This is a genomic window from Isoptericola sp. 178 (genome assembly GCF_030586525.1).
In the GTDB taxonomy this organism is placed as follows: Bacteria; Actinomycetota; Actinomycetes; order Actinomycetales; family Cellulomonadaceae; genus Isoptericola; species Isoptericola sediminis.
On sequence record NZ_JAUQYN010000003.1, the window covers coordinates 1 to 55,776 of the forward strand.

The window sequence follows — 55,776 nt, forward strand, 5'->3', positions numbered from 1 at the left end:
AACCCGGAAGCTCAGCCCTTCAGCGCCGATGGTACTGCCCTGGAGACGGGGTGGGAGAGTAGGACGCCGCCGGACACCCTTCACAGCAGGCCCCCCACCACAGGTGGGGGGCCTGCTGCTGTGTGGGCGACTCCACACGCGCCCACCGCAGCCCGCGGGGGGCCGGTTCGCGGGCCGGCCGACGGACATGGGAGAATCGGGCGTTGCCCAGTCACGAGAGGACCACAGTGAACGACACGCCGCGCGGCACCCCGGATTCCGGCGACGGACACGACCCGCGCCGGGGAGCGCCACGCGGAGGTTCGCGCGGGGGAGCCCCTCGGGGCCGCCCGTCGCGGGACGGTCGTCCCGGACGTGGCGACCAGCCCCGCCGCGACGGTCAGCCCCGCCGCGACGGTCAGCCCCGCCGGGGGAACGACTCGCGTCGTCGCGACGGAGGCCACCCGCACGGCGGTCACCGGGACCGCGCGGACGACCAGCACCGTGGCAACCGCGGTGCGCCCCGCGGCGATCGACCCTCCGCCCCGGCCGACCGTGGCCCCCGTGACCCGCAGCTCCCCGAGGACGTGCACATGCGTGACCTCGACAAGGAGGCACGTGCCCGGCTGCGCGGACTGAGCAAGGAGAACGCCGAGCGGGTGGGCGCCCATCTGGTCATGGCCGGTCGCCTGCTCGACAGCGACCCGGAGCTCGCCTACGCCCACGCCCAGGCGGCGGTCCGCCGTGCCGGGCGCATCGACGTCGTGCGCGAGGCCGCGGGGATCGCCGCCTACCGCACCGGACGCTACGCCGAGGCGCTGCGCGAGCTGCGCACGGTGCGGCGGCTGAACGGCTCCTCGGAGCACCTGCCGTTGATGGCCGACGCGGAACGCGGGCTCGGGCGCCCGGAGCGCGCGATCGCGCTGGCCGGGTCCGAGGAGGCGCGCACGCTCGACGCCGCGGCGCGGACGGAGCTGGCCATCGTCGTCAGCGGCGCCCGCACCGACCTCGGCGAGCACGACGCCGCACTGGTGGTGCTTGACCGCATCCCCGCGTCGGAGCGACGTGGTGACCTCGGTCTGCGCGTCCTGCAGGCGCGGGCCGTCGCTCTGGAGGCTGCGGGACGGTCCGACGAGGCCGCGACGGTCCTGGCAGGTGTCGACCCGGTGGCGCTCGAGCGGGCCATCGGTGCCGCCGCGACGCCCGACGAGGACGTCGTCGTGTTCGACGCCTACGACGAGTCGGCCGACGAGGGGAACGAGGCGGAGGACGACCGGTGAGCGCCGGTCTCGAGGCCTGCGACATCCCGCTCGCCGAGGCCTACGACCTCGCTCTCGTCGACCTCGACGGGGTGGCCTACCAGGGTCACCTGCCGATCGACCACGCGGCCGCGAGCCTGGGCTCGGCGCGTGCCACCGGCCTGCAGCTGCTCTTCGTGACCAACAACGCCTCGCGTGAGCCCGAGGAGGTGTCCGGCCAGCTGAGCGACCTCGACATCCCCACGTCACCGGACGAGGTCATGACGGCTGCGCAGGCCTGCGCCAGCCTCCTCTCCTCGCGCCTCGCGCCGGGGGCCCGCGTGCTGGTCGTCGGCGGACGGGGACTGGTCACCGCGGTGCGCGAGGCGGGTTTCGAGGTCGTCGGCAGCGCCGACGACGCGCCGGACGCCGTGGCGCAGGGATTCGCCCCGGAGCTGGCGTGGGCCGACCTGGCCGAGGCGGCCTACGCGGTCGCCGGCGGCGCCTGGCACGTCGCGAGCAACCGCGACATGTCCCTGCCGACCGCCCGGGGCTTCGCGCCCGGCAACGGTGCGCTCGTCGCGGCCGTCGTCGCCGCGACCGGGATCGAGCCGGACAGCGCGGGCAAGCCCTCGCCGACGATGTACCGCCTGGCCGTCGACCGCGTCGGTGCCGAACGACCCCTGGTGATCGGGGACCGGCTGGACACCGACCTGGCCGGTGCCCGGGCCGCCGGCTACGCCGGCCTGCACGTCCTGACCGGGGTCTCCTCGGCCCGGGACGCGGTGCTGGCCGAGCCGGGCCTGCGCCCGCACTTCGTGGGGGCGGACCTGCGGTCCCTCCTCGTGCCGCACGAGGCACCGTCCCGCGAGGGCGGCTGGTGGCGGTGCGGTGACCGGGCGGCCCGCGTCGTCGACGGCCGGCTCGAGCTCGACGACCAGGGCCCCGCCGGCATCGACGTCGTGCGGGCAGCCTGTACCGCCGCATGGAGCGCCGCCGACGACGGCGAGCAGGTCGCCGCGAACAGCGTGCCGGAACTGACCGCCTGAGGGCTCCTGTGCGTCGGGACGGCCGGACGGGCCCGACCAGGTAGCGTTGAGCAGGATCGATCGAGGGGAGTGCCATGTCGGACGACGCGACCGCCGTCGGCGACCAGCCGACCGACCGCACCACCTCTCTCGCCCCGCTGGACGGGCTCGACGACCTGCCGACGACCGAGCACCCGGCGCGTTTCGAGGCCGTGCACGAGCACCTGCGGGCGCGTCTGGACGACCCCGAGGGCTCGAGGACGGACGGAGCGGAGGCCTGATGCCCAGCCGTGCCGACAGCGAGCTCGTGCGGCGCGGACTGGCCCGGTCCCGTCGCCAGGCCACCGCGTTCGTCGCCGAGGGGCGGGTCCTGGTCGACGGGACCGTCGTCACCAAGGCGTCCGCACGTGTCGGCGACGACGACCGTCTGACCGTCACCCCCGACCCGGACGATCCCGGCTACGCCTCACGTGCCGGCGGCAAGCTCGCCGGGGCGTTGGACGCCCTGTCGCGGCAGCCGGCGGGTCGTGCCCTGACTGACCGGCTCGCCGGCGCCCGCTGCCTGGACCTGGGCGCCTCCACCGGCGGGTTCACCGACGTGCTGCTGCGTCGTGGGGCGTCGCACGTCGTCGCGATGGACGTCGGGCACGACCAGCTCGTCGACGCGCTGCGCAGCGACCCTCGCGTCACCGTCGTGGAGGGGTTCAACGTCCGCGACCTCACGCCCGACGACCTGCCCGTGCCGCCCGACGTCGTCGTCGGTGACCTGTCGTTCATCTCCCTGCGGCTCGTGCTGGGTCCGGTGGCCGCGTCCGTCCCGCCGGGGGCCGACCTGCTGCTCCTGGTCAAGCCGCAGTTCGAGGTGGGGAGGGACCGTCTCGGCAGCGGGGGCGTCGTCCGCGACCCGTCGCTGCACGCCGCGGCGGTGACGGACGTCGTCACGGCAGCCGCCGGCCACGGGCTCGTGCCACGGGCCGTCGTGCCCAGCCCGGTGCCCGGGCCCAGCGGCAACCGGGAGTTCTTCGTCTGGCTGCGTCGTTCGGCCGAGGTCGCCACGGCCGACGACGGCGCCGTGCGGCAGGCGGCGGACCGGTCCGCCGCCTGGGAGCCCGACGGTCAGCTGCCGCCGGTGATCGCCGTGGCCCGGCCCGGCACGGGAGGTGAGAGATGACGCGCCGCGTCCTGATCGTGACCCACGCGGGCCGTCCACGCGCCGTCGCCGCGATGTCCGAGGCGGTCGAGGAGCTCGAGGCGGCCGGCTTCGAGGTCACGCTGCACGACGACGACCTCGCCGAGACCTTCGGCGACCGGATCTCCTCGGTCCGGCTGCGCGAGGGCGTCGCCGAGTCCGAGGTCGTCATGGTGCTCGGCGGGGACGGCACCATCCTGCGCGCCGCGGAGTTGACGCACGGCACGGACGTGCCCCTGCTCGGGGTCAACCTGGGCCACGTCGGCTTCCTCGCCGAGTCCGAGCGCGAGAACCTGCACGACGCCGTGCGCCGGCTGGCGGCCCACGACTACGTCGTCGAGGAGCGGCGCGTGGTCGACGTCGTCGTGCACCGGCCGGACCAGGACGAGCCCGTCACGGGCTGGGCGCTGAACGAGGCCACGATCGAGAAGGGCGACCGCGAGCGCATGCTCGAGGTCGGGATCGCCGTCGACGGTCGTCCGCTGAGCTCCTTCGGGTGCGACGGCGTGCTGGTCTCGACCGCGACCGGCTCCACGGCGCACGCCTTCTCCGCCGGGGGACCGGTGATGTGGCCGGACGTCGACGCCGTCCTGCTGGTGCCCCTGTCCGCCCACGCGTTGTTCTCCCGGCCTCTGGTGATCAGCCCGCGCTCGGAGTACGTCGTGGAGGTCCTGGAGCGCAGTCCCGTCCCCGGCGTGCTGACGTGCGACGGCCGGCGCAGCATCGAGCTGCCCGCCGGCTCCCGCGTGCACGTCCGCAGCGGCGCGATCCCGCTCCGGTTCGCCCGCCTGATGCCGGCCCCGTTCACGGACCGGCTCGTGTCCAAGTTCAACCTGCCCGTCATCGGCTGGCGGCAGGCCGCCGACGGGTCGGCGCGGCGGTCCGTGCCCACCGACCAGGGCCAGAAGGAGGCGTGAGGGTGCTCGAGGAGATCGCGATCGAGGACCTCGGGGTCATTCGCTCGGCACGGGTCCCGCTGTCCGCGGGCCTGACCGTGATCACCGGTGAGACCGGTGCGGGCAAGACCATGGTGCTGACCGGGCTCGGGCTGCTCATGGGTGGCAAGGCCGACCCGGGCGGCATCCGGCCCGGTGCCGAGCGGGCCGTCGTGGAGGGCCGGATCGACCTGACCCGTCACCCCGAGGTCGTCGGACGGGTCGACGACGCCGGGGGCAGCGTGGACGACGACGGCTCGGTCGTGGTCGTGCGCACGGTCGCCGCGGGCCGGTCCCGCGCCCACCTCGGCGGACGCGGAGTGCCCCAGGGGGTCCTGGCCGAGGTCGCCGACGAGCTCGTGACGGTCCACGGGCAGTCCGACCAGCTGCGGCTGCGGACGCCGGCCAAGCAGCGCGAGGCTCTCGACCGGTTCGCCGGGTCCGAGCACGCGGAGGTGCTGTCCGCCTACCGCACGGCGTGGACCGAACGGGCCGGGCTGCGGGCCGAGATCGACGACCTGACGTCGCGCGCCGCCGAACGCGCCCGCGAGGCGGAGCTGCTGCGGCTCGGGCTGGCCGAGGTCGAGCGCATCGACCCGCAGCCCGGCGAGGACGCGGAGCTGACCGCCCTCACGTCGCGGCTCGGCAACGCCGAGGAGCTGCGGCAGGCCGCCCAGCGGGCGCACGACGCCGTCGTCGGCCTCGACATGGAGACCGAGGGGTCGGCCGTGCACGCGCTCGAGCAGGCCCGTCGCTCCCTGGAGGCCGTCGCGGAGGCGGACCCGGCGCTCGGCGAGCAGGCCGGGCGGCTCGCGGAGGCGACCTACCTCGTCAACGACGTGGCGACCGAGCTGTCCGGCTACGTGGCCGACCTGCAGGCCGACCCGGCCGCGCTGGAGACGGCGCACCAGCGACTCGCGGAGCTCGGCACGCTGACCCGCAGCTACGGCGACACCGTCGACGAGGTGCTGCGCTGGGCCTCCGACGCCGGGCTGAGGCTCCTCGACCTGGACGACGGGGACGACCGCGTCACCGCGATGCGCGACCGGGTCGTCGAGCTGGACGACCGCCTCGCCGAGCTCGCCACGCGGGTGACGGCGGGGCGTCGGGCCGCCTCCGACCGGCTCGCCGAGGCGGTCACCGCCGAGCTGTCGGGCCTCGCGATGTCCGGGGCGCGCCTCGAGGTCGAGGTGCGCGGGACCGACCCCGGGCCCTCGGGTGCGGACCAGGTCGCCTTCCTGCTCGAACCGCACCCCGGGGCCCCCGCCCGCCCGTTGGGCAAGGGAGCCTCCGGCGGTGAGCTCTCGCGCGTCATGCTGGCGGTCGAGGTCGCCCTGGCCACGGCCGGCGACGAGCCCGTGCTGCCCACCTTCGTGTTCGACGAGGTCGACGCCGGGGTCGGGGGCCGCGCCGCCGTGGAGGTCGGCCGCCGCCTGGCGCAGCTGGCCCGTCGCACCCAGGTGGTGGTGGTCACGCACCTGGCGCAGGTGGCCGCGTTCGCGGACGCCCACCTGGTCGTGACGAAGGCGACCGAGGGCGACGACGTCACCGTCACCGGGGTCCAGCAGGTCGCCGAGGACGACCGGGTCCGCGAGCTGGCGCGGATGCTGTCCGGCCAGGAGGACTCCGCGACGGCACGTCAGCATGCCCTCGAACTTCTCGAGTCCTCGGCCGTGGGACGATAGGCGGCGATGAAAATGATCCTGCGCCGGGCCGACCGCAGCCCCGACACCAGCGACGACGCCGACGGCGGGGGCACGGCGCGCGTCGGCGCGCGGACCAAGGACCTCACCAAGCGGCTGCGTCCGGGCGACGTCGCCGTCATCGACCACGCCGACATCGACCGGGTCGCCGCCGAGGCGCTGGTGGCCGCCGGCCCGTGCGCGGTGCTCAACGCCGCGCCGTCGACGACCGGCCGCTACCCGAACGCGGGTCCCGACATCCTGCTGCAGGCGGGCATCATCCTGGTCGACGACCTCGGTCCGGAGATCATGACCGTGCACGACGGCGCGCGGGTGACCGTCGAGGGCGGCGCCGTGCTCGTGGACGGTCAGCGCTTCGCGACGGGCACCCGGCAGACGCCCGAGACCGTGGAGCGGGACCTCGCCGCCGCGCGCGAGGGGCTCTCCGACGAGATCGAGCGGTTCGCCGAGAACACGCTGTCGTACCTGCGGCGTGAGCGCGACCTGCTGCTCGACGGCGTGGGCGTGCCGGACGTGCGCACCGAGATCGACGGCCGGCACGTGCTGATCGTCGTGCGCGGGTACCACTACCGCGAGGACCTCGCGATGCTGCGCTCGTACATCGCGGAGAACCGGCCCGTGCTGGTCGGTGTCGACGGCGGGGCGGACGCCATCCTGGACGCCGGGTACCGGCCGGACATGATCGTCGGGGACATGGACTCGGTCTCGGACCGTGCACTGTCCTGCGGCGCCGAGATCGTCGTGCACGCCTACCGCGACGGCAACGCCCCGGGACTGGAGCGCGTGCGGGCGCTGGGGGTCGACCCCGTCGTGTTCCCGGCCACCGGCACCAGCGAGGACATCGCGATGCTGCTCGCCGACGACAAGGGCGCCAAGCTGATCGTCGCGGTCGGCACCCACGCCACCCTGGTGGAGTTCCTCGACAAGGGCCGCGCCGGCATGGCGAGCACCTTCCTGACCCGGCTGCGGGTGGGCGGCAAGCTGGTCGACGCCAAGGGTGTCTCCCGGCTGTACCGCACCAGGATCTCCAACCTGCAGCTGACACTGCTGTCGCTCGCCGGCGTGGCGGCGGTCCTGGCCGCCCTGTGGTCGACGGCAGCCGGGCAGACCGCGTTCGGGCTCGTCGGAGCCCAGATCGACGACCTCGTGTCGTGGATCGGTAGCCTCTTCGGCGGCTGAGCCGCCCGCGATCCCCTCGACCTAGGAGCACCCCGACCCCGTGATCGACTTCCGTTACCACCTCGTCTCGCTGATCAGCGTCTTCCTGGCGCTCGCGGTCGGCATCATCCTGGGCGCCGGCCCCCTGCAGAACGCCATCGGGGACCAGCTCACGGACCAGGTGGAGGCGCTGCGCGTGGAGCGCACCGCCCTGCGCGACAGCCTCACCGCGACCGAGGCGGAGCTCGCCGACCTGCAGGCGTACGCCCTGGGGGCCGGTGCCGAGCTGGTCGACGGCTCGCTCGAGGACGTCAACGTGGCCGTCGTGGACGTCGACGGCATCTCCGAGACCCTGGAGCTCGACGTCGTGAACCAGCTCGAGGCCGCCGGGGCCCGGGTGGTGGCCCAGTCCTCGATGACCGAGTCCTGGGACGCCGTCGACGACTCGGTGCTCCGCGACACGGTCGCGGACGGCCAGCGGGGCCGTCTCGAGGACATGGTCGCCGAGGACGCCACCACGTCCCAGGTGCTCGGCACGGTGCTGGGCGTGGCCCTGACCGAGGCCGACGAGCAGACGCCGGGACAGCGCAGCGACCGCGCCGTCGAGCTCTACCAGCTGCTCACCCAGGTCGGCCTCGTCGACTCCCGGTTCGCGCCGTCGGCGCCCGCGGACGCGGTGCTGCTGCTCACCGCGGGTGCGGCCGAGGACGACGGTGCACCCGGCTCGGAGTCGCCGGAGGTGGACGAGGACGTCGACGTGCCGAGCACCGTGGTGACGCTGCAGTCGGTGGCGGGCACGGTCGTCGTGGCCGGCCCGACCGCGGTCGACGGCGACCTGCTCACCGAGCTGCGGGCGACCGAGGAGGTCGTGGCGTCCACGAGCACGGTCAGCGGGATCGAGCAGGAGACCATGCGGATGAACGTCCCGCTGGCGATCGCCGCGCAGGCGGCCGACGAGGTCGGGCAGTACGGGTTCGAGGAGGACGCCGAGGCCGTGCCCCCGGTGGTCCGGGCCCCCGACGGGGAGGACGCCGCGCAGGAGTCCGGTGGCACGGCCGGTGACGAGGCGTCCACCGGGGACACCGGGACGACCGGCGAGGACTCCTGATGCGGTCGCTCCGTCTGCTGGCGGCCGGGCTGTCCGCCGCCGTGGCGACCGCTGTCGCGCGCCGGGTGCTGGAGTCCGCACCACCCGGCGGGCGCGAGCGGTGGACGCGGACGAACCATCGCGACGAACCCGTCTCCATGCTGGAGGGCCCGGCGGCGGCCGCCGGGCTCGTCGTGGGAGCGGTCGTGGGCGGTGCCGACACCAGGACGCGTGCGGCGCTGGTGACGGCGACCACGGGCGCCGCGGCGTTCGGCGTGGTGGACGACCTCGCCGAGGACACCACCACCCGCACCAAGGGGCTGCGGGGTCACCTGGGCGCGCTGTCGCGCGGCGAGGTCACGACCGGCGGCCTGAAGGTCCTGGGTATCGGGACGACGGCGCTCCTCGCCGCGGCGGTCGGGACACCTCGTCGGGGCGGTGCGGCCGGGCACCTGGCGGACGTCGTCGTCAACGGCGCGCTGATCGCCGGCACCGCGAACCTCGTGAACCTGCTCGACCTGCGCCCGGGCAGGGCGCTGAAGGCCTCCGCGGCGCTGTCCGCGGGGGTGCTCGCCGCACCGGGCGGCGGGACCACGGGTGCGGTGCTGGGTGTCGCGGCGGCGTCCGCGCCCGCCGACCTGGCCGAGCGCGACATGCTCGGCGACGGTGGGGCGAACGCTCTGGGTGCCTTCGTGGGGGCGCAGTGGGCGGTCTCCGCGTCCCGCCCGGTCCGGGTCGGGGCGCTGGCCGCCGTGGTGGGGCTGACGCTCGCGTCGGAGCGGGTCAGCTTCTCCACCGTCATCGACCGCACGCCGTGGCTGCGGCGCCTCGACCGGCTCGGTCGGCGCCCCGCGGCACCCGCGGCGGTCGCGGGCCGGGCGCCCGACGCCGGGGGCGCGGCCGGGTGAGCGCGCCGGGCGCTCGGCGGATCGGCTCAGCGGTCGCCGGCGCGGCGGCACTGATCACCGTCGTCACGCTGGCGAGCCGGGTCGTCGGGTTCGGGCGCTGGCTGGCGCAGGCCCGGTTCGTGGGAACCGACGGGGTCGACGCCCCCCTCAACGCCGCGAACCTGCTGCCGAACGTCCTGTTCGAGATCGCGGCCGGCGGCGCCCTGACGGGTGCCGTCGTCCCGCTGCTGTCCGGGTTCCTCGTGCGCGGGGACCGGCAGAACGCCTCGCGGACCGCCTCGGCGCTGCTGGGCTGGACCGTCGTGGTCCTCGTCCCGGTCGCCGGTCTCATGGCGCTGCTCGCCGACCCCCTGGCCGAGCACGTCCTGCGGCTGCACGACCCGGTCAACGTGGCCGTCGCGGCGGACTTCCTGCGGGTCTTCGCCGTGCAGGTGCCGCTGTACGGCCTGGCCGTCGTCCTCGGCGGCATCCTGCAGGCCCACAACCGCTTCTTCTGGCCGGCGTTCGCGCCGCTGGTCTCCAGCCTCGTCGTCATCGGGGTCTACGCCCGCTTCGGGCAGCTGGCCGAGGGCAACCAGCAGGACGTCGCCGAGCTCACGTCCCAGGCCCTCGGCTGGCTCGCCTGGGGCATGACGGCGGGGGTGGCGTTCCTCGCGCTGCCGCTGGTCGTGCCCGTCGCGCGGACGGGCCTGCGGCTGCGCCCCACCCTGCGCTTCCCGGACGGCGAGGGCCGGCGGGCCGCACGGCTGGCCTCGGCGGGCATCGGCGCGCTGGTCGCGCAGCAGCTCGCGCTGCTGGCCACGATGGCGTCCGCCAACGAGGCCGGGGGTGACGGGACCTGGACGATCTTCCTGTACGCCCAGAACGTCTACTTCCTGCCGTACGCGGTCCTGGCCTTCCCGATCGCGACGAGCGCCTTCCCGCGGTTCTCCGAGCTGGCCTCCCAGGGACGCGGCGACGACCTCGCGCGGCTGGTGTCGTCGACCACGCGGGTCCTCGTGGTCGTCTCGGCGGCCGGTGCCGCCGCGCTCGTCGCCGCGGCGCCGCTGGTCGAGAACGTCTTCGGCGTGGTGGCGGACGGGGACGCCGACGGGCTCGCCGCCGCGCTGGCCTGGATGGCACCCGGCCTGCTCGGCTACGCCCTGATCCTGCAGCTCTCGCGCCTGCTGTACGCGGTCGGCGCCCCCCGGGCCGCGGTCGTGGCGACGGCGTCCGGCTGGGTCGTCGTCGCCGTCGGCGTCGGGCTCGCGGTCCCGGTCTTCGCCGGGGGAGCGGACGCCGAGCAGGCCGTGCTGGCCTGGTTGGGCGGGGCCACCACGGTCGGCATGACCGTCGCCGGTGCCGCCCTGCTGCTGGCGGTGCGGCGCCGGGTCGGGGCACCCGCCCTGCGCGGCGTGGTGCGCACCGGTGGTGTCGCGGTGCTCGCCGGCGCGCTCGGCGCGGTCGCCGGGCGCTGGGGGGTGCCGGTCGTGGATCGTGCCACGGACGACCTCGAGGCCGCCTGGATCGCCGCCGACGTCGGCTGGGGGCTGCTCGCGGGGCTGCTCGCGGCGCTCGTGGTCCTGCTCGCGGCGGCGGTGGCCGACCGGGACGTGCGGTCGCGGGCCCTCGGCACGGGGCGACGGCTGCTGCGACGCCGGTGACCCGCTGTGCCGCACGGCACGCTCCCGACCCCCGTGTCCCGCACGCCGAGCGGGCGGGGTTCGGTTAGCATGGAGTTCCGTGGCTGACACCGTGAACCGAACCTCCCGTTCCTCGAGCCGCGCCGGTGCCACGCACCCGACGCGCCACATCTTCGTGACGGGCGGCGTCGCCTCGTCTCTCGGCAAGGGGCTGACGGCCTCCTCCCTCGGACGCCTGCTGCGGTCCCGCGGCCTGCGGGTCACGATGCAGAAGCTCGACCCGTACCTCAACGTGGACCCGGGCACCATGAACCCGTTCCAGCACGGCGAGGTGTTCGTCACCGAGGACGGCGCCGAGACCGACCTGGACATCGGGCACTACGAGCGCTTCCTCGACGTCGAGCTCCCGGCCTCGTCCAACGTGACCACCGGCCAGGTCTACTCCCGCGTCATCGCCAAGGAGCGCCGCGGGGAGTACCTCGGCGACACGGTGCAGGTCATCCCGCACATCACCGACGAGATCAAGCTGCGGATGCGGGACCAGGCGGGCCCCGACGTCGACGTGATCATCACCGAGATCGGCGGCACCGTCGGAGACATCGAGTCGCTGCCGTTCCTCGAGGCGGCCCGCCAGGTGCGCCACGAGCTCGGCCGCGACGACTGCTTCTTCCTGCACGTGTCCCTCGTGCCGTACATCGGGCCCTCCGGCGAGCTGAAGACGAAGCCGACCCAGCACTCGGTCGCCGCGCTGCGCTCGATCGGCATCCAGCCGGACGCCATCGTGCTGCGGTCCGACCGGACCGTGCCGACCCCCATCAAGCACAAGATCGCGATGATGTGCGACGTGGAGAACGAGGCGGTCGTCAACGCGGCGGACGCGCCGAGCATCTACGACATCCCGCGCGTCGTGCACTCCGAGGGGTTGGACGCCTACGTGGTGCGCCGGCTCGACCTGCCGTTCCACGACGTCGAGTGGGGCGGCTGGAACCGTGTCCTGGAGCGGGTGCACGCCCCCGAGCACAACGTCGAGATCGCGTTGGTCGGCAAGTACATCGACCTGCCCGACGCCTACCTGTCGGTCACCGAGGCCCTGCGCGCCGGCGGGTTCGACAACGACACGCGGGTCGGGATCCGCTGGGTCGCGGCGGACGACTGCGCCACGCGCGCGGGGGCCCAGGAGGCCCTGGCCGGTGTGGACGCCGTCCTCGTGCCCGGCGGCTTCGGGGTGCGCGGCATCGACGGCAAGGTCGGGGCGCTGCGCTGGGCGCGTGAGAACCTCGTACCCACCCTGGGCATCTGCCTCGGGCTGCAGTCCATGGTCATCGAGTACGCACGCAACGTGCTGGGGCTGACGGAGGCGTCCTCGACGGAGTTCGACCCGGACTCCGCCGACCCCGTCATCGCGACCATGGCCGAGCAGCTCGCCATCGTCGGCGGCGACGGGGACCTGGGTGGCACGATGCGTCTCGGTGCCTACCCGGCGGCCCTGGCCGAGGGATCCGTGGCGGCCAAGACCTACGGCACCACGGAGGTCTCCGAGCGGCACCGGCACCGGTACGAGGTGAACAACCTGTACCGCGACCGGCTGGAGGAGGCCGGGCTGCGGATCAGCGGCACCTCGCCCGACGGTGACCTCGTGGAGTTCGTCGAGCTCCCCGCCGACGTGCACCCGTACTACATCAGCACGCAGGCGCACCCGGAGTTCAAGTCCCGGCCGACGGGCTCGCACCCGCTGTTCTCCGGCCTCGTCGCCGCGGCCCTGGAGCGCCAGGGCGCGACCGCATGAGCGGCCGGACGTCGGAGGTCGTCGCGGGCCGGGACGAGGTCGCCCCGCGGCCCGTCGTCGGCCGGACCACGGTGCATGCCGGCACGGTCTTCGACCTGGTGCGCGACGACATCGACCTCGGCGACGCCGGCGTCGTGACGCGTGAGTACCTGGACCACCCCGGAGCCGTCGCGATCGTCGTCCTGGACCCGCAGGACCGGGTCCTGCTGCTGCGCCAGTACCGGCACCCGGTGCGCACCGTCATGTGGGAGGTGCCGGCCGGGTTGCTCGACGTCGACGGCGAACCCGCCGTCGAGGCGGCGGCGCGCGAGCTCGCCGAGGAGGCCGACGTCGTCGCGGACCGCTGGGACGTGCTGGCCGACTACGCGACGACGCCCGGTTTCAGCAACGAGTCCGTGCGGATCTTCCTGGCGCGGGACGTGCACGAGGTGCCGGAGGCCGAACGCCACGAACGGCACGGCGAGGAGGCCGAGATCGTCACGGCGTGGGTGCCGCTGGACGAGGCGGTCGCCCACGTCCTCGCCGGTGAGCTGCACAACCCGTCCGCCGTGACGGGCATCCTGGCCGCGGCGGCGAGCCGCGCCGGCGGCTGGGCCTCGCTGCGACCTGTGGAGGCGGAGTGGCCCCACCGCCGGGGAGTGCTGCCCGACTGACCGCGGGCGTGGCGGGTCAGGCGCGGGTGCGCAGCCGCAGGACGGCGTTCGCCGTCGCCCACACGAGCAGACCCGCGCCCAGCATGTGCAGCGCGACGAGGATCTCGGGCAACCCGGTGAAGTACTGGACGTAGCCGACCGCGCCCTGTGCCAGGGTCACGGCGAGCAGGAGCCACGCGCCGGCCCGCGCGCGGCGCACGAGCGGGTCCTCGGCAGCGTCAGGGGTCCGGTGCAGCAGGACCAGCAGCACCGTGAGCACCCCGACGAACAACCACACCGAGGCCGAGTGGGCGCGTGTCATGAGCAGCGGGTCGACGGCCAGGCGGTAGCCGACCTCCGCGTCCCCGGAGTGCGGTCCGGCGGCGGTGACGGCGACGCCGAGCAGCACGACGGGCACCACGAGCAGCGCCAGGGCACGCCCGGCGAGGGTGACGGTGCGGGGTCCGACCGGGGTCGGGGCCCCGTCGCCCTCGCGGTGCCGGTGCAACAGGTACGCGGCGAGCCACACCAGCGCCGCCGAGACGACGAAGTGCAGCGACACCCACGCCGGGTGGAGGTCGAGCAGGACGACGACGCCGCCGATGACGGCCTGGGCGACGACGCCGGCCAGCGGGACGACGCCGAGCCACCGGTAGGCACGCGACCGGCGGCGGTCGGTGAGGACCAGGAGCAGCACGAGCACCGCGATCGCCGCCAGGACGAACGTCAGGAGCCGGTTGCCGAACTCGATGTACGGGTGGATCCCGACCTCGGCGTGGAAGACGGGGGTGAAGCTCCCGGGCTCGCACTGCGGCCACGTGGAGCATCCCAGCCCGGACCCGGTGAGCCGCACGGCGCCCCCGGTGACGATGATGCCGATCTGGGCGATCACGTTGGCGATCAGCACGCCCCGGGTCCAGCCGCGGAACCGGGCGAGCCGGTCACGGCGTGCGGGGGTACGGGAGGCCTCGGCGGGTGCGGACGTGCTCACAGCACCACGGTAGCCGTTGCCGCGGGCCGTTCTCGCCCGTCGTCGGTGTCATGGGTGTGATGTCGGTCAGTGCCAGCGGAAGAGCCGTCCGGCGCCGGCACCGAAGGCCGCCGTCCAGGCCACGAGCACCACGACGCTCAGCGCGGGCACGCCGTCGCCCAGCAGGGCGCCGCGCAGTCCTTCGCCGAGGGCCCCCGAGGGCAGGAACGCCGCGACGTGGGCCAGCGGCCCGGGCAGCTCCGCCGGGGGCACGATGAGCCCGCCGCCGACGACGAGCAGCACCAGCACGAGGTTGGCCACCGCGAGGACCCCTTCCGCGCGCAGGGTCCCGGCCAGGAGCAGGGCGAGGGCGGTGAAGGCCGCGGTGCCGAGCAGCAGCAGACCTGCGGCGGGCAGCAGCCCCGTCGGCTCGGGCCGCCACCCGAGGGCGAGGGCGACGGTGCCGATCACGACGACCTGGACCGCCTCGACGGCGAGCACCCCGAGGACCTTCCCCGCCAGCAGCCCGCCGCGTCCCAGGGGCGTGGTGGCCAGGAGGCGCAGCACACCGTTGCGCCGGTCGAAGGCGGTGGCGATGGACTGCGAGGTGAAGGCCGTGGTGACACAGGCCAGGGCGAGGACGCCCGGGGTGACGAAGTCGATGCGGGTCGCGCCGGCGGTGTCCAGCTCGACGACGGAGGTCCGCACCAGGCCCACGAGCAGGAGCACGGGCACCACGATGGTCACGAGGAGCTGTTCGCCGTTGCGCAGGATCGCCCGGGTCTCGAACCCGGCCTGGGCCGCGACGCGCCGGGCGGGAGAAGCCGCGCCGGCGTGCACCGCGGGGGTGGTCGAGGAGCTCATCGCAGGTGCCGTCCCGTCAGGTCGAGGAAGACGTCTTCGAGGGTGCGCCGTCCGACGGTGACCCGACGTGCCAGCACGTCCTGCTCGGCGAGCCACGCGGTGAGCGTCGCGAGCGCGGCCGGTCCGGCGTCGCCGGTCACGGTGTACACCCCGGGGGACGGCTCGGCGGCCGTCCAGGCGTCGCCGTCGTCCTCGGCGAGAAGGGTCGCGAGCGCGGCCACGTCGAGGCCGGGCCGAGCCTCCAGACGGATCGTGGGCGAGGACCCGGGACCGGCCGCCACGAGCTCGGGCACGCTCCCGGAGGCGATGACGCGTCCGTGGTCGACGACGTGGACGAGGTCCGCCAGGTCCTCGGCCTCGGCCATCAGGTGCGTGGTCAGCACGACAGCGACCCCCTCGTCGCGCAGCTCGCGGACGAGGTCCCACACGGCGTGCCGGGACTGCGGGTCCAGCCCGGCGCTCGGCTCGTCGAGGAACACGACCTCGGGGCGCCCGACCACGGCGGCCGCCAGCGCGAGCCGCTGGCGCTGGCCCCCGGAGAGGCGGCGGACGGTGGTCCGGGCGAAGGCGTCCAGACCGAGCCGCGCGGAGAGCTCGTGCAGGTCACGGGGCGCCGCGTACATGGCCGCCACGTGGCGGAGCATCTCCGCGGCCCGCACGCCGGTCGGCAGGCCGCCGTCCTGGAGCATCACCCCGACGCGGGGTCGCAGGCGGGCGGCGTCGGCGACGGGGTCCAGGCCGAGGACGCGGACGGTGCCTCCGTCGGGGGAGCGCAGGCCCTCGCAGCACTCGACGGTGGTGGTCTTGCCGGCGCCGTTCGGGCCGAGCACCGCGGTCACCGCTCCGGCGGTAGCCTGCAGATCGAGCCCGTCGACGACGTCGCGGCCGGCGTAGGTCTTGCGCAGGCCGCGCACGACGACGGCGGCGCCGGGTGGCGCATCGGTGGTGGGCACCCGAGGATTCTACGAGGCGACGGAACCCAGGGAGCGACGATGTCCTTCTACACCTTCACCCCGCCGGCCGACCTGGCGCAGATCGCGCGACGGATCTGGTACTGGCCGGTCGTCCGCGGCGTCCTGGCCGTGGTCTTCGGCCTGCTGGCCATGGTGCTCCCGCGCGACGTCCCGGACCTGCTCGTGCAGGTCTTCGGCGCGTTCGTGCTCGTGGACGGCCTGGTCTCGCTCGTGGACGGCCTGCGTCGCCGCGGGACCCCGGCGGGTTCGGGCAACCTCGGCATCGGCGTGGTGGCCGTGGCGTTCGGCGCCGCGCTGCTGTTCCTGCCCGGGGTGTTCCTGACGATCGCCGTCGTGCTGGTCGGGATCTGGGCGATGATCTTCGGCCTGCTCCAGATCGTGGGGGCGTTCGCGGTGCGTGGCAGGGGAGGAGCCTCGTGGCTGCTCAGCCTGCTCTCCGGGGTCCTCTTCGTCGCGCTGGCGGTGGTCTGCTTCGCCAACCCCGGCACGGCGATCACCGCGATGGCCGTCGTGGTGGGCGTCTTCGCCGTCGTGATCGGTGCGGCGCTCATCGCCCTGGGGGTCAAGCTCCGCTCGATCGGCCGGCAGCCCGGTCCGGCCGGGTCCGGTCACGACGTCATCGAGGGCGAGATCGTCGAGGAGTGATCGACGGTCACGCCGGGCGAGGTGAACCGCCGGTGAAACCTCTGTGACGTCGGTCCCGACGCCCGCACGAACGTGCCGGTCGCGGGGTTCGGTGAGGCATGCCTTGCTTGACATTCGCAATTTCGCAACAAGGATGTTCTCTATATCGACGTCAGGTCCGGGCCGAACGATGCCCCGGACGACCCCGGGAGGTGAGCACGTTGACGACGACCCCGACACCGGTCGGCACCGTGCCGCACGCCGGAGCGGACACCGACGGCACGCGCCGCCGGGTCCTCGCACTGGTCGCCAGCGACGGACCGGTCACCGCCGGTGACCTGGCCCGCACCCTGCGCCTCACCTCCGCCGCCGTGCGCCGTCATCTCGCCTGCCTCGAGCAGGACGGCACCATCGCGGTGCACGACGCCGGGCCCGCGGGCGGTCAGGCCCGCCGGGGCCGTCCCGCACGGCGCTACGTGGTGAGCACCGCGGGACAGGCCGAGCTCGGGGGCGAGGACGTCGAGCTCGCGACGCAGGTGATGCGTTACCTGCGCCGCACGGCCGGGGACCAGGCGGTGGCGGAGTTCGCCGCCGAACGCAACGACGCCGTCGTGCGTCGCTACGCCCCGCGCCTGACCGGCACCGACCCGCACGAGCGGGCCGCCCAGCTCGCGGACCTGCTCGCCGCCGACGGCTACGCCGCCTCGGTGCGGCCGGTCGCCGGCCCCCGGGTTCCCACGGTCCAGCTGTGCCAGGGCCACTGCCCGGTCCAGCACGCGGCCGAGGACTTCCCCGAGCTGTGCGAGGCGGAGGCCGACGCCTTCGCCCGGCTGCTCGGGACCCACGTCCAACGTCTGGCCACGCTCGCGGGCGGCGCGCACGCCTGCGTGACCAACGTCCCGCTTGCTCCCACCACCCCCGCCGGCCGCTCCCGCGGTACGCAGGAAGGAACACGATGAGCGCCCCCACCCAGGACGCCGCCCAGGCGGCACCGGAGCAGCGCACCGACGAGGAGATCATCAACTCCATCGGTGCCTACGAGTACGGCTGGCACGACGACGACGCGGCCGGCCAGACGGCCGAGCGCGGCCTGAACGAGGCCGTCGTGCGCAACATCTCGGACCTGAAGGACGAGCCCGAGTGGATGCGCAAGCGTCGGCTCAAGGCGCTGCGCCTGTTCGAGAAGAAGCCGATGCCGAACTGGGGCGCCGACCTCACGGGCATCGACTTCGACCGCATCAAGTACTTCGTCCGCTCCACGGAGAAGCAGGCCACCAGCTGGGAGGACCTGCCCGAGGACATCAAGGCGACGTACGACAAGCTGGGGATCCCCGAGGCCGAGAAGCAGCGCCTCGTGGCCGGCGTCGCGGCGCAGTACGAGTCCGAGGTCGTCTACCACCAGATCCGTGAGGACCTGGAGGCCCAGGGCGTCATCTTCGTCGACACCGACACCGGCCTGCGCGAGCACCCGGAGCTCTTCGAGGAGTACTTCGGCACGGTCATCCCGGCCGGCGACAACAAGTTCTCCGCGCTCAACTCGGCCGTCTGGTCGGGCGGCTCGTTCATCTACGTGCCGCCGGGCGTGCACGTCGACATCCCGCTGCAGGCCTACTTCCGGATCAACACCGAGAACATGGGCCAGTTCGAGCGGACGCTGATCATCGCCGACGAGGGCTCCTACGTGCACTACGTCGAGGGCTGCACGGCGCCGATCTACTCCACCGACTCGCTGCACTCCGCGGTCGTGGAGATCGTCGTCAAGAAGAACGCCCGCGTGCGCTACACGACCATCCAGAACTGGTCGAACAACGTCTACAACCTGGTGACCAAGCGCGCCACGGCCGAGGCCGGCGCCACCATGGAGTGGGTCGACGGCAACATCGGCTCCAAGGTCACCATGAAGTACCCGGCGATCTACCTGCTGGGCGAGCGCGCCCGCGGCGAGACGCTGTCCATCGCCTTCGCCGGCGAGGGCCAGCACCAGGACGCCGGTGCCAAGATGGTGCACGCCGCCCCGCACACGTCGAGCTCGATCGTCTCGAAGTCCGTGGCCCGTGGCGGCGGCCGCACCTCCTACCGCGGTCTGGTGCAGGTGCTCGAGGGTGCCGAGGCGTCGGCGTCGAACGTCCTGTGCGACGCGCTGCTCGTCGACCAGATCTCCCGGTCCGACACCTACCCGTACGTCGACGTCCGCGAGGACGACGTGTCCATGGGGCACGAGGCGACGGTGTCCAAGGTGAGCGAGGACCAGCTGTTCTACCTCATGTCCCGAGGCATGGAGGAGACCGAGGCCATGGCCATGATCGTGCGCGGGTTCGTCGAGCCCATCGCGCGGGAGCTGCCCATGGAGTACGCCCTCGAGCTCAACCGCCTCATCGAGCTGCAGATGGAAGGGTCCGTCGGCTGAAATGACTCTCACTACCGATCACTCCCGCGCGACCGCCGACGGCGCCCACTCCCACGGTGTGGTGCCCGCCGGTTCGCGCGCCGAGCGCAAGACCTCCTTCGACCTCGCGGAAATCCCGGTGCCCACCGGCCGCGAGGAGGAGTGGCGCTTCTCGCCGGTGGCGCGGCTCCAGCCGCTGTTCTCCGACGAGCTGACCGGTGACGGCGTCGCCGTGACCGTCGAGGCGGCCCCCGAGGTCACCGTCGAGACGGTCGGACGCGACGACGAGCGCCTCGGCCGCACCGGCAAGCCCGGCGACCGTGCCGCCGTCACCGCGTGGAACGCCGTGCGCGAGGCCACCGTGGTGACCGTCCCGGCCGACACCGTGGCCTCCGGCCCGACCTCCGTGCGGATCGACGGCACCTCGAAGGACGCCACCGCGTCGCACCTGCTGGTGCACGCCGAGCGGCACTCCGAGGCCGTCGTGGTCATCGACCACCGCGGGGACGCGCTGCTGAACCAGACCGTCGAGGTCCTCGTCGAGGACGGCGCCCAGCTGACCGTCGTGTCCGTCCAGGACTGGGAAGACGGTGCCGTGCACGCCTCCTCGCACCGTGCGAGCATCGGCCGTGACGCCAAGCTCAAGCACGTCGTGGTGACCTTCGGCGGCGACGTCGTGCGCGTCACGCCGGACGCGACCTTCACCGCCGAGGGCGGCGAGGTCGAGATGGTCGGGCTGTACTTCGCCGACGCCGACCAGCACCAGGAGCACCGGCTCTTCGTCGACCACGCCGTGCCGCGGTGCCGCTCGCGCGTCACCTACAAGGGCGCGCTCCAGGGTGCCTCCGCGCACACCGTGTGGGTGGGCGACGTGCTCATCCGCGCCGAGGCCGAGGCGACGGACACCTACGAGCTGAACCGCAACCTCGTGCTGACCGACGGCGCGCGGGCGGACTCGGTGCCGAACCTCGAGATCGAGACCGGTGAGATCGACGGGGCGGGCCACGCCTCGGCGACCGGCCGGTTCGACGACGAGCAGCTCTTCTACCTCATGGCGCGCGGCATCCCCGAGATCGACGCCCGTCGTCTCGTCGTGCGCGGCTTCTTCGCCGAGCTGATCGACGAGATCGGCGTCGAGTCGGTCGAGGAGCGGCTGCTCGCCTCCATCGAGGCCGAGCTGGAGAAGTCGATGAGCGTCATCACCGGCGCTCCGGCGCAGTGAGCACGTCGTGACCGCACAGATCGCCTGCGCCACCGCCGACCTCGGCCCGGAGGAGAGCCTGCTCGTCGAGCTCACCGCCGCCGACGGCGCCTCCGTGCCGGTCGCGGTCGTCCGCGACGAGGACGGCGACTTCCACGCCATCAGCGACATCTGCTCGCACGGTGCGGTGTCGTTGTCCGACGGCGAGGTCGAGGGCTGCCGCGTGGAGTGCTGGTTGCACGGTTCGCAGTTCGACCTGCGCACCGGCAAGCCGCTCCAGCTGCCGGCGACCCGGCCCGTACCCGTCTACCCGGTGACGGTGGACGGCGACAAGGTGCTCGTCGACATCGACGCACCGCTCGCCGCCGCGTCCTGACCAGCCTTTTCGAGAACAAGACCTGGAGAACCATCTGATGTCCACCCTGGAGATCCGCGACCTGCACGTCAGCGTCGACACCAAGGAAGGCGCCAAGCCGATCCTGCGCGGTGTCGACCTGACCATCAAGTCCGGCGAGACGCACGCCATCATGGGCCCCAACGGCTCCGGCAAGTCCACCCTCGCCTCGGCGCTGGCCGGGCACCCCAAGTACGAGGTGACCTCCGGCACCGTGACGCTCGACGGCGAGGACGTCCTGGCCATGAGCGTCGACGAGCGCGCCCGCGCCGGCCTGTTCCTCGCGATGCAGTACCCGGTCGAGGTGCCGGGTGTGTCGGTCGCGAACTTCCTGCGGACGGCCAAGACCGCGATCGACGGCGACGCCCCGTCCCTGCGCCACTGGGCCAAGGAGGTCCGCGGCGCCATGGAGAACCTGCGCATCGACTCCTCCTTCGCGGAGCGCTCGGTGAACGAGGGCTTCTCCGGCGGTGAGAAGAAGCGGCACGAGATCCTGCAGATGGAGCTCTTCAAGCCGCACTTCGCGATCCTCGACGAGACCGACTCCGGTCTCGACGTCGACGCCCTGCGCGTCGTCTCCGAGGGCGTCAACCGCGCCAAGGAGTCCACCGACGTCGGCGTGCTGCTCATCACGCACTACACGCGCATCCTGCGCTACATCAAGCCGGACTTCGTGCACGTGTTCGTCGACGGCCGCATCGCGGAGGAGGGCGGCCCCGAGCTGGCCGAGCGCCTCGAGGAAGAGGGTTACGACCGCTTCCTGCCCGCGGGCACGACGGCCTCGGCCTGACGGAGGATCGCATGACCGCCACCGACGCCGTGCGTCCGGACGACGCGATGGGCTCGCGCGAGCTCGCCGCCGTGCGGGCCGACTTCCCGTTGCTCGGACGCACGGTGCGGGGCGGGCAGCCGCTGGTCTACCTGGACTCGGCGGCGACGTCGCAGAAGCCGAGCGTCGTGCTCGAGGCCGAGGTCGACTTCTACGAGCAGCGCAACGCGGCCGTGCACCGCGGCGCGCACCAGCTGGCCGAGGAGGCCACCGAGGCCTTCGAGGGCGCCCGGTCCGCCGTGGCGTCCTTCGTGGGCGCCGACGACGACGAGATCGTGTGGACCTCGGGCGCGACGGCGGCCATCAACCTCGTGACCTACGCGCTGTCCAACGCGACGGCCGGGCGCGGGGGAGAGGCAGCCGCGCGGTTCCGGCTCGGCGCGGGCGACGAGATCGTGGTCACCGAGGCCGAGCACCACGCCAACCTCGTGCCGTGGCAGGAGCTGTGCGCGCGCACCGGCGCGACCCTGCGCTGGTTCGGTGTGACCGACGACGGCCGGCTCGACCTGTCGGACGTCGACGCGGTCATCACCGACCGCACCAAGGTCGTGGCCTTCGGGCACGTCTCCAACGTGACCGGCGCCGTGGCCCCGGTGGCCGAGATCGTCGCGGCCGCCCGCCGGGTCGGTGCGCTGACCGTGCTGGACGCGTGCCAGTCCGTGCCGCACCTGCCGGTCGACCTGCACGCCCTGGGCGTCGACTTCGCGGCGTTCAGCGCCCACAAGATGCTCGGCCCCACGGGTGTCGGTGCGCTGTACGGGCGGCGGGAGCTGCTCGAGGCGATGCCGCCGGTGACGACGGGCGGGTCGATGGTCGAGGTCGTGACCATGACCGAGACGACGTACATGCCGCCGCCGCAGCGGTTCGAGGCGGGCACGCAGATGGTCGCCCAGGCCGTCGGCATGGGAGTGGCCGCGCAGTGGCTCGGCGACCTCGGCATGGACCGCGTGGCGGCGCACGAACGGCGCCTCGCCGCGGAGCTGCTGCGGGTCACCGAGATCCCCGGCGTCCGCGTGATCGGTCCGACCGACACCACGGACCGGGTCGCGGTGGTGTCGTTCGTCGTCGACGGCGTGCACTCCCACGACGTCAACCAGGTCCTGGACGACCAGGGCATCGCGATCCGGGTCGGGCACCACTGCGCCCAGCCGCTGCACCGCCGGTTCGGGCTGGCCGCCACGGCGCGTGCCTCGGCCTCGGTGTACACAGGAGTCGAGGACGCCGCCGCCCTGCGGGAAGCCCTGGCGGGGGTCCGGACGTTCTTCGGGGTGGAGTGAGGAGACCCGCATGAGCTCGCTGCAGGACCTGTACCAGCAGGTCATCCTGGACCACGCCAAGCACCCGCACGGCCACGGCCTGGTCGAGGTGGCCGACGGCCACCTGGGCGGGGAGTCCCACCAGGTCAACACGACCTGCGGGGACGAGATCACCCTGAGGGTGGACGTCCGGTCCGTCGACGGCGACCCGACGCTCGAGCGCGTGTCCTGGGAGGGTCAGGGCTGCTCGATCTCGCAGGCGTCCGCGTCGGTGATGACCGAGCTGGTGACCGGCCAGGACCTGGCGGAGGTCGAGCGGCTCGACGCCGCCTTCCGCGACCTCATGGGCTCGCGGGGCAAGGGCCTGGACGACGAGGACACGCTGGACGCCCTCGGCGACGGCACCGCCTTCACCGGGGTCTCCCAGTACCCCGCCCGCATCAAGTGCGCGCTGCTCGGCTGGGCAGCGTTGAAGGACTCGCTGGCGCGCAGCGGCGCGCTGGCCGACCGACCCGGAGGATCGGATGACTGACAACCCGACCGACACCGCTCCCGAGCAGACGCCGGCGGCGCCGGGCGCCACCACGGCGGCCGACGTCGAGGAGGCGATGCGCGACGTCATCGACCCCGAGCTCGGCATCAACGTCGTCGACCTCGGCCTCGTCTACGGCGTCGAGGTGGACCAGAACAACCACGCCACCATCGACATGACGCTCACCTCGGCGGCCTGCCCGCTGACGGACGTCATCGAGGACCAGTCCGCCCAGGCGCTCGAGGGCATCGTGACCGGGCACCGGATCAACTGGGTCTGGATGCCGCCGTGGGGTCCGGAGAAGATCACCGACGACGGCCGCGAGCAGCTGAGGATGCTCGGCTTCAACGTCTGAGACGTTCCCGACCACGCGGGCCGCGGACACCTTCTACCGGTGTCCGCGGCCCGCGTCGTCGTCGCGCGACCGCGGTCAGTAGGCGTCCGGGGTCTCCACCGACTCCCAGTGCCACGGCTCCGGCAGGCGCCCGGTCGGCCCGGCCCAGTCCGGGTGGGTCCAGCCGTACTCCTCGGCGTGCTCTGTCAGCCAGGCGAACCGTGACCCGCTGAACCCCTCCGGCCCGACGCTGAGATCGACGGCGGTCCCCAGGCCGTGGTTCGAGCAGCCGGGCGGTGCGGCCAAGGGGTTCGGGTTCGCGGGGGTGTAGACCGCGGTCTGGTCCTCCATGCTGCGGTAGGCGGAGTTCACGGTGAGGTGCTCGCCGAACGCCGCGAGATAGGCCTCGTCGAGCGCCACCAGCCCGTCCAGGAGGTCCGCCCGGATCGAGTGCTCCGGCGCCCACGGGATCGGGGCGAGCCGGTCGGCGGCGATCCGCCCGCCCTCGGGGAACCAGACCTGGTCGGGGAACGGGCACACGACGGCGTCCTGGGCCGACATGAGGTCGGCGGTCGCCTCCCCGACGGCGTCGTGACGGGCCAAGAGCGCGGGAGCGACCTGCTCGAGGTCGGAGAGCGGCAACGCCGCGAGGCGGTCCGGGTCGGCCAGGGTGACCGTGTCGTCGGCGGCGCCGAGGGCGTCGCGGACCGCAGCCCGGCTGGCCTCCCCGGCGTCCTGGCCCGCCGCGGCGAGCTCGTCGGCCGCGTCCAGCACGGTCTCGGCGCGGCGCCGGGCCGGCGCCAGCTCCTCGCGGGCGGCGGTCGCCTGGTCGGTCGCGAACTCGCGTCGGGACTCCCGCACCACGGCGACGGCCCGCTCGAGGTCGGTGACCGCTGCCGGGGCGTCTCCCGGCAACCGCTGCAGGACCGGGGTGGCCTCGAGCACGGACTCGCCCTGGCCGAGCGCCTTGCCGAGCCGCTCCCGGACGGCGTCGTCGGTCACCTTGTCCGCGGACGTGTCCAGCTCGCGCTGCGCCGTGGCGACCTGAGCGCTCAGCGCGTCGGCCTCGTCGTCCACGACCCCGACGAGGAGGACGCCGCCGGCGGTGAGGAGAGCGAGGACGGTGAGCGGCGCGACGACGGACGCGACACGGCGGCCGCGCCGCGTCGAGCCGCTGCCCGACGGCTGGGCGGAGCGATGGGTGACGGCGGCCAGGACGGCCGCACCGAGGCAGGCCCCGATCGCGTTCCAGGCGAGGTCCACGACGCCGAAGGGCGTGCCGAGCACGAGCCGGGCGAGCAGGAACCGGTCGAGCAGCGCGTCGGCGACGGGGGTGAGGTGCAGGGTCTCGACCGCCGCGCACACCGCGAACGCGACCGAGGCTGCGACGGCCAGGGGAGTGCGGGGGAACGCCAGCGCGAGGAGACCGACCACGGTCACGGCGGCGAGGGCGTCGGCGAGCGGGTCCCCGACCGGCGGGGGGAGCAGCGCCCGTCCGGCCGGCCCGACGGTGATCGCGGCGGCGGCGAGCAGTGCGGACGCGGCACGGGGGACCCGCGGTGCCGGAGCGTCCACCGTCGTCCGGGGAAGGGCGTCGGTCCAGGTCACGGGCGCGACTCTACCGCCCTGAGGACGTGGCGGGAGACAGCCTCCTAGGCGTCGGTCGCCGCACCGGCTCCCTGCTGGCGCAGGTAGCGCCGGTCGTCGTTGGCGAAGGCGTAGTAGTAGCCGATGAGCAGCCCGCCGCCGAGGAAGTTCCCGGCGAGCACGATCGCCAGGTTGCCGAGGGCGAGCCCGACGTCGATGCCGTGGTTCAGCCCGACCATGAGGAACAGCGCCGTGTTCGCGACCGAGTGCTCGAAGCCGACGAACGCGAAGATGAACACGCTGACGACCATCACGAGCGCCTTGGTGATGTCGTTCGTCACGAAGCCGTTGTAGACGAGCAGCATCCCGACGTTGATCATGAAGTTGCACAGGATCGCCCGGACGAACAGGTCCGACCAGCCGGCGAGACCCTCGCCGAGATAGGCCAGCTTGTGGTCCACCGAGTGCTGCATCTGCTCGCCCACGGCACCGTCGCCGAGCGACGAGGAGACCACGGCCAGCGCCACGGCCAGGCCGCCGAGGATGTTGCCCGCGTAGCAGAGCAGCAGGACGCGCAGGCCCCGCCACGCGGTGATCTTCCGGTAGTACCGCCCGACCGAGACGATCATCATGTTCGACGTCAGCAGCTCGGACTTGCTGAAGTAGATGAACACGAGCGCGAAGCCGAACACGAGCGCGCCGACCATGCTCCCGAGTCCCGTCAGGTCGCCGTCCCCGATCCCCGCGAACGTCGCGATCACCGAGTAGTAGGTGATGTACATGATCCCGATGAGCACGCCGGCCATGGCGGCTCGCATGAGATAGATGTGGGCCAGGCCGCCGCTCATCGTGCTCTTCGTCTGGAGGGCGTCCAGGACGGTCGAGATGAACTGCTTGCCAGGGAACAGCTTGCCCTGATCGGTCATGGTCACACGGTACTCAGGTCGGGTGCCGCAGGTCCGCAGCGCGACGGGTCCGGAGGGGTGACCTGCGTCGCTGTCGGCGCGGACGGCGGGCCGTAGACTGGCGCACGACCCCGCACTCTTTCGAAGGACACCCCTGCCTTGATCACGGCCCACGGCGTCGAGCTGCGCTTCGGCGCGCGCACCCTGCTGCACGAGGCCACGTTCCGCGTGGCCCCGGGCGACCGCGTCGGCCTGGTCGGTCGCAACGGTGCCGGCAAGACCACGCTCACCAAGACCCTGGCGGGCGAGACGCTGCCGGCGGGTGGGACGATCACGCGCGGGAACGAGATCGGCTATCTGCCGCAGGACCCGCGTACCGGTGATCTCGACGTCGTGGCGATGGACCGGGTGCTCAGCGCTCGCGGCCTCGACGTCATCGTGACGAGGATGCGCCAGACCGAGAAGGAGATGGCCAGCGAGGACCCGCAGGTCCAGGCCGCGGCGCTGGAGCGGTACCCGAAGCTGGAGACGCGTTTCCTCGCGGCGGGCGGGTACTCGGCCGAGTCCGAGGCGCACCGCATCACGAGCAACCTGGCGCTCGACGACCGGATCCTCGCCCAGCCGCTGCACACGCTCTCCGGCGGCCAGCGTCGCCGGGTCGAGCTGGCGAGGATCCTGTTCTCCGGCGTGGACACGTTGCTGCTCGACGAGCCCACCAACCACCTCGACGCCGACTCCATCGTGTGGCTGCGCGAGTACCTGCGGTCCTACTCCGGGGGGTTCATCGTGATCTCCCACGACGTCGAGCTGCTGCGCGCGTGCGTGAACAAGGTCTTCCACCTCGACGCGAACCGCGGCGAGCTCGACCAGTACAACCTCGGCTGGGACAAGTACCTGGAGCAGCGCGAGCAGGACGAGCGCCGTCGTCGGCGCGAACGCGCCAACGCCGAGAAGAAGGCCGAGACCCTCATCGCCCAGGCGAACAAGATGCGCGCCAAGGCCACCAAGGCGACCGCCGCGCAGAACATGCTCAAGCGGGCCGAGCGTATGCTCGCCGGCACCGAGGGCGAGCGGCAGACGGACAAGGTGGCCGCGCTGCGGTTCCCGAAGCCGTCGCCCTGCGGCAAGACGCCGCTGATGGCACGGGAGCTGTCCAAGAGCTACGGCTCGCTGGAGGTCTTCACGGGTGTCGACCTGGCGATCGACCGGGGGTCACGGGTCGTCATCCTCGGACTGAACGGTGCGGGCAAGACGACGATGCTGCGGCTGCTCGCCGGTGTGGAGACGCCGGACACGGGCGAGATCCTGCCGGGCCACGGGCTGAAGATGGGCTACTACGCCCAGGAGCACGACATGCTCGACATGGACGCCACCGTCGTGGAGAACCTGCGGCACGCCGCCCCCGACCTGACCGACACCCAGGTGCGCACCACGCTGGGGTCGTTCCTGTTCAGCGGCGACGACGCCGACAAGCCCGCGCACGTGCTCTCCGGCGGGGAGAAGACCCGCCTGGCGCTGGCCACGCTGGTCGTCTCGAGCGCGAACGTGCTGCTGCTCGACGAGCCGACGAACAACCTGGACCCGGCCTCGCGCCGGGAGATCCTCGGGGCGCTGAACACCTACGAAGGTGCCGTCATCATGGTCACCCACGACGACGGTGCGGTCGACGCGCTGAACCCGGAGCGGGTGCTGCTGCTGCCCGACGGCGACGAGGACCTGTGGTCGGACGACTACGCCGAGCTCGTCTCGCTCGCCTGAGCCCCGGGCCCCGCGCGTCCGGCCCGGCCGGTCAGGGTCGGGGGTCGTGCGCGGCGTCCACCAGGGCGTCCTCGTAGTCCTCGTCGACGCGGCGCCGGCGCTCGCGGCGGGGGCGTGAGGTCCCGCCCGGGTCGTCGGCGGCCAGCAGCTCGCCCGCGGTGACGGTCGCGGCACGCGTCTCGCGGCGCCACAGCAGCACGTAGCCACCCACGGCGCCGAGCGCGAAGATCGCCCACTGGAACGTGTAGCTCAGGTGCGAGCCGGGGTCGGTGTCCGGGCGGGGGAGCGCGACCGGGGTCTCGGCGGCCGCCGGGTCCTCGTCCCGCAGCTGCCCGTAGGCGCCGACCGTCGTGCCGTCCGCCCAGGCCCCGCCCTCGGGGCCCTGGTCCAGCACCTGGTCGGTGTTGATCCGCACCACGGTGCCCGACGGCGCGCCCCGGTCGGAGGCCGGCTCGTCGGCGCGCAGCGTCACGGTCACGGTGACCTCGCCGGACGGCGGCTCCGGGACGAGGGCAGGCTCGGTGGCGTCCGCCCCGAGCGGGACGAAACCGCGGTCGACCACCAGTACCGTCTCCTGCCCGTCCAGCTCCGTGCGCAGCGGGACCAGCAGGTGGAACCCGGGCGTGCCGCCGACCGGCCGGTTGCGCAGCAGCACGGTGCTCTCCGGGACGTACTCGCCCGTGACCTCGCCCGGCCGCCACACGTCCTCAGGAGCGAGGGTGTCCCCGGGGCCGGTCACGAACGCCGACAGCGGCTCCGGCGCGGCGGTGTAGTTGGTCTCGACGAGGTCGATCTGCGCCTGGCGGTCGGTGTACCGGTGCCACTGCCAGAAGGCGGCCAGGACGCACAGGGACGCCAGCAGCACGGCGGCCAGACCGAGCGTGACCCACTGACGGCGGGTCCGCTTCACGCACGCTCCAGCTCGTCGACCCCGACGGTCTGCTTCCAGAAGCTGCGGGCGCCGAGGAACTGCTCGAGGTGGTCCCGGTGGTCGTCGCAGGCGAGCCACACCTTGCGCCGTTCGGGCGTGTGCAGCCGAGGGTTGTTCCACAGCAGACCCCAGCGCGCGTCCGCGTGGCAGCCCTTGGCGGAGCAGACCAGGGCGTCGTCGGCGACGGGGTCGGCCCCCAGGCCGAGCACGTCCATCAGTCGTCCTTCCGGTCGGGGTCGTCGGTCTGCTCGACGATGCGGATCTCCTCCTGCGGGGCCGAGGCGCTCGCGGGCAGCTCGGGCGGCATCGCCGGCGGGACGGCCTCGACGTCCCGGGCCGACCGGTCGCGACCCGCGTTCGCGAAGAGCACGGCCGTGTACGGCAGGATCACGGCACCGGCGACGAACACCCACAGCAACCAGCCGTCGACGAACAGCGCCGCGGTGATGATGAGCACGACGCGCAGACCCATCTGGATGAGGTACGTGCGCATGCGCCGGTGCTGGTCGTCCGTCAGGTTCGTCGGGACGGCCGTGATCGAGTGCACCTCGGACGGGCTGGACGTACTCACCCGGTCAGTCTACGGCGGCTCGGCGATGGTCCGGATTTTGGAGGGTTCCCACAACGCCGGGGCGTGACATGTGGCGCGCCGTCAGCGCGGCCGGGGGGCACCGACCGGGTACGGTCGCTGCGGCGTACGTCGTGCGTCCGGGCCCGGCCCGTCGTCGAGAGGAGCATCCCGTGGCAGAGCAGGCAGCAACCGGTGGTCGCACCGTGGTCGTGACCGGGGCCGCGCGCGGCATCGGGCGGGCGATCGCGGAGCGCTTCGTCGCCGCCGGCGACACCGTCGCGACGATCTACCGCGGGGGAGACCTGCCCGAGGGGGTGCACGGGTTCGTCGCCGACGTCACCGACAGCGCCGCCGTCGACGCCGCGTTCACCGAGATCGAGCAGCAGCTCGGCGCGCCGACCGTCCTCGTGGCCAACGCCGGCGTGACGCGCGACCAGCTCCTGATGCGCATGAGCGACGAGGAGTTCGAGCAGGTCGTCGACGTCAACCTCACCGGGACCTTCCGGTGCGTGCGGCGCGCCTCCAAGGGCATGATCCGTGCGCGTGCCGGACGGATCGTCCTCATCGGCTCCGTCGTCGGCCTCTACGGCGGCGCCGGGCAGGTCAACTACTCCTCGACCAAGGCCGCCCTGGTGGGCATGGCCCGGTCGATCACCCGCGAGCTCGGCGGACGCGGGATCACCGCCAACGTCGTCGCCCCGGGGTTCGTGGAGACCGACATGACCGCGGCCCTGCCGGAGGACACCCAGAAGAAGTACAAGTCCTCCATCCCGGCCGGACGGTTCGCCGACCCCGCCGAGATCGCCGGGGTGGTCGAGTTCCTCGCCTCCGACGCCGCCGCCTACGTCTCCGGCGCCGTCGTGCCCGTCGACGGCGGCCTCGGCATGGGGCACTGACTGTCCCTCGGGCATCCCCACCCAGTACGCTCCGGAAAGAACTTCACCGAAAGGTCACCATGGCTCTGCTCGACGGCAAGAAGCTGCTCGTCACGGGCGTCCTCACGGACAGCTCCATCGCCTTCCACGCCGCACGCCTCGCCCAGCAGGAGGGCGCCGAGGTCGTCCTGACGTCCTTCGGGCGTCAGATGAAGCTCACCCAGGCCTTCGCCAAGCGCCTGCCGGTCACCGCGCCCGTCGTCGAGCTCGACGTCACCAGCGGCGAGGACCTGGCGGCGCTCGCGGAGCGCGTCGGGGAGCACACCGACCGGATCGACGGGGTCGTGCACTCCATCGGGTTCGCGCCCCAGAGCGTCATGGGCGGCAACTTCCTGTCGGCCGAGTGGGACGACGTCGCCACCGCCGTCCAGATCTCGACCTTCTCCTACAAGTCGCTCATCACCGCGGCCCGGCCGCTGATGACCGACGGGGGGTCGTACGTCGGCCTGACCTTCGACGCCCAGTTCGCCTGGCCCGTCTACGACTGGATGGGTGTGGCCAAGGCCGGTCTGGAGTCCGCCAACCGGTACGTCGCCCGCGACCTGGGCCCGGAGGGCATCCGGGCCAACCTCGTCTCGGCCGGCCCGATCCGCACCACCGCCGCGAAGTCCATCCCGGGCTTCGAGACCATGGAGGACGCCTGGCCGAAGCGCGCCCCGCTGGGGTGGGACCAGACGACCGCCGAGCCGGCCGCACGAGCGGTCGTGGCACTGCTGTCCGACTGGTTCCCCGCCACGACCGGTGAGATCGTGCACGTCGACGGCGGCCTGCACGCGATGGGACAGTGATCTCGGCCCGATGAACGTGTCGTCGACGCACACGCCGGACGTCCCGCGCGAGGGGCGCCGTCTCGTGCTGCTGCGGCACGCCAAGGCCGAACCGGGCAGCGACCCCGTCCCGGACGCCGACCGACCGCTCGCCCTCCGGGGGCGCAAGCAGGCCGGTCGGGTCGGGTCGGCCCTCACCGCGGCCCACCTCGTCCCCGACCTGGCGCTCGTCTCCTCGGCGCTGCGCACCCGCCAGACCTGGGATCTGGCCGCCGCGCACCTGCCGTCGCGCGAGTCGATCACGGTGGACGTGCGCGACGAGCTGTACGCCGCCAGCGTCAAGGACGTGCTCGAGCTCGTCCGCGGTGCCGCCGACGACGTGACGACGGTTCTCGTCGTCGGGCACGAGCCGACCATGGCCGCCACGGCGGCCTACCTGGCGGCCCCGGGTTCGGACGACGCCGCGCTCGCCCAGGTGCGGGTCGGGGTGCCGACGGCGACCTACTCCGTCCTGCACGCCGAGGACCTGCCCTGGTCGCGGTGGGGGAAGAACAGCGCGACCCTGGTGCGGGTGGGTCGGCCCTCCTGAGACGAGCCGACCCGTCGTCTCAGGACGGGTGCGTGTCCGCGGCGGTCCGCCGTCCGTCGACCGTGTCGACGATCCGCAGCACCGCGTCCAGGCGCGGTCCGTCGAGGCTGTAGGGCGCCCGCGCCCGCACGGCGGGCTTCGCCGCGAAGGCGATCCCGATCCCGGCCGCGTCGATCATGTCCAGGTCGTTCGCGCCGTCCCCGACCGCCACGGTGTCCGCCATCGACAGCCCGAGCTCGGCGGCCCACTGCCGCAGCGTGGCCTCCTTGAGCGCGCGGTCCACGACCGGCCCGGTCGTGCGACCGGTCAGCACGCCGTCGACCGCCTCGAGACGGTTGGCCCGCCAGCGTGTGATCCCCAGCGACGTCGCCAGCGGCTCGAGGACCTCGGCGAAACCGCCCGAGACGAGGCCGAACTCCCACCGGCGACGTCGCACCTCGGCCACGAGCTCCTCCGCGCCCGGCGTGAGCACCACGGCCTCGCGGACGGCGTCCAGGGCGCTCACCGGCACCCCGGCGAGCGTGGCGACCCGCTCGCGCAGGGAGTCGGCGAAGTCGAGCTCGCCGCGCATCGCCCGCTCGGTCACCGCGGCGACCTGCTCGCGGGTGCCGGCGTGCTCGGCGATGAGCTCGATGACCTCCTGGGTCAGGAACGTCGAGTCGACGTCGGTCACGACCAGCCGCCCCGGGCGGGGCCGTGCGGTGGAGTGCTCGGGCAGGCGCGTCGGGGCGCTGTCAGGCAACGTGAGTACCCTTCGGGACGACGGTGATCCCCGAGTCGGTGACGGTGAACCCGCGGGCCCGGTCCTCCTCGTGGTCGACGCCGATCCGGGCCCGCTCGTCCACCACCACGTTCTTGTCGAGGATGGCGCGGTGGACCTGGGCGTGCCGGTGCACCTGGACGCCGTCCATCACGACCGAGTCGGTGAGCGTCGCCCAGGAGTGCAGGTGCACGCCCGGGGACAGGATGGACCCCGCGACGGTCGCGCCGGAGACGAGGACACCAGGTGAGACGATCGAGTCGGCGGCGTGCCCCAGCCGGCCGGGCCCGGCGTGGACGAACTTCGCCGGCGGCAGTCCCGTGTACCCCGTGTACAGCGGCCAGTCCTCGTTGTAGAGGTTGAACACCGGCTGGACGGCGATGAGGTCCTTGTTCGCCTCGAAATACGCGTCGATCGTGCCGACGTCGCGCCAGTAGTACCGGTCACGGTCGGTGGCCCCGGGCACGTCGTTGCGGATCATGTCGTAGACGCCGGCCGTGCCCTCGTCGACGAAGGCCGGGATGATGTCGCCGCCCATGTCGTGCCGTGAGTCCGGGTTCGCCGCGTCCTTGGTGACGGCCTCGACCAGCGCGTCGGCGTCGAAGACGTAGTTGCCCATCGAGGCCAGCACCTCGGTGGGGGAGTCCGGCAGGCCCACCGGGTTGACGGGCTTCTCGAGGAACTCCCGGATGCGCGTCGGGTCCTGCGGGTCGACGTCGATGACGCCGAACTGGTCGGCCAGGGCGATGGGCTGGCGGATCGCCGAGACGGTCGCCCGGGCGCCGGACTCGACGTGCGCCTCGACCATCTGGGAGAAGTCCATGCGGTAGACGTGGTCGGCCCCCACCACGACGACGATGTCGGGACGCTCGTCCTCGATGATGTTGAGCGACTGGTGGATCGCGTCGGCCGAACCGAGGTACCAGTGCTTGCCGACGCGCTGCTGGGCCGGGACCGAGGAGACGAAGTTGCCCAGCAGGGGCGACATGCGCCAGGTCTTGGAGATGTGCCGGTCCAGCGAGTGCGACTTGTACTGCGTCAGCACCACCACGTGCAGGTACTGCGAGTTGATGATGTTCGACAGGGCGAAGTCGACCAGCCGGTAGATCCCGCCGAACGGCACCGCGGGTTTCGCGCGCTGTGCCGTCAACGGCATGAGTCGTTTGCCCTCGCCGCCTGCGAGAACGATGGCCAGGACCCGGGGATGTGACGACGCCATGGGTCGACCCTAGAACCTCGGCGGCGTGCATGCCGCACGACGCGGCGGGCGACGCTATGTTGAACGGGTGAGCACCCGACCCACCATCGACCTGTTGACCCGCGAGTACCCCCCGCACGTCTACGGTGGCGCCGGCGTGCACGTGGCCGAGCTCTCGGCCGTGCTGCGCGACCACGCCGAGGTGCGCGTGCGCTGCTTCGACGGCCCGCGACCGGACGCCGACGACGTGACCGGCTACGACGTGCCCGGCACGCTGACCGCGGCCAACGCCTCCCTGCGCACGCTCGGCGTCGACCTCGCGATGGCCGAGGACGTCGCCGGGGCCGACGTCGTGCACTCCCACACGTGGTACGCCAACATGGCCGGCCATCTCGGCGGGCTGCTGCACGACGTCCCGCACGTGGTGACCGCCCACTCGCTGGAGCCGTTGCGGCCCTGGAAGGCCGAGCAGCTCGGCGGCGGGTACGCCGTGTCCAGCTGGGCCGAGCGGACCGCGTACCTCGGCGCGGCCGGCGTCATCGCGGTCTCCGCCGGGATGCGGGCCGACATCCTGCGCTGCTACCCCGAGCTCGACCCCGACCGGGTGCACGTGGTGCACAACGGCATCGACCTGGACGGCTGGGGCCGCCCGCACCGGGACGCCGTGGCCCGGGTCGCCGCAGCCCGCGGGATCGACCTCGACCGGCCCGCCGTCGTCTTCGTCGGGCGGATCACCCGGCAGAAGGGGCTGCCGCACTTCCTGCGCGCCGCCGCCCAGCTGCCCCCCGAGGTGCAGGTGATCCTGTGCGCGGGCGCCCCGGACACCGAGGAGATCATGGCCGAGGTGCGCGGGCTGGTCGACGAGCTGCGCGACGCCCGCGGCGGCGGACCCGAGGCGGGGGTCGTCTGGATCGAGGAGATGCTGCCGCGCGACGAGCTGTGCGCCGTCCTGGCGGCGTCGACCGTCTTCGTCTGCCCCTCGGTGTACGAACCCCTCGGCATCGTCAACCTGGAGGCCATGGCCGTCGGGCTCCCCGTGGTCGGGACGGCCACCGGCGGCATCCCCGAGGTCGTCGACGACGGTGTGACGGGCACCCTGGTCCCGATCGAGCAGTCCGACGACGGCACCGGGACGCCGCTCGACCCGGAGCGGTTCGAACGGGACCTGGCGGCAGCGCTGACCGACCTGGCCGGCGACCCCGCCCGGGCCGCCGAGATGGGGGCTGCCGGCCGGCGTCGTGCCCAGGAGCACTTCGCCTGGTCCGCGATCGCCGAGCGCACCATGGACGTGTACCGGCGCGTGCTGGCGACGTGAGCCCGGCGCGTCGTCGCCGCCAGGGGCTCTGGGAGGATGTCCGCGTGCGCGCCCTGAGCCCGGAGGAGAAGGTCCGCCCGGCGGCCTTCCTGCGGGCGGGTACGGGGGACGCGGCGACGTTGCTCGTGCTGCGTGCGATGCGCCGTGCGGTCTGGCCGCTGATGGTGCTCGGTCTCGCGGTGGCCCTGTCGAGCGGGGACCTGACGGCCGAGGAGCTGGACCAGCTGACGAACCCGGTCGAGCTGACCGACCCCTCCCGGCTGTGGGCGCTCGTCCTGTCCCCCCTGGTCGTGCTCGCCGCCGGGCTGGCGCTGCGTCTCGTCGTCAACCTCACCGCTCTGGTCGTCTCGGCGCCGCTGGCACGGGGCGCCTGGGTCGCCGGGACGGAGGCGACCTCCCGCTGGCGGCGGCTGATGGACCTGACCCACCTGTCCGCGGGGTATCGGTCGGTGCGCTGGTCGTACGCGGTCCAGCGCGAGGCCGTGGCCCGCTGCGGGCTCCTGGGACGCCAGCTCGCGCTGGCCGAGACGTTCGGGCGCATCGCGCTGCCCGTGTCGGTCGCCGTCCTGCTCTGGGTGCTGTTCCAGGGCGTGCCGGACGCGGTGGGCACCCTGCAGGGTTGAGCAGGGCGCGTGGCGTCATCCCACCGCCGCGTAGGTCGCCGCCCCCAGGGCCCGCCGGGCGGTGCGGTCGACCTCCCGCAGCGCGGTGGAACGCTGGTCGGCCTGCCAGAGGTTCACGGCGCCGCCGTCGTCGGCCGTCGCGAGCTCGACGATCTGCAGCAGGCGCCAGGCGAGCTGCAGCACCCGCGCCCGGCGTCCCTCCAGCTCGGGGACGGGCCAGCCGGCCGTCGTCGAGTGCCGCAGCCGCTCGATCGCATCGGCGGCGTCGTCACGCCAGCGCGCGACGTCCAGGGAGTCCAGGGCTTCGGTGGCCACGACGAGGCTGCTGCGCAGCTCCCGCTCGGCGTCCGCGAGGGAGCCGACCGTCCCGGCCACCAGTGTCGACCACGGCGGCACCGCGATGACCTCCCACGCCACCAGGTGCCCGGGCTCGAGCGCGCTGCCGAACGCGGTCACGCGTGGCACCAGGGCCCACGAGCCCGCCGGGGTGGCGACGAGCACGCACTCGCCGGACTCCACGGCGTCGTGGGCGGCAGGGGCCGGCACTCCCGACGGGTCGCCGGGCGCGGGCAGCAGGGCGCAGACCTCCCGGGGGCCGGCCGTGAAGGCGGCGACCAGCTCGGTCAGCGTGCCCGGGTCCGTGCCGGCGCCCGGCAGCCCGACCACCGTGTGGGGCTCGTCGTCGTCGGTGACCGACCGCACGGCGACACCGTGCGAGGCGCCGACGGCCTGGAGCCACAGCGCCAGGACCACGCTGCGCGGCAGGAGGTTCGTCGCTTCCACCCCAGCACGATAGACGCCCGCGACGCCGGTACGCTCGCAGCGGCACCTGCTGGTCGGCGGTCCGCGGGCGGGGCGGGCTCCGGTAGGGTCGGACACCATGAGCGCGGTACTCGACCTGCAGGGCGTCACCGTCCGACGCGGCACCTCGACCATCGTCGACTCGATCGACTGGACCGTGTCCGAGGGGGAGCGCTGGATCGTCCTCGGGCCCAACGGGGCCGGCAAGACGACCCTGCTGCAGATCCTCGCCGCGCGGTCGCACCCGACGTCGGGGACGGCCACCCTGCTCGGCGAGCGGCTGGGCGCGACGGACATCTTCGAGCTGCGCCCGCGGATCGGGTTCTCCTCGGCGGCGCTCGCGGACAAGATCCCGGCCGACGAGACGGTGCGCGACGTCGTGCTGACGGCGGCGTACGGCGTCACCGGCCGCTGGCACGAGGAGTACGAGGAGCTCGACGAGCAGCAGGCCCGGGCCCTGCTGGCCGCCTTCGACGTGGACGACCTGGTCGACCGCCGTTACGGCACCCTGTCCGAGGGTGAGCGCAAGCGGGTGCAGATCGCGCGGTCGCTGATGACCGACCCCGAGGTGCTGCTGCTCGACGAGCCGGCCGCCGGGCTCGACCTGGCCGGCCGCGAGGAGCTCGTCGGCGCGCTCGCCGAGCTCGCGAGCGACCCCGCCTCGCCGGTGCTGGTGCTGGTCACCCACCACGTCGAGGAGATCCCACCCGGGTTCACCCACCTGCTGCTCATGGGCGACGGGACCGTGGAGGCCGCGGGACCGATCGAGGAGGTCCTCACGGCCGAGAACCTCTCCAAGGCCTTCGGGATGGAGCTGCTGGTCGCGCACGGCGGGGGCCGGTGGCTCGCGCGTGCCGCGCGCCCGGCCGGTCGCTGAGACCCCCGGCGCGACACTCTCGCCGGCCTCTGTCCGGGAACGCTCCCGTTTGGTAAATTCGGAGCAAAGCAGACGGAGAGGTCGGAGGCGTGATGGACGGCTGGTTGTGGTGGATCGCCGGGGCGCTCGTCCTGGCGGTCGTCGAGATGATCTCCCTCGACCTGGTCTTCATCATGCTGGCCGGTGGCGCGGTCGCCGGCGGCCTCACGGCGGCGGGAGGTGGACCCGTGTGGCTCCAGATCATCGTGGCCTGCGTGGTGGCGGTGCTGCTGCTGGCGGTGCTGCGCCCCTGGCTCCTGCAGAACCTGCGTCAGCGCACGGACCTCGTCGAGACCAACGCTGCCGCCCAGGTGGGCCGGACCGCGGTCGTGCTCGCGGAGGTCACCGAGACCGGCGGCCGCGTCAAGCTCTCCGGTGAGGTCTGGTCGGCCCGGCTGCCGGACGACGGCGTCCCCAACAGCACCGACCGGATCCCGGCGGGCGTGGAGGTCCGGGTCGTCGCCATCGACGGCGCGACCGCCGTCGTGACGCCCGCGTCCTCGCCGAGCGCACCGACCACCGACGACGGCGGACGGCTCGCCTGATCGTCTCGCTCCACCCACAACGGAAGAGAGTGTTTCGTGGAACTCGCCACCATCATCGGCTGGGTCGTCCTGCTCGCGTTCGTGATCTTCGTGGTCACGGCGCTGTTCAAGATGGTCCGTGTCGTCCCCCAGGCCACCGCGCTGATCATCGAGCGTCTGGGCCGCTACCAGAAGACCTTCGACCCCGGCCTGCACTGGCTCGTGCCCTTCATCGACAAGGTGCGCGCCGGCGTCGACCTGCGCGAGCAGGTCGTGTCGTTCCCCCCGCAGCCCGTCATCACCTCCGACAACCTCGTGGTGGAGATCGACACCGTCATCTACTTCCAGGTCACCGAGCCCAAGGCGGCGGTCTACGAGATCTCGAACTACATCAAGGGCATCGAGCAGCTCACCGTCACCACCCTGCGCAACGTCGTCGGGTCGATGGACCTCGAGCAGACGCTCACCAGCCGTGACCAGATCAACGGCCAGCTGCGCGGCGTCCTGGACGAGGCGACGGGCCGCTGGGGCGTGCGCGTCAACCGGGTCGAGCTGAAGTCCATCGACCCGCCGGCCTCGGTGCAGGGCGCGATGGAGCAGCAGATGCGTGCCGAGCGCGACCGCCGCGCCGCCATCCTCACCGCCGAAGGTGTCAAGCAGTCCCAGATCCTCACCGCCGAGGGCGAGAAGCAGTCCCAGATCCTGCGGGCCGAGGGCAACGCGCAGTCCGCGATCCTGCAGGCCGAGGGTGAGGCCCGCGCCATCCTCCAGGTCTTCGAGGCGATCCACCAGGGCAACCCGGACCCGAAGCTGCTGGCCTACCAGTACCTGCAGATGCTGCCGCAGATCGCCAACGGCACCGCGTCCAAGATGTGGGTCGTGCCGACCGAGTTCACCGCGGCCCTCAGCTCGGTCGCCAAGGGCTTCGGCGGGACGCCGGGCACCCCCGGCATCCCCACCGAACCCGGCGACGACGAGGACGGCGGAGGTGCGGGCGCCCTGGCCTCGGCCCTGGGCCAGGCCGGGCTGCAGGACCCGGGCGAGGCGCTCGCCGAGGCCCGCCGCCAGGCCGAGGCGGCCACGGCCGACGCCACGAGCTCGGGCACCCGCTCGGGCGCACCCTTCGACCCGTCGGTCGAGCGGGGCCAGCGCCCGGCGGGGGAGCAGCCGCCCGCCACGCCGCCGTCGCCCCGGCCGCGTCCGCTGGGCGACGACGAGGCCCCGCAGCAGTGACGTGACCCGTGCCGTCCTCGCGGCACGCCCAGCGGGCCCCGCCGTCCAGCGGTGGACGGCGGGGCCTGCCGCGTCCAGGCTGAGGGTGCACCGCCCGACACGGACCCAGGAGCCGCGATGCTCGTCGCGCTGATCCGGCGCTACCTGCGCCCCTACCTCGGCGCCGTCGTCGTGCTCCTGGTGCTGCAGCTCGTCCAGACGCTCGCGACGCTGTACCTGCCGTCGCTGAACGCCGACATCGTCGACCAGGGTGTCGTCCAGGGGGACACCGGCTACATCCTGCGGGTCGGCGGCTGGATGCTGGTCGTCTCCCTGGGCCAGGTCGTCTGCGCCGTCGGAGCGATCTTCCTGGGCGCCCGGGCGGCCACCGCGTTCGGCCGCGACCTGCGTCGCGACCTGTTCGACGCCGTCCAGGGGTTCTCCGCCCGCGAGCTCGGGCAGTTCGGGGCGCCGTCGCTGATCACCCGGACCACCAACGACGTCCAGCAGGTCATGATGATGGTCCTGATGACGTTCACGATCATGGTCGTGGCGCCGATCATGATGGTCGGCGGCGTCGTCATGGCCCTGCGCGAGGACGGCAGCCTGTCGTTGCTGCTGCTGGTCGTGGTGCCCGTCCTCGGTGTCACCCTCGGGCTGCTGCTGTGGCGCATGGTGCCCTACTTCCGGGCCATGCAGGCACGCATCGACGCGATCAACGGCGTGCTGCGCGAGCAGATCACCGGTCTGCGTGTGGTGCGCGCGTTCGTGCGCGAGCGGGCCGAGGCGGAACGTTTCGCCGCGGCCAACACCCGGCTCTACGACGTCTCGCTGGGGGCCGGCAAGCTGATGGCGCTGGCCTTCCCGACGGTCATGCTCATCATGAACCTGTCCCAGGTCGCGGTGCTCTGGTTCGGCGCCGGGGAGGTCGCCGACGGGTCGCTCCAGGTGGGCTCCCTCATCGCGTTCCTCAGCTACATCATGTTCATCCTCATGGCGGTGATGATGTCCACGATGATGTTCATGATGGTGCCGCGGGCGTCCGTCGCCGCGGGCCGCATCAGCGAGGTCCTCGCCACGGAGTCCTCCGTGGTCGAGCCGGCCGCACCGGTCGCCCTCGCGCGCCTGTCCGACGGCGCCGGGCCGCGGGGCCGGGTGACCTTCGACGGCGTGCGGTTCGGCTACCCCGGGGCGGACGCCCCGGTGCTGCAGGACCTCACCTTCACCGCCGAGCCCGGCCGCACGACCGCGATCATCGGGTCCACCGGGTCCGGCAAGACGACGCTGCTGAACCTCGTGCCGCGCCTCTACGACCCGACGGGTGGCCAGGTCCGCCTCGACGGCGTCGACGTGCGCGACCTGTCCCTCGCGGACCTGGGCTCCGTGCTGGGTCTGGTGCCCCAGCAGGCCTACCTGTTCTCCGGCACGATCGCCGACAACCTGCGCTACGGCCGGCCCGAGGCCACCGAGGACGAGATGTGGGAGGCCCTGGACGTGGCCCAGGCCCGCGACGTCGTCGAGGCGCTGCCCGAGGGCCTGCAGGCCCCGGTGTCCCAGGGCGGGACCACCTTCTCCGGCGGACAGCGCCAGCGGCTCGCCATCGCCCGGGCGGTGATCCGGCGACCGCTGGTCTACCTGTTCGACGACTCGTTCTCCGCCCTGGACTACGCCACCGACGCCCGCCTGCGCGCGGCGCTGCGACCGCGGACCGCCGAGGCCACGGTGCTCGTCGTCGCCCAGCGCGTCGCCACCATCCGCGACGCCGACCAGATCCTCGTGCTCGACCACGGCCGCATCGTCGGCCGCGGCACGCACACCGAGCTGCTCGCCTCGAACGAGACCTACGCCGAGATCGTCACCTCGCAGATGTCCCTGGAGGAGGCACGATGAGCGGGCCGGCGGCGCACCGCCCGCCGCCCCGACCGCCCGGGCCGCCCGCCGGGGCGCACGGTCCGCGGTCCGTCGCCGGCATGCCCACGGCCAAGCCGCTGGACTTCACCGGCTCGCTGCGCCGGTTCGCCGCCGTCATGCGGCCCGAGCGCGTCCGCGTCACCGTGCTGCTGCTGTGCGGCACCGCCTCGGTCGTGCTCACGGTGCTGGGCCCCAAGCTCCTCGGGGACGCGACCGACGTCATCTTCGCCGGCGTGGTCGGCCGGATGCTGGGGCGCGCCATGCCGCCGGGCACCACCACCGCCGAGGCCGTCGAGCAGCTGAGGGCCGCCGGCGACGTCAACCAGGCCGACATGGTCGCCGCCATGAACGGCGTCGTGCCCGGGGTGGGCATCGACGTCACCCAGCTCACCCAGATCCTCACGACGGTCGCGGCGGTCTACGCGGGGGCCTTCCTGTTCGGGTGGTGGCAGGCACGGCTGATGACCGTCGCCGTGCAGAACACCGTGCGGCGGCTGCGTGACGAGGTCGAGGCCAAGCTGCACCGGATCCCGCTCAGCTACGTCGACCGCCAGGCGCGCGGCGACATCCTGTCCCGCGTCACCAACGACATCGACAACGTCGCCCAGACGACCACGCAGACCCTGGCCCAGCTCGTCACCGCCGTGCTGACCGTGGTCGGCGTGCTGACCATGATGTTCTGGATCTCCTGGGTGCTGGCACTGGTCGCCCTGGTGACCGTGCCGGTCTCGATCCTGCTGACCATGGCGATCGCACGGCGCTCCCAGCCGCAGTTCGTCGAGCAGTGGGCCGCCACCGGCCGGCTCAACGCGCACGTGGAGGAGATGTTCACCGGTCACGCGCTGGTCAAGGTCTACGGGCGCCAGGCCGACGCCGCCGAGACCTTCGCCCGGGAGAACGAGGCCGTCCACGACGCGACGCGGCGCTCGCAGTTCATCTCCGGCACCATCCAGCCCTCCATGGGCTTCCTGGCCAACCTCAACTACGTGCTGGTCGCGGTCATCGGCGGGCTGCGCGTCGCGGGTGGTCAGCTCTCGATCGGGGACGTGCAGGCGTTCATCCAGTACTCGCGCCAGTTCACGCAGCCGTTGAGCCAGATCGCCTCGATGATGAACCTGCTCCAGTCCGGGGTGGCCTCGGCCGAGCGGGTCTTCGAGCTGCTGGACGCCCCGGAGCAGGAGCCCGACCCGGACCCGGCGCGGGACCCGGCGACGGTGCGCGGGCGGGTCGAGTTCGACGACGTGTCCTTCTCCTACGTGCCCGACGAGCCCCTCATCGAGCACCTCGACCTCGTGGCCGAGCCCGGCCGCACGATCGCGATCGTGGGGCCGACGGGGGCCGGCAAGACGACGCTGGTCAACCTCGTCATGCGCTTCTACGAGGTCGACGGCGGCCGGATCCTGCTCGACGGCGTCGACACGCGCGAGATGACCCGCGACGGGCTGCGGTCCCGGATCGGGATGGTGCTGCAGGACACCTGGCTGTTCGGCGGCACGATCGCGGAGAACATCCGGTACGGCGTGCGCGAGGGCCGCGACGTGTCCGACGAGGAGTTCCTGGCGGCCACCCGGGCGACGTCGGTCGACCCGTTCGTGCGCACCCTGCCCGACGGCTACGACACGGTCCTCGACGAGGGCGGCGCCGCGCTGTCGACCGGCGAGAAGCAGCTGCTGACGATCGCGCGGGCCTTCCTCGCCGACCCCGACATCCTCATCCTCGACGAGGCGACGAGCTCGGTCGACACCCGCACCGAGGTGCTCGTGCAGGAGGCGATGAACGCCCTGCGTTCCGGGCGCACCTCGTTCGTCATCGCCCACCGGCTGTCCACCATCCGCGAGGCCGACCTCATCGTGGTCATGGAGCACGGCCGCATCGTCGAGCAGGGCGACCACGACGGTCTGCTCGCGGCGGGCGGCGCCTACGCCCGGCTCTACGCGAGCCAGTTCGCCGCTCCGATGACGGACGAGCCCGACGGCGGTTCCGGTGCGTGAGACGCCGCCGCGCGTGCCACAGTGGAGCGCGTGACCGCACCCGACACCCGTCCCGACCAGGAGCCGACGTCCGCGGCCACGGTCGGGCCGGGCCGCCCCTCGCGTGGCGGCGGACTCGCCGTCGGCGTGCTCCTGGCCGTCGCCCTGCCGCTGGCGGTCCTGTCGTCCGGCGCCCTGGTTCCCGGCACCCCCTGGTGGGGGCACGTCGGGGTGGCGGTGTCTCCCTGGGCGGTGTGGTTCGTGGCGGCGGGGATCGTCGTGGTCGTGCTGGGGACGATCGCGCTGCTGCGCCGGGCGTCGGTGGCGCGGGTCCTGGTGCTCGCGGCCGGCGTCGTCACCACGGTGTGCGCGTTCGTCGTCGTGACCCAGCAGCTGCTCGTCGCCCAGCACCACGACGTCGCCGTCCGGATCGGCGAGCTGTTCGCCGTGTCCCGGGGTGACGTGTCCGCCGACCTGCACGCCACCTACGGGCAGCAGGACGGCGAGGCGCAGGAATTGTCCGTCTGGCTGCCCCGCACCGGCGGGGACGACGCCCCGGCGCCCGTGGTCGTGCTCGTGCACGGCGGCGGGTGGGCCACCGAGAACCGCCTGCAGCCGACCACGGCCTCGCACGCCGCCTGGTTCGCGCAGCAGGGCTTCCTGGCCGTCAGCGTCGACTACCCGCTCTCGGACGACGAGCACCACCGCTGGGACGTCGTCGAGCCGCAGGTGGCGTGTGCGCTGGTATGGGTGGGCCGGCACGCCGCCGAGCACGGCGGCGACGGCACCGCGGTCCACCTCGCCGGGGACTCCGCCGGTGGCAACGTCGCGCTGGACGTGGCCTACCGCGCCACCACCGGGGAGATCGACCCCGCCTGCACCGGCGACCTGCCCCGCGTCGCCGCCGTCAGCACGCTCTATCCCGTGGCCGACCCGGTGGCCTTCCACGACAACACCGACCCGGTCGTCGGGAGCAGGGCACGGGTGCTGTCCGAGCGGTACACGGGCGGGACCCCCGCCGAGGTGCCCGAGCGCTACGCCGCGGTGACGCCGGCCGAGCACGTCGCCGCCGGGGCGCCGGCGACCCTGATGATGCTCGGGACGGCGGACCGTCTCGTCCCGCCGGCCGGCGCGCAGGACCTCGCCGACGAGCTCGCCCGGCACGGGGTGGAGCACGAGCTGGTCGAGCTGCCGCGGGCCGGGCACGCCTTCGACGTCGCCCCCGGGGGAGTGGGGACGCAGACCTGGCGCGAGCTGACGCTGCGGTGGTTCTCGGGGTCCTGAGGCGGTGGGCTCCGCCGACGGCGCTCGACGAGCCGACGGCGTCGACGGGTTCGGGAGTACGGGAGAATCGGTGGATGCCGCTCGTCCACGTCACCGACCCCGCCGACGCGCGCCTGCGCGACTACACCGACCTCACCGACGTCAAGCTGCGCACGGCCCGCGAGCCCGCCGAGGGGCTGTTCATGGCCGAGTCGTCCAACGTCATCCGCCGGGCGCTGTCCGCCGGGCACCGGCCGCGGTCGTTCCTCATGGCCGACAAGTGGCTCGACTCGATGTCCGACGTGCTCGCCGCGCACCCCGACGTGCCCGTCTTCGTCGCCGACGAGGTCGTGCTGCGCGAGATCACCGGGTTCCACCTGCACCGCGGGGCGCTCGCGGCCATGCACCGCCCCGCGCTGCCGGCCGTCGCCGAGCTGCTCTCGCGCGGCGGGGCGGCCGGGGGAGCGCGCCGGGTGGCGGTGCTGGAGGACATCGTCGACCACACGAACGTCGGGGCGATCTTCCGCTCCGCGGCGGGGCTGGGCGTGGACGCGGTGCTGGTGACCCCGCGGTGCGCGGACCCGCTGTACCGGCGCAGCGTGCGGGTCTCGATGGGCACGGTGTTCCAGGTGCCGTGGACGCGGCTCGACGCGTGGCCCGCCGACGTGGGCGTCTTGCAGGACCTCGGGTTCACGGTCGCCGCCCTGGCGCTCAGCGACGACGCCGTCACCCTCGACGAGCTGGCGGCCGAGGCCCCGGACCGGCTCGCGCTCGTGCTCGGGACGGAGGGCGACGGGCTGTCGCGCGGTGCGGTGGCCGCCGCCGACCGGGTCGTGCGCATCCCGATGGCCGGCGCCGTCGACTCGCTCAACGTCGCCGCGGCCTCGGCGGTCGCCTTCTGGGCGACGCGCGTCCGCTAGGTCGACTTCTCCGGGGCCGGCCGGTCAGTCCGTCGGCTGAGCCTCCTGCGGCGCCGCGGCACCGGGGGCGGCGCACGCGTCTCCCTCGCACAGCGCCGCCCCGGGGTCACCGAGGACGACGAACGGTCCGGTGGGGGTGCCGTCGTCGGAGGGCCGGTCGGCGGGGCGGTCCGGGGTGCTCACGCGGCGTCCTCGGCGGCGGCCTGCCGGAGCGCGTCGACGAAGACCTCCACCGGCTGCGCGCCGGAGACCGCGAACCGTGAGTCCAGGACGAAGAACGGCACTCCCCGGATGCCGAGGGACGCGGCCTGGGCGACGTCCTGGTCGACCGCGGCGCCGAACGAGCCGTCGGCGAGGACTCCCAGCGCCTCCTCGCGGTCCAGCCCGACCTCGGCGGCCAGGTCGGCGAGCTCGTCGTGGCGACCGACGTGCCGTCCCTCGGTGAAATAGGCCGCGAGCAGGCGCTCCTTGAGCTGGGCCTGACGTCCGTGGGCCAGGGCGTGGTGCAGCAGACGGTGCGCGGCCCGGGTGTTGGCCGGGTGGACCTGCTCGTAGTCGAAGGCGAGGCCTGCGCGGGCGGCGAGCTCCGTGGTGCGCCGCTCCATCTGGTGCGCCTGGTCGACGTCCACGCCCATCTTCGCGGCCAGCATCTCGGCGTGGCTGCCGGTGGTGTCCACGGGGAGGTCCGGGGAGAGCTCGAACGAGTGGTAGACGATCTCTGCCGGGACGTCGGCGACCTCGACGGCCGCCTCCAGGTTGCGCTTGCCGATGTAGCAGAACGGGCAGGCGATGTCGGACCAGACGTCGACACGGATCGGGGTGGCAGGCATGCGGGCGTCGCTCTCCTCGGGATGCGGTACGGGCCGCGGGGTCGGCCCGCCGTCGCCAACCGACCGTCCGGCACCGTTGTTCCGACCGAGGCGGCGCCCGGTGTGTGGTGCGGGTCACTCTTGCCGGAGCCCGGTCAGGTGAGGTTAGGCTGGCCTACGTGACCGATGCCGTGACCGACTCCCGCACCGCGACCCCCGTCGCGCCGCGCCCCTGGCGCATGTTCGACGTCGAGGTCCTGCGCGTCACGCGGCTGTGCCCGTCCTTCGTACGGATCACCTTCACCGGTGAGGACCTGCACGAGTTCGCCGACAACGGCCGCGACCAGCGGATCAAGTTCCTGCTGCCCGCGCCGTGCGGCGGCTGGGAGTACCTGGACCGGCAGAACCCTGACTGGTTCACCTCCTGGCGCGCCCTGCCCGAGGAGCGTCGCAACCCGCTGCGCACCTACACCGTGCGCGCCGTGCGGCCCGCGCGGCGCGAGGTGGACGTCGACATCGTCCTGCACGGGGACACCGGTCCCGCCTCGCGGTGGGCGAACGGGGCCCGGCCGGGCTCGCCCCTGGTCATCCTGGGGCCGAACGCGGCCTACGACGGCGGCCCGCACGGCGGGCGCGAGTTCGCCCCGCCGTCCTCGAGCCACGCCCTGCTGCTGGCCGGCGACGAGACCGCCGTGCCGGCCATCGCGTCGATCTGCGAGTCGCTGCCCGCGGACGCCGTCGGGGAGGTCTTCCTCGAGGTGCCGCACGCCGAGGACCGCTGGACGCTCGCCGCCCCGGCGGGCGTGCGGGTCACCTGGTTGCCACGCGACGGCGCGGAGCACGGCGACGTCCTCGTCCCGGCCGTGCAGGACGCCGCCGACCGCCTGCTGGCGATGGGCGTGCGCCCGACGGCGGACGGCGCGGCCGCGACGCCGTCCGCCGAGCTGGCCGACGTCGACGTCGACACCGACCTGCTGTGGGAGGTCCCGGTCGACGCCGACGGGCGCCCCCTGGCGCAGGACACGGTGCTGTACGCCTGGCTGGCCGGCGAGGCCGGCGTCATCAAGACGTTGCGCCGCTACCTGGTGCGCACCAAGGGCGTGGACCGCCGGTCCGTGGCCTTCATGGGCTACTGGCGGCGCGGCCGCTCCGAGTGCTGATCAGTCCCGCACCACACCCAGGTCGTCGACGACCTCGACGCCCGGCGCGGCGCACAGCAGGTCGCCGGGCATGAGCAGCTTCGAGGACCGCAGCCCGGAGCCCATCAGGGCCGGGGCCGCGTCGTCGTCGAAGCGGCCGTCCACCAGGACCCGCCACGCGGCCGGCACCCCGATCGGGGTGATGCCGCCGTAGGCCATGCCGGACTCGCGCGTGGCGCGGTCCATCGGCAGGAAGGACGCCTTGCGGGCGTCGAGCAGCTTGCGCACCCGGGTGTTGACGTCGGCGAACGTCGTGGCGGGCACGACGCAGGCCGCGACGCGCTCGACCTCGCCGCGCCGGCCGGCCACCACGACGCAGTTCGCCGACGCCTCGGGCGGGAGCCCGTGGACCTTGTTGAGCGTCGCCGTGTCGGCGTGGTCCGGGTCGATCTCGGCGACGGCCACCTGTCGCGCGACCCGGGCGTCCGTGGCGGCCCAGTCGCGCAGCGCCGCGGCGACGGGCGCCGCCAGCAGGTCAGGCCGCTGCAGGGCGGGCTCCCACCCCAGGTCGCCCAGCGTGGGCAGGCCCGCCCCGCCGGTCTCGCTCATCGGCGATAGGTCCCGGTCAGCGTGGCGCGGGCGATGACGTGGAAGTACACGTTGAACGCGGCGTGCACGTTCGTGTTCTCGGTGGTCAGGCCGAGGGTGTCCACGTCGAGGGCGTGCACCGCGAAGACGTAGCGGTGGGCGTGGTCGCCGGGCGGCGGCCCGGCGCCCTCGAAGCCGATCTGCCCGCCGTCCGAGGTGAGCTGGAAGGCGCCGGCGGGCAGCCCGTCGCCGTCGGGCGACCCGGCGCCGCGCGGCAGCGAGGTCACCGAGGCCGGGACGTCCAGGACGTGCCAGTGCCAGTAGCCCGACGGCGTGGGCGCGTCCGGGTCGAAGCAGCTGACGACGAACGACTTCGTCTCGGGCGGGAACCCGGACCAGGCCAGCGCCGGGGAGGTGTTGCCGCCGTCGGCGGCGTGGTCGGCGGACATCGGGTCGCCCTCGGTGACGTCGGCGCTCGTGAGCTCGAACGTCGCCGGGACGGGCAGCAGCGAGTAGGGGTCCGGTGGGGTCGGCCGTGTGAAGTCCATGCCCCCACCCTGGTACGCGCCCCCCGGCGGCGGCAACGGCACACGCGGGCGGGCCTGCCCCGCGCGCCCTACGATCGCGGCATGACCGTGCCCACGTCGTGGCTGCTCGACGCCGATCCGGCGCTGCGCTGGCAGGTGGAGCGCGACCTGCTCGGGCTCGACGAGAGCGTCTGGCGTGCCACGCGCGCCCGGGTGGCGTCCGAGGGGTTCGGTGCCCGGCTGCTGGCCCGGCAGGACGACGACGGCCGGTGGGCCGGCGGCGCGTTCTTCCCGGGCGGGCAGGCGTACTTCGCCGTGCAGCGTGCCGAGGCCGACGCGCCCCAGCCGTGGACGGCGACGACGTGGTCGCTCAACGCGCTGCGCGAGTGGGGCCTGGACGCCGCGGTGCTGCGCGCCCGTGACACCCCCGGCCGCCTCGCCCGGGACTGCCGGTGGGAGTACGACGACCTGCCCTACTGGGGTGGGGAGGTCGACTGCTGCATCAACGCCTTCACGCTCGCCAACGGCGCCTGGCTCGGGGTGGACGTCGAGCCGGTCCTGGACCGTCTTCTCGAGGTGCGTCGGGCGGACGGCGGGTGGAACTGCGACTGGGTCGAGGGGGCCACGGTCTCCTCGGTCACCTCGACGCTGAACGTGGTCTCCGGGCTGCTGGACTACGAGCAGCGCGTCGGCGGCGACGAGCGCGCCCGTGAGGCGCGTCGCACGGGCCAGGAGTACCTGCTGCGGCGCCGCCTGATGTACCGGCTGTCCACCGGCGAGCTCGTCGGCCGGTGGGTGCTGCCGGCCGAGTACCCGTACCGCGGCCGCTACAGCGTGCTGCGCGCGGCCGACCACGTCCGCCGCGCCGCGGCGTACGACGGCCTCGCCCCGGACGAGCGGCTGGCGGACGCGGTCGAGGTCGTGCGGGCGGCCCGCCGCGAGGACGGCACCTGGGTGCGCGACCGCCACCACCCGGGCGAGGAGTGGTTCGAGGTGGACGTCCCGGCCGGTGAGCCCTCGCGGTGGCTCACGCTGGCCGGGACGCTGCTGCTGCGGTGGTGGGACGGCGCGTGAGCGGCCGTCAGTCCTTGGGGCCGCCCGCGACGTACAGCACCTGACCGTTGGTGTACCCGGCCTCGGGCGAGCAGAAGAACGACACGGCCGCGGCGATGTCCTCGGGCCGCCCGACGCGGCCGGCCGGGACGTCCTTCGCGATGCCGGCCAGGAACTCCTCCAGCGGCACGCCGACCCGCTGGGCGGTCTCGGCGATCATGTCGGTCTCGATGACCCCGGGGGCCACGGCGTTGGCCGTGACGCCGAACTTGCCGAGCTCGACGGCGAGGGTCTTGGTGAACCCCTGCATGCCGGCCTTGGCCGCGGAGTAGTTCGCCTGACCGCGGTGCCCCTGGGCCGAGGTGCTGGACAGGTTGACGACGCGGCCCCACCCGGCGTCGACCATGTACCGCTGCACGGCACGGGTCATGAGGAACGCGCCGCGCAGGTGCACCCCGAGCACGGCGTCCCAGTCGTCGGCGGACATCTTGAACAGCAGGTTGTCGCGCAGGATGCCGGCGTTGTTGACCAGCACCGTCGGGGCGCCGAGCTCGGCGACCACGCGCTCGACGGCGTCGGTCACGGACTGCTCGTCGGCGACGTCCACGCCGACGCCGATCGCGCGGTGCCCGTCCGCGACGAGGGTGGCGGCGGTCTCGGCCGCGGCCTCCTCGCGCAGGTCGAGCAGCGCCACGGCGTGGCCGTCGGCGGCGAGCCGGGCGGCGGTGGCGGCGCCGATGCCGCGGGCGGCGCCGGTGACGATCGCGACGCGGTCAGTGGTGGGGGTCATCGAGGGTCCTCTCGTCGACGGTGACGGTCGGGGGCGGGGTTCTCCCGCGCGCCCGGTCCAGTGTGCCAGGCCTCGGCGACCCGGTTGACACCCGGCGCCGCGGCGCGTGTACTAGAGACATGTTCGAACAGATGTTCGAACAGGGGTCGACGGTCCGTCGGCCGCCGCATCACCGGGGGAGGGGGCGTGTGACCGTCGTCCCCGAGGCCCCCGCCCGCAGCGACCACGCCGCACGGCACGCGCGGGCGCTCGCCGCCCTGCGGTCCGCGGAGCGTGCGGCGCCCGCGCGGCCGCGGCCGACCCCGGTCGGCGTGCCCGGTCCCGGCGACGACGCACCGCCCGCCGCCGGGCCGCCCCGGACCGCCCCGCCCCGCGGCGGCCGCGCCGTGCACCCGGACCTCGCGCCGCTGCTGCCCGGCGGGGTGCTGCCCACCGGCGGCGTCCTGGCGGTGCAGGGGTCGACGAGCCTGCTGCTCGGGCTGCTGGCCGCGCCCTCGCGCGCCGGCGCCTGGACCGTCCTGGTCGGGGCGCCGGCCGTCGGGCTGCTGGCCGCCGCCGACGCCGGGATCGACCTGGCGCGCACGGTCGTCGTGCCGGCCCCCGGCCCGGACGCCCCCGCGGTGCTGGCCGCGCTGCTGGACGGCATGGACGTCGTCGTGGTCGGTCCGCAGGCCCCGCTGGCGGACGCCGACCGGCGCCGCCTCGCCGCCCGGGCCCGCCAGCGCGAGGCCGTCCTGGTCGCGACCGGCCGCTGGGCCGGTGCCCACGTCACGCTCGACGCCCGCGGCGGGACCTGGACCGGCGTGGACGCCGGGGCGGGCTGGCTGCGCCGACGCACCCTGCGCGTGCTGCGCACCGGGCGCGGGGCGTCCGCCCGCCCGGTGGAGATCGACGTCGAGGTGCCGCTCGGCGGCGAGCCGCCCCTTGCCGCCTCCCCGGCGGACACCGTCGCGCAGGACCTGCCCGGCTGGCCCGACGACCGGCACCTGAGGGTCGCATGAGCACGCCCGGCCCCCACGGGACCCGGCACGCCCCCACCCGCACCGCGGCGCTGTGGGTCCCGGACTGGCCGGTGGTGGCGGCCCTGGCCGCCGCCGGGCTGGACGCGCACGTGCCGGCCGCCGTCCTCGGTGCCCGCGCCGGCGGGGGGACGACCGCCGGGCGCAGCGTCGTGGCGACCTCCGCCGTCGCGCGCCGCGCCGGGGTGCGGCGCGGCATGCGGCGCCGTCAGGCCCAGGAGGCGTGCCCCGACCTGGTGCTGCTGGAGGTCGACGACGAACGCGACGCGCGCACCTTCGAACCCGTGGCCGCGGCCGCCGAGACCGTCGTGGCCGGTCTGGAGATCGCCCGCCCCGGCCTGCTGCTGCTGCCCGCCGACGGCGCGGCGCGCTACCACGGCTCCGAGCCGGCGCTGGCCGAGGCCCTGGCCGACGCGGTGGCCGCGGCGGGCCACGAGTGCCAGGTCGGGGTCGCCGACGGGCTGCTGGCCGCGGTGCTCGCCGCCCGCTCCGACGCCGTCGTGCCGCCCGGCGGGTCGGCGGCGGCGCTGGCCGCCCGGCCCGTGGGCGAGCTCGTGCACGCCGTCTGCGACCCCGGTGTGGTGGCGGCCGTGCGCGACGCCGTGGGGCTGTGGTGGCGCCTCGGGCTGCACACCCTGGGGGACCTCGCCGCCCTGCCCGCGGCGAGCGTGGCCGCCCGGTTCGGCGACCTCGGCGCCTGGGCGCACCGCCTGGCTCGCGGCGAGGACGAGCGCCCGCCCGCCCGCCGTCGGCTCGAGGCCGACCTGGCCGTGGAGACCGCGCTGGACCCGCCCGCCGACCGGGTCGACGTCGCCGCGTTCGCCGCCCGCCGCCTCGCCGAGGAGCTGCACGCGCTGCTCGTGGCCCACGGCGTGGCCTGCGGCCGGCTGCGCATCACCGCCCGCACGACCGAGGGCGAGCTGGAGCGCTGCTGGCGCACCGACACCGCCGCCGGCGGGCTGTCCGCCGCCCGGATCACCGACCGGGTGCGCTGGCAGCTCGAGGGCTGGCTGACCGACGCCGCCCGGCGGCGCACCGGCACCGCGGGCTCGCCCGAGGTCGCCCCCGTGGTCCACCTCGCCCTCGCCGCCGAGGACGTCGCCCCCGCCGGCACCCACCAGCCCGCCCTGTGGGGCGCCGACGCCGGGCAGGACGAGCGCGCCCGCCAGGCGCTGGACCGGGTGCAGGGGCTGCTCGGCGGGGACGCCGTGCTCACCGTGCGCCGCGCCGGCGGCCGCGACCCGCGCCACCGGGTCCGGCTCGTGCCCTACGGCGAGGAGGCCGTCGTCGACCGCCCGCCCGACCGGCCCTGGCCCGGGGCGCTGCCCAGCCCGGCCCCGGCCACGCTGCTGCCCGAACCCGCCCCCGCCCGGCTGCTCGACGCCGCCGGCACCGACGTCGTGGTCGACGCCCGCCTCGGGCGCAGCGGCGACCCGCACCGGGTGCGCTGGGACGACCAGGAGCACCGCGTCGTCGGCTGGGCCGGCCCGTGGCCGCTGGCCGAACGCTGGTGGGCGCCCGACGGCGGCACCCGGCGGGTGCACCTGCAGGCGGTGCTCGACGACGGGCGCGGGCTGCTGCTCGCCCAGACCGCGGGCGCCTGGACCGTGGAGGCGCTCTATGACTGAGCCCCGCCCGGCATCCCGGTACGCCGAGCTGCACGCCCACTCGGCGTTCAGCTTCCTCGACGGCGCCAGCCACCCCGCCGAGCTCGCCGCCGAGGCCGCCCGGCTCGGCCTGGAGGCCCTGGCCCTGACCGACCACGACGGCCTGTACGGGGTGGTCCGGTTCGCCGAGGCCGCCCGCGCCGTCGGGCTGCCCACCGTGTTCGGCGCCGAGCTGCACCTGCCCGCTCCCGTGCCCGGCGGCGCGCCGGTGCTCGACGAGCCCACCGGCGTGCCCGACCCGCGCGCCACGCACCTGCTCGTGCTCGCCCGCGGCCCGGAAGGCTACCGGAACCTGTCGCGCGCGATCGCCACCGCCCACCTGGAGGCCGGCGTCAAGGGCAAGGCCCGCTACGACCTCGACCGGCTCGGGGCCGAGGCCGACGGCCAGTGGCTGGTGCTCACCGGCTGCCGCAAGGGGGCCGTGCGGCAGGCGCTCGAGCAGGGCCCGCCCGGCACGGACCCGCTGCGCGCCGCCCGCCGCGAGCTCGACCGGCTCACCGCCGTCTTCGGGCGCGACAACGTCGCCGTGGAGCTCACCGCCACCGGCGACCCCCGCGACACCGACCGGCACCAGGCGCTCGCCGCGCTGTCGCAGGAGGCCGGGCTGCCGCTGGTGGCCACCACCGCCGCCCACTACGCCCGCCCCCGCGACGCCGACCTGGCCGGGGCGCTCGCGGCCGTGCGCGCCCGCTCCTCCCTGGACGACCAGGACGGCTGGCTGCCCGGCGCCCCCACGGCGCACCTGCGCTCGGCGGCCGAGATGGCCCGGCTGCACCACCGGCACCCGGCCGCCGTGCCGACGGCCGCCGACCTGGCCACCGAGTGCGCGTTCGACCTGCACCTGGTGGCGCCGGACCTGCCGCCGTACCCGGTGCCGGACGGCCACGACGAGGCGAGCTGGCTGCGCGAGCTCACCCACCGGGGCGCCGCCGAACGCTACGGCCCGCGCCCCGGGCCCGGTGTCGCCGAGCGGGAGCCCGGGGCGTGGGCGCAGATCGACCACGAGCTGCGCGTCATCGACCAGCTCGGCTTCCCGGGGTACTTCCTCGTGGTCTACGACCTGGTCGAGTTCTGCCGGCGCGAGGGCATCCTGTGCCAGGGCCGCGGCAGCGCCGCCAACTCCGCGGTCTGCTACGCCCTGGGCATCACCGCCGTCGACGCCGTGCACCACGGGCTGCTGTTCGAACGCTTCCTGGCCCCCGAGCGCGACGGACCCCCCGACATCGACATCGACATCGAGTCCGGACGGCGCGAGGAGGTCATCCAGCACGTCTACGCCCGGTTCGGGCGGACGCACGCCGCCCAGGTCGCCAACGTCATCTCCTACCGGCCGCGCTCGGCGGTGCGCGACGCCGCCCGCGCGCTCGGGTACGACGTCGGCCAGCAGGACGCCTGGAGCAAGTCCATCGAACGCTGGGGGTCGCTGCGCGGCCCCGACCCGGCCGGCCCCGCGGCGGACCGCGCCACCGCGGCGGACCGCGCCGCCGCCGGGGCCCCGGTCACCCGGCGCGACGAGCGCCGCGCCGAGGTCGCCGCCCGGTGGCGGCACGGCACCCCGCCGCGGCCGGACGCCCCCGTGGTCGACCCGCTCGCCGTCGACGGCGGGCTGCGCCGGGCCGACGACCCGCACGACGTCGTGCCCGCCCAGCCGCCGCCGTCGGCCGAGCAGGAGGGCCACATCCCCGCGGCGGTGCTGGACCTCGCCGAACGGTTCCTGCGCCTGCCCCGGCACCTGGGCATCCACTCCGGGGGCATGGTGATGTGCGACCGGCCCGTCATCGAGGTCTGCCCGGTCGAGTGGGCCCGGATGGAGGGACGCACCGTGCTGCAGTGGGACAAGGAGGACTGCGCCGACGCCGGGCTGGTCAAGTTCGACCTGCTGGGGCTCGGGATGCTCACCGCGATCCGGTACGCCTTCACCTCCGTCCGCGAGGCCACCGGGCAGACCCTCGCGCTGCACACCCTGCCGGCCGAGGACCCGCGCGTGTACGACCTGCTGTGCGCCGCCGACACCGTCGGGGTGTTCCAGGTGGAGTCCCGCGCCCAGATGGCCACCCTGCCGCGGCTGCAGCCCCGGACCTTCTACGACATCGTCGTCGAGGTCGCCCTCATCCGGCCCGGCCCGATCCAGGGCCGCTCGGTGCACCCCTACATCGAACGCTCCCGGGGCCGCGAGGAGGTCACCTACCTGCACCCCCTGCTGGAGCCGTCGCTGCGGCGCACCCTGGGGGTGCCGCTGTTCCAGGAGCAGCTCATGCAGATGGCGATCGACGTCGCCGGGTTCACCCCCGCCGAGTCCGACCGGCTGCGCCGGGCCATGGGCTCCAAACGCTCCGTGGAACGCATGGAGGCGCTGCGCGGGCGCCTGTTCGCCGGCATGACCGAGCGTGGCGTGCCGCCGGACGTCCAGGAGGAGATCTACGACAAGCTGCGGGCCTTCGCCGACTTCGGGTTCCCCGAGTCGCACGCCTACTCGTTCGCCTTCCTGGTCTACGCCAGCTCCTGGCTCAAGGTGCACCACCCCGAGGCGTTCTACGCCGGGCTGCTCGCCGCCCAGCCGATGGGGTTCTACTCCCCGGCGTCCCTGGTCGCCGACGCCCGCCGGCACGGGGTGCGCGTGCTGCGCCCGGACGTCAACGCCTCGGCGGCGCTCGCGGGCGTCGAGGCGCAGACGCACGACCCTGTCGCCGGCCCGGTCGAGCATGCCCGGGGGGCCCGGCCGGAGAGCGGGACGGGCCCCCCGGGCATGCTCGACGAGGGCGTCGTCGGCAGCGGCGGGGTGCCGCTCGACGTCGACGAGGCGCTGGCCGTCCGGCTCGGCCTCGGCGCCGTGCGGGGGCTGGGCGCCGACGTCGCCGAGCAGATGGTCGCCGAGCGGGCCGCGCGCGGGCCGTTCACCGACCTGCGCGACCTCGTGCGCCGCGTCGAGCTGTCCACCGCGCGCCTGGAGGCCCTGGCCACCGCCGGGGCGCTGGCCTCGCTCGGGGTGACCCGCCGCGAGGGGCTGTGGGCCGCGGGCGCGCTCGGGCAGGAGGGGCCCGCCACGCTCGAGGGGGTCAGCGTGGGGGTGTCCGCCCCGGCGCTGCCCGGCATGGACCC

At 74.1% G+C, this 55,776-nt stretch carries 55 protein-coding genes (1 of these 55 only partly in view); 39 read left to right on the top strand and 16 right to left on the bottom strand.

The features are described 5' to 3' along the window. Positions 1 to 572: 572 nt before the first annotated feature. The 12 genes from Q6349_RS09085 to Q6349_RS09140 all read left to right on the top strand — a co-directional run bounded on the left by Q6349_RS09085 (position 573) and on the right by Q6349_RS09140 (position 13,286). Positions 573 to 1,259 carry a hypothetical protein gene (locus Q6349_RS09085; protein ID WP_304603820.1) on the top strand — a complete coding sequence of 229 codons (687 nt, stop codon included), beginning with the start codon at positions 573 to 575 and terminating at the stop codon, positions 1,257 to 1,259. Further along, complete coding sequence (locus tag Q6349_RS09090) at positions 1,256 to 2,266, top strand: HAD-IIA family hydrolase (RefSeq protein WP_304603821.1); 1,011 nt, start codon at positions 1,256 to 1,258, stop codon at positions 2,264 to 2,266. Before Q6349_RS09085 ends, Q6349_RS09090 begins: the two co-directional genes overlap by 4 nt. Positions 2,267 to 2,340: 74 nt before the next feature. After that, the gene (locus Q6349_RS09095; protein WP_171245879.1) at positions 2,341 to 2,526 is read left to right on the top strand and encodes a hypothetical protein; all 186 of its coding nucleotides are present in this window, start codon (positions 2,341 to 2,343) and stop codon (positions 2,524 to 2,526) included. After that, positions 2,526 to 3,416 carry a TlyA family RNA methyltransferase gene (locus tag Q6349_RS09100; RefSeq protein WP_304603822.1) on the top strand — a complete coding sequence of 297 codons (891 nt, stop codon included), beginning with the start codon at positions 2,526 to 2,528 and terminating at the stop codon, positions 3,414 to 3,416. Before Q6349_RS09095 ends, Q6349_RS09100 begins: the two co-directional genes overlap by 1 nt. Next, positions 3,413 to 4,351 (top strand): NAD kinase, encoded by a 939-nt coding sequence (locus Q6349_RS09105; protein WP_171245877.1) that lies wholly within the window; start codon positions 3,413 to 3,415, stop codon positions 4,349 to 4,351. Before Q6349_RS09100 ends, Q6349_RS09105 begins: the two co-directional genes overlap by 4 nt. Positions 4,352 to 4,353: 2 nt before the next feature. Further along, on the top strand, positions 4,354 to 6,054 hold the full coding sequence (gene recN / locus Q6349_RS09110) for a DNA repair protein RecN (RefSeq protein WP_304604443.1): 1,701 nt from the start codon (positions 4,354 to 4,356) through the stop codon (positions 6,052 to 6,054). 6 nt (positions 6,055 to 6,060) lie between these two features. Beyond that, positions 6,061 to 7,251 (top strand): putative cytokinetic ring protein SteA, encoded by a 1,191-nt coding sequence (gene steA, locus Q6349_RS09115; protein ID WP_304603823.1) that lies wholly within the window; start codon positions 6,061 to 6,063, stop codon positions 7,249 to 7,251. A gap of 40 nt (positions 7,252 to 7,291) precedes the next feature. After that, on the top strand, positions 7,292 to 8,338 hold the full coding sequence (locus tag Q6349_RS09120) for a copper transporter (RefSeq protein ID WP_304603824.1): 1,047 nt from the start codon (positions 7,292 to 7,294) through the stop codon (positions 8,336 to 8,338). Beyond that, positions 8,338 to 9,225, top strand: coding sequence for a hypothetical protein (locus Q6349_RS09125; RefSeq protein WP_304603825.1), 888 nt, complete (start codon positions 8,338 to 8,340; stop codon positions 9,223 to 9,225). Before Q6349_RS09120 ends, Q6349_RS09125 begins: the two co-directional genes overlap by 1 nt. Continuing rightward, entirely contained in the window at positions 9,222 to 10,868 is a 1,647-nt protein-coding gene (murJ, locus tag Q6349_RS09130) for a murein biosynthesis integral membrane protein MurJ (protein WP_304603826.1), read from the top strand. Before Q6349_RS09125 ends, murJ begins: the two co-directional genes overlap by 4 nt. A 79-nt stretch (positions 10,869 to 10,947) precedes the next feature. Continuing rightward, entirely contained in the window at positions 10,948 to 12,633 is a 1,686-nt protein-coding gene (locus Q6349_RS09135) for a CTP synthase (protein ID WP_304603827.1), read from the top strand. Then, positions 12,630 to 13,286: an NUDIX hydrolase gene (locus tag Q6349_RS09140; protein WP_304603828.1), complete on the top strand. Its 657-nt coding sequence runs from the start codon at positions 12,630 to 12,632 to the stop codon at positions 13,284 to 13,286. The genes Q6349_RS09135 and Q6349_RS09140 overlap by 4 nt, the downstream gene beginning before the upstream one ends. A gap of 16 nt (positions 13,287 to 13,302) precedes the next feature. Here Q6349_RS09140 and Q6349_RS09145 read toward each other — a convergent pair whose 3' ends face one another. From Q6349_RS09145 to Q6349_RS09155, 3 genes are all read right to left on the bottom strand, one after another. Next, positions 13,303 to 14,256 carry a heme A synthase gene (locus Q6349_RS09145; RefSeq protein WP_304603829.1) on the bottom strand — a complete coding sequence of 318 codons (954 nt, stop codon included), beginning with the start codon at positions 14,254 to 14,256 and terminating at the stop codon, positions 13,303 to 13,305. Between the two features lie 66 nt (positions 14,257 to 14,322). Further along, positions 14,323 to 15,099 (bottom strand): ABC transporter permease, encoded by a 777-nt coding sequence (locus tag Q6349_RS09150; protein ID WP_304603830.1) that lies wholly within the window; start codon positions 15,097 to 15,099, stop codon positions 14,323 to 14,325. Next, positions 15,096 to 16,052: an ABC transporter ATP-binding protein gene (locus Q6349_RS09155; protein WP_304603831.1), complete on the bottom strand. Its 957-nt coding sequence runs from the start codon at positions 16,050 to 16,052 to the stop codon at positions 15,096 to 15,098. The genes Q6349_RS09150 and Q6349_RS09155 overlap by 4 nt, the downstream gene beginning before the upstream one ends. Before the next feature lie 39 nt (positions 16,053 to 16,091). Here Q6349_RS09155 and Q6349_RS09160 point away from each other — a divergent pair, with 39 nt between their 5' ends. The 9 genes from Q6349_RS09160 to Q6349_RS09200 all read left to right on the top strand — a co-directional run bounded on the left by Q6349_RS09160 (position 16,092) and on the right by Q6349_RS09200 (position 23,650). Continuing rightward, complete coding sequence (locus tag Q6349_RS09160) at positions 16,092 to 16,718, top strand: HdeD family acid-resistance protein (RefSeq protein WP_304603832.1); 627 nt, start codon at positions 16,092 to 16,094, stop codon at positions 16,716 to 16,718. Between the two features lie 191 nt (positions 16,719 to 16,909). Beyond that, entirely contained in the window at positions 16,910 to 17,656 is a 747-nt protein-coding gene (locus Q6349_RS09165) for a metalloregulator ArsR/SmtB family transcription factor (RefSeq protein WP_304603833.1), read from the top strand. Next, a complete protein-coding gene (gene sufB / locus Q6349_RS09170; protein ID WP_171245865.1) occupies positions 17,653 to 19,104 on the top strand; it encodes a Fe-S cluster assembly protein SufB in 1,452 nt (483 codons plus the stop codon). The genes Q6349_RS09165 and sufB overlap by 4 nt, the downstream gene beginning before the upstream one ends. Before the next feature lies 1 nt (position 19,105). Next, a complete protein-coding gene (gene sufD / locus Q6349_RS09175; RefSeq protein WP_304603834.1) occupies positions 19,106 to 20,305 on the top strand; it encodes a Fe-S cluster assembly protein SufD in 1,200 nt (399 codons plus the stop codon). Positions 20,306 to 20,312: 7 nt separating this feature from the next. Next, positions 20,313 to 20,660 (top strand): non-heme iron oxygenase ferredoxin subunit, encoded by a 348-nt coding sequence (locus tag Q6349_RS09180; RefSeq protein ID WP_171245863.1) that lies wholly within the window; start codon positions 20,313 to 20,315, stop codon positions 20,658 to 20,660. A 37-nt stretch (positions 20,661 to 20,697) separates the two neighbouring features. Further along, entirely contained in the window at positions 20,698 to 21,468 is a 771-nt protein-coding gene (gene sufC, locus Q6349_RS09185; protein ID WP_171245862.1) for a Fe-S cluster assembly ATPase SufC, read from the top strand. Between the two features lie 11 nt (positions 21,469 to 21,479). Beyond that, positions 21,480 to 22,784 (top strand): cysteine desulfurase, encoded by a 1,305-nt coding sequence (locus tag Q6349_RS09190; RefSeq protein ID WP_304603835.1) that lies wholly within the window; start codon positions 21,480 to 21,482, stop codon positions 22,782 to 22,784. Positions 22,785 to 22,794: 10 nt separating this feature from the next. Continuing rightward, entirely contained in the window at positions 22,795 to 23,295 is a 501-nt protein-coding gene (gene sufU / locus Q6349_RS09195) for a Fe-S cluster assembly sulfur transfer protein SufU (protein WP_304603836.1), read from the top strand. Next, the gene (locus Q6349_RS09200) at positions 23,288 to 23,650 is read left to right on the top strand and encodes a metal-sulfur cluster assembly factor (RefSeq protein ID WP_304603837.1); all 363 of its coding nucleotides are present in this window, start codon (positions 23,288 to 23,290) and stop codon (positions 23,648 to 23,650) included. The genes sufU and Q6349_RS09200 overlap by 8 nt, the downstream gene beginning before the upstream one ends. Positions 23,651 to 23,725: 75 nt before the next feature. On the opposite strand, the gene Q6349_RS09205 is transcribed toward Q6349_RS09200, so the two are convergent. After that, positions 23,726 to 25,237, bottom strand: a complete 1,512-nt coding sequence (locus tag Q6349_RS09205; protein ID WP_304603838.1) for a DUF2809 domain-containing protein — start codon at positions 25,235 to 25,237, stop codon at positions 23,726 to 23,728. A gap of 44 nt (positions 25,238 to 25,281) precedes the next feature. Continuing rightward, positions 25,282 to 26,142, bottom strand: a complete 861-nt coding sequence (locus Q6349_RS09210; RefSeq protein WP_304603839.1) for a formate/nitrite transporter family protein — start codon at positions 26,140 to 26,142, stop codon at positions 25,282 to 25,284. Between the two features lie 138 nt (positions 26,143 to 26,280). Here Q6349_RS09210 and Q6349_RS09215 point away from each other — a divergent pair, with 138 nt between their 5' ends. Beyond that, entirely contained in the window at positions 26,281 to 27,879 is a 1,599-nt protein-coding gene (locus Q6349_RS09215; protein ID WP_304603840.1) for an ABC-F family ATP-binding cassette domain-containing protein, read from the top strand. 31 nt (positions 27,880 to 27,910) lie between these two features. Here the strand turns inward: Q6349_RS09215 and Q6349_RS09220 are convergent, their stop codons facing one another. The 3 genes from Q6349_RS09220 to Q6349_RS09230 are packed head-to-tail and all read right to left on the bottom strand — an operon-like array spanning position 27,911 to position 29,381. Continuing rightward, the gene (locus tag Q6349_RS09220; RefSeq protein WP_304603841.1) at positions 27,911 to 28,789 is read right to left on the bottom strand and encodes an SURF1 family protein; all 879 of its coding nucleotides are present in this window, start codon (positions 28,787 to 28,789) and stop codon (positions 27,911 to 27,913) included. After that, positions 28,786 to 29,025: a hypothetical protein gene (locus tag Q6349_RS09225; RefSeq protein ID WP_171245854.1), complete on the bottom strand. Its 240-nt coding sequence runs from the start codon at positions 29,023 to 29,025 to the stop codon at positions 28,786 to 28,788. The genes Q6349_RS09220 and Q6349_RS09225 overlap by 4 nt, the downstream gene beginning before the upstream one ends. Further along, positions 29,025 to 29,381: a DUF3099 domain-containing protein gene (locus Q6349_RS09230; RefSeq protein ID WP_304603842.1), complete on the bottom strand. Its 357-nt coding sequence runs from the start codon at positions 29,379 to 29,381 to the stop codon at positions 29,025 to 29,027. Before Q6349_RS09230 ends, Q6349_RS09225 begins: the two co-directional genes overlap by 1 nt. 170 nt (positions 29,382 to 29,551) lie before the next feature. Here Q6349_RS09230 and fabG (Q6349_RS09235) point away from each other — a divergent pair, with 170 nt between their 5' ends. The 3 genes from fabG (Q6349_RS09235) to Q6349_RS09245 are packed head-to-tail and all read left to right on the top strand — an operon-like array spanning position 29,552 to position 31,672. Further along, a complete protein-coding gene (gene fabG, locus Q6349_RS09235; RefSeq protein WP_304603843.1) occupies positions 29,552 to 30,277 on the top strand; it encodes a 3-oxoacyl-ACP reductase FabG in 726 nt (241 codons plus the stop codon). A gap of 59 nt (positions 30,278 to 30,336) precedes the next feature. After that, entirely contained in the window at positions 30,337 to 31,104 is a 768-nt protein-coding gene (fabI, locus tag Q6349_RS09240; protein WP_171245851.1) for an enoyl-ACP reductase FabI, read from the top strand. A gap of 10 nt (positions 31,105 to 31,114) precedes the next feature. After that, entirely contained in the window at positions 31,115 to 31,672 is a 558-nt protein-coding gene (locus Q6349_RS09245) for a histidine phosphatase family protein (protein WP_304603844.1), read from the top strand. 19 nt (positions 31,673 to 31,691) lie between these two features. Here Q6349_RS09245 and serB read toward each other — a convergent pair whose 3' ends face one another. Together serB and glgC are read right to left on the bottom strand one after the other, a co-directional pair. After that, a complete protein-coding gene (gene serB, locus Q6349_RS09250) occupies positions 31,692 to 32,414 on the bottom strand; it encodes a phosphoserine phosphatase SerB (RefSeq protein ID WP_304603845.1) in 723 nt (240 codons plus the stop codon). After that, positions 32,407 to 33,651, bottom strand: coding sequence for a glucose-1-phosphate adenylyltransferase (gene glgC / locus Q6349_RS09255; protein ID WP_304603846.1), 1,245 nt, complete (start codon positions 33,649 to 33,651; stop codon positions 32,407 to 32,409). Before glgC ends, serB begins: the two co-directional genes overlap by 8 nt. A 67-nt stretch (positions 33,652 to 33,718) precedes the next feature. Here glgC and glgA point away from each other — a divergent pair, with 67 nt between their 5' ends. Both glgA and Q6349_RS09265 read left to right on the top strand, forming a co-directional pair. Next, on the top strand, positions 33,719 to 34,945 hold the full coding sequence (glgA, locus tag Q6349_RS09260) for a glycogen synthase (RefSeq protein WP_304603847.1): 1,227 nt from the start codon (positions 33,719 to 33,721) through the stop codon (positions 34,943 to 34,945). Positions 34,946 to 34,989: 44 nt separating this feature from the next. Beyond that, complete coding sequence (locus Q6349_RS09265; protein ID WP_304603848.1) at positions 34,990 to 35,568, top strand: hypothetical protein; 579 nt, start codon at positions 34,990 to 34,992, stop codon at positions 35,566 to 35,568. 15 nt (positions 35,569 to 35,583) lie between these two features. Here Q6349_RS09265 and Q6349_RS09270 read toward each other — a convergent pair whose 3' ends face one another. Beyond that, complete coding sequence (locus Q6349_RS09270; protein ID WP_304603849.1) at positions 35,584 to 36,351, bottom strand: hypothetical protein; 768 nt, start codon at positions 36,349 to 36,351, stop codon at positions 35,584 to 35,586. A gap of 97 nt (positions 36,352 to 36,448) precedes the next feature. On the opposite strand from Q6349_RS09270, the gene Q6349_RS09275 reads away from it, so the two are divergent. The 7 genes from Q6349_RS09275 (at position 36,449) to Q6349_RS09305 (ending at position 45,085) form a co-directional block, all read left to right on the top strand. Beyond that, entirely contained in the window at positions 36,449 to 37,246 is a 798-nt protein-coding gene (locus Q6349_RS09275; protein WP_171245846.1) for an ABC transporter ATP-binding protein, read from the top strand. A 92-nt stretch (positions 37,247 to 37,338) separates the two neighbouring features. Then, the gene (locus tag Q6349_RS09280; RefSeq protein WP_171245845.1) at positions 37,339 to 37,830 is read left to right on the top strand and encodes an NfeD family protein; all 492 of its coding nucleotides are present in this window, start codon (positions 37,339 to 37,341) and stop codon (positions 37,828 to 37,830) included. Between the two features lie 36 nt (positions 37,831 to 37,866). After that, positions 37,867 to 39,042, top strand: coding sequence for an SPFH domain-containing protein (locus Q6349_RS09285; RefSeq protein ID WP_304603850.1), 1,176 nt, complete (start codon positions 37,867 to 37,869; stop codon positions 39,040 to 39,042). A gap of 117 nt (positions 39,043 to 39,159) precedes the next feature. Next, positions 39,160 to 40,911 carry an ABC transporter ATP-binding protein gene (locus tag Q6349_RS09290; RefSeq protein WP_304603851.1) on the top strand — a complete coding sequence of 584 codons (1,752 nt, stop codon included), beginning with the start codon at positions 39,160 to 39,162 and terminating at the stop codon, positions 40,909 to 40,911. After that, positions 40,908 to 42,923: an ABC transporter ATP-binding protein gene (locus tag Q6349_RS09295; protein WP_304603852.1), complete on the top strand. Its 2,016-nt coding sequence runs from the start codon at positions 40,908 to 40,910 to the stop codon at positions 42,921 to 42,923. Before Q6349_RS09290 ends, Q6349_RS09295 begins: the two co-directional genes overlap by 4 nt. A gap of 30 nt (positions 42,924 to 42,953) precedes the next feature. After that, positions 42,954 to 44,186 (top strand): alpha/beta hydrolase, encoded by a 1,233-nt coding sequence (locus tag Q6349_RS09300; protein ID WP_304603853.1) that lies wholly within the window; start codon positions 42,954 to 42,956, stop codon positions 44,184 to 44,186. Between the two features lie 74 nt (positions 44,187 to 44,260). Further along, positions 44,261 to 45,085, top strand: a complete 825-nt coding sequence (locus tag Q6349_RS09305; protein WP_304603854.1) for an RNA methyltransferase — start codon at positions 44,261 to 44,263, stop codon at positions 45,083 to 45,085. Positions 45,086 to 45,109: 24 nt separating this feature from the next. Here Q6349_RS09305 and Q6349_RS09310 read toward each other — a convergent pair whose 3' ends face one another. Together Q6349_RS09310 and Q6349_RS09315 are read right to left on the bottom strand one after the other, a co-directional pair. After that, complete coding sequence (locus tag Q6349_RS09310) at positions 45,110 to 45,268, bottom strand: hypothetical protein (protein ID WP_171245839.1); 159 nt, start codon at positions 45,266 to 45,268, stop codon at positions 45,110 to 45,112. Continuing rightward, positions 45,265 to 45,915 (bottom strand): DsbA family protein, encoded by a 651-nt coding sequence (locus tag Q6349_RS09315; protein ID WP_304603855.1) that lies wholly within the window; start codon positions 45,913 to 45,915, stop codon positions 45,265 to 45,267. Before Q6349_RS09315 ends, Q6349_RS09310 begins: the two co-directional genes overlap by 4 nt. A 218-nt stretch (positions 45,916 to 46,133) precedes the next feature. Here Q6349_RS09315 and Q6349_RS09320 point away from each other — a divergent pair, with 218 nt between their 5' ends. Then, on the top strand, positions 46,134 to 47,054 hold the full coding sequence (locus Q6349_RS09320) for a siderophore-interacting protein (RefSeq protein WP_171245963.1): 921 nt from the start codon (positions 46,134 to 46,136) through the stop codon (positions 47,052 to 47,054). Here Q6349_RS09320 and Q6349_RS09325 read toward each other — a convergent pair whose 3' ends face one another. Then, positions 47,055 to 47,642 carry a YbaK/EbsC family protein gene (locus Q6349_RS09325; protein ID WP_304603857.1) on the bottom strand — a complete coding sequence of 196 codons (588 nt, stop codon included), beginning with the start codon at positions 47,640 to 47,642 and terminating at the stop codon, positions 47,055 to 47,057. It abuts the gene before it with no gap. Further along, complete coding sequence (locus Q6349_RS09330; protein ID WP_304603858.1) at positions 47,639 to 48,169, bottom strand: YbhB/YbcL family Raf kinase inhibitor-like protein; 531 nt, start codon at positions 48,167 to 48,169, stop codon at positions 47,639 to 47,641. The genes Q6349_RS09325 and Q6349_RS09330 overlap by 4 nt, the downstream gene beginning before the upstream one ends. A gap of 81 nt (positions 48,170 to 48,250) precedes the next feature. On the opposite strand from Q6349_RS09330, the gene Q6349_RS09335 reads away from it, so the two are divergent. Continuing rightward, on the top strand, positions 48,251 to 49,222 hold the full coding sequence (locus Q6349_RS09335; RefSeq protein ID WP_304603859.1) for a squalene cyclase: 972 nt from the start codon (positions 48,251 to 48,253) through the stop codon (positions 49,220 to 49,222). A 7-nt stretch (positions 49,223 to 49,229) separates the two neighbouring features. On the opposite strand, the gene fabG (Q6349_RS09340) is transcribed toward Q6349_RS09335, so the two are convergent. Then, complete coding sequence (gene fabG, locus Q6349_RS09340; protein WP_304603860.1) at positions 49,230 to 49,991, bottom strand: 3-oxoacyl-ACP reductase FabG; 762 nt, start codon at positions 49,989 to 49,991, stop codon at positions 49,230 to 49,232. A gap of 188 nt (positions 49,992 to 50,179) precedes the next feature. On the opposite strand from fabG (Q6349_RS09340), the gene Q6349_RS09345 reads away from it, so the two are divergent. The 3 genes in view from Q6349_RS09345 to Q6349_RS09355 are tightly spaced (each overlapping or abutting the next) and all read left to right on the top strand, a layout consistent with a single transcriptional unit that may run on beyond the window. After that, on the top strand, positions 50,180 to 50,992 hold the full coding sequence (locus Q6349_RS09345) for a hypothetical protein (RefSeq protein WP_304603861.1): 813 nt from the start codon (positions 50,180 to 50,182) through the stop codon (positions 50,990 to 50,992). After that, a complete protein-coding gene (locus tag Q6349_RS09350) occupies positions 50,989 to 52,638 on the top strand; it encodes a DNA polymerase Y family protein (RefSeq protein WP_304603862.1) in 1,650 nt (549 codons plus the stop codon). The genes Q6349_RS09345 and Q6349_RS09350 overlap by 4 nt, the downstream gene beginning before the upstream one ends. Next, on the top strand, positions 52,631 to 55,776 hold the 5' portion of the coding sequence (locus tag Q6349_RS09355; RefSeq protein WP_304603863.1) for an error-prone DNA polymerase. 409 nt of this gene lie beyond the right edge of the window; the window shows 3,146 of its 3,555 coding nt (coding positions 1–3,146); its start codon is at positions 52,631 to 52,633; its stop codon lies off the right edge, out of view. Before Q6349_RS09350 ends, Q6349_RS09355 begins: the two co-directional genes overlap by 8 nt.

What these genes read in the sequence shown, in the direction of transcription:
- fabG (WP_304603860.1), bottom strand. Translation starts at nt 49,991, where the DNA reads ATGACCCCCACCACTGACCGCGTCGCGATCGTCACCGGCGCCGCCCGC.
- Q6349_RS09275 (WP_171245846.1), top strand. Translation starts at nt 36,449, where the DNA reads ATGAGCGCGGTACTCGACCTGCAGGGCGTCACCGTCCGACGCGGCACC.
- Q6349_RS09335 (WP_304603859.1), top strand. Translation starts at nt 48,251, where the DNA reads ATGACCGTGCCCACGTCGTGGCTGCTCGACGCCGATCCGGCGCTGCGC.
- Q6349_RS09190 (WP_304603835.1), top strand. Translation starts at nt 21,480, where the DNA reads ATGACCGCCACCGACGCCGTGCGTCCGGACGACGCGATGGGCTCGCGC.
- Q6349_RS09200 (WP_304603837.1), top strand. Translation starts at nt 23,288, where the DNA reads ATGACTGACAACCCGACCGACACCGCTCCCGAGCAGACGCCGGCGGCG.
- sufB (WP_171245865.1), top strand. Translation starts at nt 17,653, where the DNA reads ATGAGCGCCCCCACCCAGGACGCCGCCCAGGCGGCACCGGAGCAGCGC.
- Q6349_RS09125 (WP_304603825.1), top strand. Translation starts at nt 8,338, where the DNA reads ATGCGGTCGCTCCGTCTGCTGGCGGCCGGGCTGTCCGCCGCCGTGGCG.
- Q6349_RS09095 (WP_171245879.1), top strand. Translation starts at nt 2,341, where the DNA reads ATGTCGGACGACGCGACCGCCGTCGGCGACCAGCCGACCGACCGCACC.
- fabI (WP_171245851.1), top strand. Translation starts at nt 30,337, where the DNA reads ATGGCTCTGCTCGACGGCAAGAAGCTGCTCGTCACGGGCGTCCTCACG.
- Q6349_RS09325 (WP_304603857.1), bottom strand. Translation starts at nt 47,642, where the DNA reads ATGAGCGAGACCGGCGGGGCGGGCCTGCCCACGCTGGGCGACCTGGGG.
- Q6349_RS09160 (WP_304603832.1), top strand. Translation starts at nt 16,092, where the DNA reads ATGTCCTTCTACACCTTCACCCCGCCGGCCGACCTGGCGCAGATCGCG.
- sufU (WP_304603836.1), top strand. Translation starts at nt 22,795, where the DNA reads ATGAGCTCGCTGCAGGACCTGTACCAGCAGGTCATCCTGGACCACGCC.
- glgC (WP_304603846.1), bottom strand. Translation starts at nt 33,651, where the DNA reads ATGGCGTCGTCACATCCCCGGGTCCTGGCCATCGTTCTCGCAGGCGGC.
- Q6349_RS09330 (WP_304603858.1), bottom strand. Translation starts at nt 48,169, where the DNA reads ATGGACTTCACACGGCCGACCCCACCGGACCCCTACTCGCTGCTGCCC.
- Q6349_RS09315 (WP_304603855.1), bottom strand. Translation starts at nt 45,915, where the DNA reads ATGCCTGCCACCCCGATCCGTGTCGACGTCTGGTCCGACATCGCCTGC.
- Q6349_RS09105 (WP_171245877.1), top strand. Translation starts at nt 3,413, where the DNA reads ATGACGCGCCGCGTCCTGATCGTGACCCACGCGGGCCGTCCACGCGCC.
- Q6349_RS09100 (WP_304603822.1), top strand. Translation starts at nt 2,526, where the DNA reads ATGCCCAGCCGTGCCGACAGCGAGCTCGTGCGGCGCGGACTGGCCCGG.
- Q6349_RS09150 (WP_304603830.1), bottom strand. Translation starts at nt 15,099, where the DNA reads ATGAGCTCCTCGACCACCCCCGCGGTGCACGCCGGCGCGGCTTCTCCC.
- Q6349_RS09280 (WP_171245845.1), top strand. Translation starts at nt 37,339, where the DNA reads ATGGACGGCTGGTTGTGGTGGATCGCCGGGGCGCTCGTCCTGGCGGTC.
- Q6349_RS09295 (WP_304603852.1), top strand. Translation starts at nt 40,908, where the DNA reads ATGAGCGGGCCGGCGGCGCACCGCCCGCCGCCCCGACCGCCCGGGCCG.
- sufD (WP_304603834.1), top strand. Translation starts at nt 19,106, where the DNA reads ATGACTCTCACTACCGATCACTCCCGCGCGACCGCCGACGGCGCCCAC.
- Q6349_RS09245 (WP_304603844.1), top strand. Translation starts at nt 31,115, where the DNA reads ATGAACGTGTCGTCGACGCACACGCCGGACGTCCCGCGCGAGGGGCGC.
- Q6349_RS09225 (WP_171245854.1), bottom strand. Translation starts at nt 29,025, where the DNA reads ATGGACGTGCTCGGCCTGGGGGCCGACCCCGTCGCCGACGACGCCCTG.
- Q6349_RS09350 (WP_304603862.1), top strand. Translation starts at nt 50,989, where the DNA reads ATGAGCACGCCCGGCCCCCACGGGACCCGGCACGCCCCCACCCGCACC.
- Q6349_RS09305 (WP_304603854.1), top strand. Translation starts at nt 44,261, where the DNA reads ATGCCGCTCGTCCACGTCACCGACCCCGCCGACGCGCGCCTGCGCGAC.
- Q6349_RS09210 (WP_304603839.1), bottom strand. Translation starts at nt 26,142, where the DNA reads ATGACCGATCAGGGCAAGCTGTTCCCTGGCAAGCAGTTCATCTCGACC.
- steA (WP_304603823.1), top strand. Translation starts at nt 6,061, where the DNA reads ATGAAAATGATCCTGCGCCGGGCCGACCGCAGCCCCGACACCAGCGAC.
- Q6349_RS09140 (WP_304603828.1), top strand. Translation starts at nt 12,630, where the DNA reads ATGAGCGGCCGGACGTCGGAGGTCGTCGCGGGCCGGGACGAGGTCGCC.
- Q6349_RS09290 (WP_304603851.1), top strand. Translation starts at nt 39,160, where the DNA reads ATGCTCGTCGCGCTGATCCGGCGCTACCTGCGCCCCTACCTCGGCGCC.
- Q6349_RS09085 (WP_304603820.1), top strand. Translation starts at nt 573, where the DNA reads ATGCGTGACCTCGACAAGGAGGCACGTGCCCGGCTGCGCGGACTGAGC.
- sufC (WP_171245862.1), top strand. Translation starts at nt 20,698, where the DNA reads ATGTCCACCCTGGAGATCCGCGACCTGCACGTCAGCGTCGACACCAAG.
- Q6349_RS09320 (WP_171245963.1), top strand. Translation starts at nt 46,134, where the DNA reads ATGTTCGACGTCGAGGTCCTGCGCGTCACGCGGCTGTGCCCGTCCTTC.